50 protein-coding genes are annotated in these 57,671 nt (G+C 60.7%); 32 read left to right on the top strand and 18 right to left on the bottom strand.

Features of this window, described 5'->3' with window-relative positions; genetic code table 11:
• Positions 1-19: 19 nt before the first annotated feature.
• From Q0I19_RS09120 to dnaJ, 5 genes are all read left to right on the top strand, one after another.
• Positions 20-565 carry a stage V sporulation T C-terminal domain-containing protein gene (locus Q0I19_RS09120; protein WP_294759664.1) on the top strand — a complete coding sequence of 182 codons (546 nt, stop codon included), beginning with the start codon at positions 20-22 and terminating at the stop codon, positions 563-565.
• Between the two features lie 435 nt (positions 566-1,000).
• Positions 1,001-2,008 carry a heat-inducible transcriptional repressor HrcA gene (gene hrcA, locus Q0I19_RS09115; protein ID WP_294759865.1) on the top strand — a complete coding sequence of 336 codons (1,008 nt, stop codon included), beginning with the start codon at positions 1,001-1,003 and terminating at the stop codon, positions 2,006-2,008.
• Between the two features lie 19 nt (positions 2,009-2,027).
• The gene (locus Q0I19_RS09110; protein ID WP_294759663.1) at positions 2,028-2,627 is read left to right on the top strand and encodes a nucleotide exchange factor GrpE; all 600 of its coding nucleotides are present in this window, start codon (positions 2,028-2,030) and stop codon (positions 2,625-2,627) included.
• Between the two features lie 85 nt (positions 2,628-2,712).
• Positions 2,713-4,536: a molecular chaperone DnaK gene (gene dnaK / locus Q0I19_RS09105; protein ID WP_294759662.1), complete on the top strand. Its 1,824-nt coding sequence runs from the start codon at positions 2,713-2,715 to the stop codon at positions 4,534-4,536.
• 94 nt (positions 4,537-4,630) lie between these two features.
• Positions 4,631-5,800, top strand: coding sequence for a molecular chaperone DnaJ (gene dnaJ, locus Q0I19_RS09100; protein WP_294759661.1), 1,170 nt, complete (start codon positions 4,631-4,633; stop codon positions 5,798-5,800).
• Between the two features lie 622 nt (positions 5,801-6,422).
• Here dnaJ and Q0I19_RS09095 read toward each other — a convergent pair.
• The gene (locus Q0I19_RS09095; protein ID WP_294759659.1) at positions 6,423-6,722 is read right to left on the bottom strand and encodes a hypothetical protein; all 300 of its coding nucleotides are present in this window, start codon (positions 6,720-6,722) and stop codon (positions 6,423-6,425) included.
• Positions 6,723-7,037: 315 nt separating this feature from the next.
• Between Q0I19_RS09095 and Q0I19_RS09090 the strand changes: the two genes are divergently transcribed.
• The 5 genes from Q0I19_RS09090 to Q0I19_RS09070 all read left to right on the top strand — a co-directional run bounded on the left by Q0I19_RS09090 (position 7,038) and on the right by Q0I19_RS09070 (position 13,462).
• Entirely contained in the window at positions 7,038-9,404 is a 2,367-nt protein-coding gene (locus tag Q0I19_RS09090) for a transglycosylase domain-containing protein (protein ID WP_294759658.1), read from the top strand.
• Positions 9,405-9,630: 226 nt separating this feature from the next.
• Positions 9,631-10,059: an ACT domain-containing protein gene (locus tag Q0I19_RS09085; RefSeq protein WP_294759657.1), complete on the top strand. Its 429-nt coding sequence runs from the start codon at positions 9,631-9,633 to the stop codon at positions 10,057-10,059.
• A 38-nt stretch (positions 10,060-10,097) separates the two neighbouring features.
• Complete coding sequence (locus tag Q0I19_RS09080) at positions 10,098-11,327, top strand: homoserine dehydrogenase (RefSeq protein ID WP_294759656.1); 1,230 nt, start codon at positions 10,098-10,100, stop codon at positions 11,325-11,327.
• A gap of 16 nt (positions 11,328-11,343) precedes the next feature.
• Positions 11,344-12,234 carry a homoserine kinase gene (thrB, locus tag Q0I19_RS09075; protein WP_294759655.1) on the top strand — a complete coding sequence of 297 codons (891 nt, stop codon included), beginning with the start codon at positions 11,344-11,346 and terminating at the stop codon, positions 12,232-12,234.
• 22 nt (positions 12,235-12,256) lie between these two features.
• Positions 12,257-13,462, top strand: a complete 1,206-nt coding sequence (locus Q0I19_RS09070) for an aspartate kinase (RefSeq protein WP_294759653.1) — start codon at positions 12,257-12,259, stop codon at positions 13,460-13,462.
• 90 nt (positions 13,463-13,552) lie between these two features.
• Here the strand turns inward: Q0I19_RS09070 and Q0I19_RS09065 are convergent, their stop codons facing one another.
• Positions 13,553-14,833: an amidohydrolase family protein gene (locus Q0I19_RS09065; RefSeq protein WP_294759652.1), complete on the bottom strand. Its 1,281-nt coding sequence runs from the start codon at positions 14,831-14,833 to the stop codon at positions 13,553-13,555.
• A 129-nt stretch (positions 14,834-14,962) separates the two neighbouring features.
• Here Q0I19_RS09065 and Q0I19_RS09060 point away from each other — a divergent pair, with 129 nt between their 5' ends.
• The 8 genes from Q0I19_RS09060 (at position 14,963) to Q0I19_RS09025 (ending at position 22,185) form a co-directional block, all read left to right on the top strand.
• Complete coding sequence (locus Q0I19_RS09060) at positions 14,963-16,258, top strand: insulinase family protein (RefSeq protein WP_294759651.1); 1,296 nt, start codon at positions 14,963-14,965, stop codon at positions 16,256-16,258.
• Complete coding sequence (locus tag Q0I19_RS09055; RefSeq protein WP_294759650.1) at positions 16,248-17,531, top strand: pitrilysin family protein; 1,284 nt, start codon at positions 16,248-16,250, stop codon at positions 17,529-17,531. Before Q0I19_RS09060 ends, Q0I19_RS09055 begins: the two co-directional genes overlap by 11 nt.
• Before the next feature lie 15 nt (positions 17,532-17,546).
• Positions 17,547-18,584 carry a prolipoprotein diacylglyceryl transferase gene (lgt, locus tag Q0I19_RS09050; protein ID WP_294759648.1) on the top strand — a complete coding sequence of 346 codons (1,038 nt, stop codon included), beginning with the start codon at positions 17,547-17,549 and terminating at the stop codon, positions 18,582-18,584.
• A gap of 19 nt (positions 18,585-18,603) precedes the next feature.
• The gene (folD, locus tag Q0I19_RS09045; RefSeq protein WP_294759864.1) at positions 18,604-19,458 is read left to right on the top strand and encodes a bifunctional methylenetetrahydrofolate dehydrogenase/methenyltetrahydrofolate cyclohydrolase FolD; all 855 of its coding nucleotides are present in this window, start codon (positions 18,604-18,606) and stop codon (positions 19,456-19,458) included.
• A gap of 378 nt (positions 19,459-19,836) precedes the next feature.
• Positions 19,837-20,148, top strand: a complete 312-nt coding sequence (gene rplU / locus Q0I19_RS09040) for a 50S ribosomal protein L21 (RefSeq protein WP_294759647.1) — start codon at positions 19,837-19,839, stop codon at positions 20,146-20,148.
• Positions 20,149-20,162: 14 nt separating this feature from the next.
• Positions 20,163-20,414, top strand: coding sequence for a 50S ribosomal protein L27 (gene rpmA, locus Q0I19_RS09035; protein WP_007047068.1), 252 nt, complete (start codon positions 20,163-20,165; stop codon positions 20,412-20,414).
• A gap of 61 nt (positions 20,415-20,475) precedes the next feature.
• Positions 20,476-21,759: a GTPase ObgE gene (gene obgE / locus Q0I19_RS09030; RefSeq protein ID WP_294759645.1), complete on the top strand. Its 1,284-nt coding sequence runs from the start codon at positions 20,476-20,478 to the stop codon at positions 21,757-21,759.
• Between the two features lie 15 nt (positions 21,760-21,774).
• Positions 21,775-22,185 carry a ribonuclease III domain-containing protein gene (locus Q0I19_RS09025; protein ID WP_294759644.1) on the top strand — a complete coding sequence of 137 codons (411 nt, stop codon included), beginning with the start codon at positions 21,775-21,777 and terminating at the stop codon, positions 22,183-22,185.
• Positions 22,186-22,203: 18 nt separating this feature from the next.
• Here Q0I19_RS09025 and Q0I19_RS09020 read toward each other — a convergent pair whose 3' ends face one another.
• On the bottom strand, positions 22,204-22,341 hold the full coding sequence (locus Q0I19_RS09020) for a hypothetical protein (protein WP_294759643.1): 138 nt from the start codon (positions 22,339-22,341) through the stop codon (positions 22,204-22,206).
• Positions 22,342-22,439: 98 nt separating this feature from the next.
• Here Q0I19_RS09020 and Q0I19_RS09015 point away from each other — a divergent pair, with 98 nt between their 5' ends.
• From Q0I19_RS09015 to Q0I19_RS09005, 3 genes are all read left to right on the top strand, one after another.
• On the top strand, positions 22,440-23,807 hold the full coding sequence (locus Q0I19_RS09015; protein ID WP_294759642.1) for an RsmB/NOP family class I SAM-dependent RNA methyltransferase: 1,368 nt from the start codon (positions 22,440-22,442) through the stop codon (positions 23,805-23,807).
• A gap of 101 nt (positions 23,808-23,908) precedes the next feature.
• Entirely contained in the window at positions 23,909-24,646 is a 738-nt protein-coding gene (locus tag Q0I19_RS09010; RefSeq protein ID WP_294759641.1) for a YebC/PmpR family DNA-binding transcriptional regulator, read from the top strand.
• A 123-nt stretch (positions 24,647-24,769) separates the two neighbouring features.
• A complete protein-coding gene (locus Q0I19_RS09005) occupies positions 24,770-26,431 on the top strand; it encodes a PASTA domain-containing protein (RefSeq protein ID WP_294759640.1) in 1,662 nt (553 codons plus the stop codon).
• 93 nt (positions 26,432-26,524) lie between these two features.
• Here the strand turns inward: Q0I19_RS09005 and rpsR are convergent, their stop codons facing one another.
• The 13 genes from rpsR to Q0I19_RS08940 form a co-directional block, all read right to left on the bottom strand.
• On the bottom strand, positions 26,525-26,767 hold the full coding sequence (rpsR, locus tag Q0I19_RS09000) for a 30S ribosomal protein S18 (RefSeq protein ID WP_040917474.1): 243 nt from the start codon (positions 26,765-26,767) through the stop codon (positions 26,525-26,527).
• Positions 26,768-26,809: 42 nt separating this feature from the next.
• Complete coding sequence (locus tag Q0I19_RS08995; RefSeq protein WP_294759639.1) at positions 26,810-27,286, bottom strand: single-stranded DNA-binding protein; 477 nt, start codon at positions 27,284-27,286, stop codon at positions 26,810-26,812.
• An 11-nt stretch (positions 27,287-27,297) separates the two neighbouring features.
• Positions 27,298-27,582, bottom strand: coding sequence for a 30S ribosomal protein S6 (gene rpsF, locus Q0I19_RS08990; protein ID WP_294759638.1), 285 nt, complete (start codon positions 27,580-27,582; stop codon positions 27,298-27,300).
• A 144-nt stretch (positions 27,583-27,726) separates the two neighbouring features.
• Positions 27,727-28,401, bottom strand: a complete 675-nt coding sequence (locus Q0I19_RS08985; protein WP_294759637.1) for an ABC-2 transporter permease — start codon at positions 28,399-28,401, stop codon at positions 27,727-27,729.
• Positions 28,398-29,255 (bottom strand): ABC transporter ATP-binding protein, encoded by an 858-nt coding sequence (locus Q0I19_RS08980; protein ID WP_294759635.1) that lies wholly within the window; start codon positions 29,253-29,255, stop codon positions 28,398-28,400. The genes Q0I19_RS08985 and Q0I19_RS08980 overlap by 4 nt, the downstream gene beginning before the upstream one ends.
• Positions 29,256-29,258: 3 nt before the next feature.
• The gene (locus Q0I19_RS08975) at positions 29,259-29,630 is read right to left on the bottom strand and encodes a GntR family transcriptional regulator (protein WP_294759633.1); all 372 of its coding nucleotides are present in this window, start codon (positions 29,628-29,630) and stop codon (positions 29,259-29,261) included.
• A gap of 160 nt (positions 29,631-29,790) precedes the next feature.
• Complete coding sequence (locus tag Q0I19_RS08970; RefSeq protein ID WP_294759632.1) at positions 29,791-30,219, bottom strand: flavodoxin; 429 nt, start codon at positions 30,217-30,219, stop codon at positions 29,791-29,793.
• Positions 30,220-30,815: 596 nt separating this feature from the next.
• The gene (locus tag Q0I19_RS08965; RefSeq protein WP_294759631.1) at positions 30,816-32,291 is read right to left on the bottom strand and encodes a peptidoglycan DD-metalloendopeptidase family protein; all 1,476 of its coding nucleotides are present in this window, start codon (positions 32,289-32,291) and stop codon (positions 30,816-30,818) included.
• A 9-nt stretch (positions 32,292-32,300) separates the two neighbouring features.
• Positions 32,301-33,515 carry a M23 family metallopeptidase gene (locus Q0I19_RS08960; RefSeq protein WP_294759629.1) on the bottom strand — a complete coding sequence of 405 codons (1,215 nt, stop codon included), beginning with the start codon at positions 33,513-33,515 and terminating at the stop codon, positions 32,301-32,303.
• A 332-nt stretch (positions 33,516-33,847) separates the two neighbouring features.
• Complete coding sequence (locus Q0I19_RS08955; RefSeq protein ID WP_294761642.1) at positions 33,848-35,191, bottom strand: MATE family efflux transporter; 1,344 nt, start codon at positions 35,189-35,191, stop codon at positions 33,848-33,850.
• 194 nt (positions 35,192-35,385) lie between these two features.
• Positions 35,386-38,985 (bottom strand): FtsX-like permease family protein, encoded by a 3,600-nt coding sequence (locus Q0I19_RS08950; RefSeq protein ID WP_294761639.1) that lies wholly within the window; start codon positions 38,983-38,985, stop codon positions 35,386-35,388.
• Positions 38,986-39,693: an ABC transporter ATP-binding protein gene (locus tag Q0I19_RS08945; protein ID WP_294761636.1), complete on the bottom strand. Its 708-nt coding sequence runs from the start codon at positions 39,691-39,693 to the stop codon at positions 38,986-38,988.
• Positions 39,694-39,778: 85 nt separating this feature from the next.
• Complete coding sequence (locus tag Q0I19_RS08940) at positions 39,779-41,791, bottom strand: penicillin-binding transpeptidase domain-containing protein (protein ID WP_294761635.1); 2,013 nt, start codon at positions 41,789-41,791, stop codon at positions 39,779-39,781.
• A 179-nt stretch (positions 41,792-41,970) separates the two neighbouring features.
• Between Q0I19_RS08940 and Q0I19_RS08935 the strand changes: the two genes are divergently transcribed.
• From Q0I19_RS08935 to Q0I19_RS08915, 5 genes are all read left to right on the top strand, one after another.
• A complete protein-coding gene (locus Q0I19_RS08935; protein WP_294761632.1) occupies positions 41,971-43,188 on the top strand; it encodes an iron-containing alcohol dehydrogenase in 1,218 nt (405 codons plus the stop codon).
• A 362-nt stretch (positions 43,189-43,550) separates the two neighbouring features.
• Positions 43,551-44,000, top strand: coding sequence for a MarR family transcriptional regulator (locus tag Q0I19_RS08930; protein WP_294761631.1), 450 nt, complete (start codon positions 43,551-43,553; stop codon positions 43,998-44,000).
• Positions 44,001-44,070: 70 nt separating this feature from the next.
• Positions 44,071-45,762: an ABC transporter ATP-binding protein gene (locus Q0I19_RS08925; RefSeq protein WP_294761644.1), complete on the top strand. Its 1,692-nt coding sequence runs from the start codon at positions 44,071-44,073 to the stop codon at positions 45,760-45,762.
• Positions 45,762-47,687: an ABC transporter ATP-binding protein gene (locus Q0I19_RS08920; RefSeq protein ID WP_294761629.1), complete on the top strand. Its 1,926-nt coding sequence runs from the start codon at positions 45,762-45,764 to the stop codon at positions 47,685-47,687. The genes Q0I19_RS08925 and Q0I19_RS08920 overlap by 1 nt, the downstream gene beginning before the upstream one ends.
• A gap of 196 nt (positions 47,688-47,883) precedes the next feature.
• Positions 47,884-48,822 carry an RICIN domain-containing protein gene (locus tag Q0I19_RS08915; protein ID WP_294761627.1) on the top strand — a complete coding sequence of 313 codons (939 nt, stop codon included), beginning with the start codon at positions 47,884-47,886 and terminating at the stop codon, positions 48,820-48,822.
• A 167-nt stretch (positions 48,823-48,989) separates the two neighbouring features.
• Here the strand turns inward: Q0I19_RS08915 and Q0I19_RS08910 are convergent, their stop codons facing one another.
• Positions 48,990-51,698, bottom strand: a complete 2,709-nt coding sequence (locus Q0I19_RS08910) for a valine--tRNA ligase (protein WP_296023631.1) — start codon at positions 51,696-51,698, stop codon at positions 48,990-48,992.
• A gap of 435 nt (positions 51,699-52,133) precedes the next feature.
• Complete coding sequence (locus tag Q0I19_RS08905) at positions 52,134-52,475, bottom strand: ArsC/Spx/MgsR family protein (protein ID WP_296023628.1); 342 nt, start codon at positions 52,473-52,475, stop codon at positions 52,134-52,136.
• A 181-nt stretch (positions 52,476-52,656) separates the two neighbouring features.
• Here Q0I19_RS08905 and Q0I19_RS08900 point away from each other — a divergent pair, with 181 nt between their 5' ends.
• The 6 genes from Q0I19_RS08900 to Q0I19_RS08875 all read left to right on the top strand — a co-directional run bounded on the left by Q0I19_RS08900 (position 52,657) and on the right by Q0I19_RS08875 (position 57,146).
• Entirely contained in the window at positions 52,657-53,586 is a 930-nt protein-coding gene (locus tag Q0I19_RS08900; RefSeq protein WP_296023626.1) for an AEC family transporter, read from the top strand.
• Between the two features lie 84 nt (positions 53,587-53,670).
• Positions 53,671-54,279 (top strand): VanZ family protein, encoded by a 609-nt coding sequence (locus Q0I19_RS08895; protein ID WP_296023623.1) that lies wholly within the window; start codon positions 53,671-53,673, stop codon positions 54,277-54,279.
• The gene (locus Q0I19_RS08890) at positions 54,276-55,574 is read left to right on the top strand and encodes a folylpolyglutamate synthase/dihydrofolate synthase family protein (RefSeq protein ID WP_296023621.1); all 1,299 of its coding nucleotides are present in this window, start codon (positions 54,276-54,278) and stop codon (positions 55,572-55,574) included. Before Q0I19_RS08895 ends, Q0I19_RS08890 begins: the two co-directional genes overlap by 4 nt.
• Before the next feature lie 113 nt (positions 55,575-55,687).
• Positions 55,688-55,984 carry an anti-sigma factor antagonist gene (locus Q0I19_RS08885; RefSeq protein ID WP_294712727.1) on the top strand — a complete coding sequence of 99 codons (297 nt, stop codon included), beginning with the start codon at positions 55,688-55,690 and terminating at the stop codon, positions 55,982-55,984.
• Between the two features lie 12 nt (positions 55,985-55,996).
• Positions 55,997-56,431 carry an anti-sigma F factor gene (gene spoIIAB, locus Q0I19_RS08880; protein WP_294724441.1) on the top strand — a complete coding sequence of 145 codons (435 nt, stop codon included), beginning with the start codon at positions 55,997-55,999 and terminating at the stop codon, positions 56,429-56,431.
• A gap of 31 nt (positions 56,432-56,462) precedes the next feature.
• Positions 56,463-57,146, top strand: a complete 684-nt coding sequence (locus tag Q0I19_RS08875) for a sigma-70 family RNA polymerase sigma factor (RefSeq protein WP_296023618.1) — start codon at positions 56,463-56,465, stop codon at positions 57,144-57,146.
• The last annotated feature ends 525 nt before the right edge of the window (positions 57,147-57,671 follow it).

The raw sequence follows: 57,671 nt of genomic DNA, 5'->3' as shown, positions 1-57,671 counted from the left end.
AAAGAGAAGGGGAATTGCTATGAAATCCACAGGAATTGTACGCCGCATCGATGAATTGGGGCGCATTGTCATCCCCAAGGAGATACGAAAGACACAGCATATCCGCGAGGGTGACGCGCTGGAAATTTTTGCCGCCGCTGACGGGGAGGTCGTATTCAAAAAATATTCGCCGCTGGGCGGGCTGGGGCAGCCGGCAAGGGACTATGCCGAGGTGCTGGCCAAGAGCCTGGGCTGCGCGGTCGTCATCTGTGACAGGGGCAGTATCCTTGCGGCGGCAGGGCTGCCCAAAGGCGAGGCGTCGGCGCTGGTGGGGTGTGCCGTTTCGCCGGAGGTTGAGCACCTGCTGGCGGCGCGTCGGCTGTACAAGGCGCGGCCCGGCGGGGCCGATTTGCGGCTGTGTGAGCGCGGGGACTGCCGCATTCTGTGCGCCGCGCCCATTGTGGTGCAGGGTGATGTGGAGGGCGGGGTGCTGCTGACGGGCGGCGAAAAAGCAAAGCCCGCGTCGCCGGAGGCGGCGGCAGCAGTCGGCACGGCAGCGGCCTTTTTGGCGAAATGTCTGGAATAGCCGCCTTGCCTGTCGAAAGCTCTTGTAGGGGCGAGCATTGCTCGCCCGTGCCCGTTTACCTTGTAAGAAAACTGCCCAGAAAAACGCGATGCTGCGCCAAACTGGCGGGCGACCGATGGTCGCCCCTACACATTATAATAGACCAAGAACGTGATTTTTGACACGCTGCCGCCGCACAGACAGACCGTCCCCTGCAAACCCGCCGAAAGTTCGCAACCTTTATGAACAAGCTACCTATATAAGTATACGACCCCTTTTCCCGCAAAGTCAACCGTGCCGGGAACGACCGTTTGTGACGAAACTGTTAAACTTGAAAAATCTTTCGCAAAACCTCTTGACTAATTGAAAAATGGGCATATAATAAACTTAGCACTCGGAGATATGGAGTGCTAAACAAACAGTGACACACAGCAAAAGGAGATGAGCAGGTTGGCAATGGATGCACGCAAGCAGCGTATTTTGGAAGCCATTGTTGCCCTGTATGCCAACGACGGCGAGCCGGTCGGTTCGGGTCTTTTGGCAAGCTACTTTGATATGGCACTGTCCAGCGCGACACTGCGCAACGAGATGGCGGCGCTGACCAAGCTGGGTCTGCTGGAGCAGCCCCACACCAGCGCCGGGCGGGTGCCCAGCACACAGGGGTATCGCTACTATCTGGATCACCTGATCGAGGCGCCCGACACCGCCCCCCTGGATGAGGCGGATCGCAGCCACATCGACGCGCTGTTTGCCGATATGGACGCCGAGCCGGAAAAGCTCGTTCCCGCCGCGGCCCGCAGCCTGGCCGATTTGACCGGCTGCGCCGCAGCCGCCACCACGCCGCAGGCCCCCGACCTTTGCATTGCCCACTTTGAGGTCGTGCAGGTGGGGCGCTACTCCGCCGCCGTGCTGGCCGTAACCAGTGCGGGCGGTGTGCGTACCCGCGTGGCGCGGGTGGACACGGGGCTTTCCCGCGATGACGCCGCCAGTCTGGCGCAGCTTTTGAACCGCGGTCTTACCTTTGTGGCACCGCAGGATCTAAGCCCGATGCTGACCGCCAGCATGGTGCTGGCAGCCGGGCAGCGGCTGGCCCCCGTGGTCATGGCCGCGCAGGCGCTGGTCACCACCGGCAGCCAAGCCTACTTAGAGGGCGCGCAGTATCTGGCAAAGATGCTGGAGGTTCGCCAAAATCTCGGCACGCTGCTGGAGATATTTTCCGACAACGAGGCCGCGTCCGAGCTGATCCGCCCCGAGGGCGGCAAGATCACCGCCACCCTGGGCAGCGACTTAGAGCCGCCCATGCCGGGGGCCTGTATCGTCAGCAAGCGTTATCTTGCGGGCGGCGGCCTGACAGGGTCGGTGGCGCTTATCGGTTCGACCCGCATGGAATATCAACGCCTGCTGCCGATCCTTGACTACTTTGCCGCCAAGCTGGGGCAGAGCATGGCAGGGCAGGGGCTATAACAGGTAAGGAGGACCCGCAATGAGTCACGAAGAAGAAAAAAAGAACGCCGCGCAGGAGCCGGAGACCGCAGAGGTCAAGACGGAAGCCAACACCGAGGCCAAGACCGAAGCAGAAGCCCCCGCCCCCGAAAAGGCGCCTAAGCACGAGAAGAAGCGTCACGAGACGGCTGCGCTGGAAGCCAAGCTGGACGCCGCCGAAAAAAAGGCCGACGACCTGAAAAGCCAGCTGTTGCGCACCGCCGCCGAGTATGACAACTACCGCAAGCGCAGCCAGCGCGAGGCTGACCAGAAATTCAACGACGGTGTTTCCCACGCCGTAACGCAGATTTTGGGCATCCTCGACACGCTGGATATGGCGGCCAACGCCGCCTGTGCCGACGAAAACTACAAAAAGGGCGTGATGATGACGCTGGACAAGGCCGGGCAGGCTTTGGAAAAGCTGAACATCACCGAGATCGAAGCGCAGGATAAGCCCTTTGACCCCAACCTGATGAACGCCGTGCAGCAGGTCCCGCCGCAGGACGGGCAGGAAAGCGGCACCGTGGTGCAGGTTTTCCAGAAGGGCTACAAGATCGGCGATAAGATCATTCGCCACGCCACCGTTGTGGTGGCCGAATAAAGCCTGACCGGGCCGCAAGACCCGTTCACATAAATTCAAAAAATATTCACCGTTTTCAAAGCAGATTTGAAGGGAGTTTTATAGTATGAGCAAAATCATTGGTATTGACCTTGGTACCACCAATAGCTGTGTCGCCGTTATGGAAGGCGGCGACCCCGTAGTTATCGCCAACGCCGAGGGTGCCCGCACCACCCCGTCCGTTGTCGGCTTCACCAAGACCGGCGAGCGCCTGGTTGGCCAGGTTGCAAAGCGTCAGGCCATCACCAACCCCGAAAACACCATCTCCTCCATCAAGCGTGAGATGGGCACCGCAACCAAAGTCCACGCCGGCGGCAAGGATTACACCCCTGAGGAAATCAGCGCTATGATCCTGTCCAAGCTGAAGGCTGACGCCGAGGCGTATCTGGGCGAGTCCGTCACCGAGGCTGTCATCACCGTGCCCGCTTACTTCAACGACAGCCAGCGTCAGGCCACCAAGAACGCAGGCACCATCGCCGGCCTGAACGTCAAGCGTATCATCAACGAGCCCACCGCCGCCGCTCTGGCCTACGGTGTGGATAAGGAAACCGACCAGAAGGTCATGGTCTACGACCTGGGCGGCGGTACCTTCGATGTCTCCATCATTGAGATGGGCGACGGCGTTACCGAGGTTCTGGCCACCAACGGCGATACCCGTCTGGGCGGCGATGACTTCGACCAGCGCATCATCGACTGGATGGCAGAGGACTTCAAGCGCGAGAACAACATCGACCTGCGTCAGGACAAGATGGCTGCCCAGCGTCTGAAGGAAGCTGCCGAGAAGGCTAAGATCGAGCTGTCCAGCGCCACCACCACCAACATCAACCTGCCCTTTATCACCGCCGACGCCACCGGCCCCAAGCATCTGGACATGACGCTGACCCGCGCCAAGTTCAACGAACTGACCGCCGATCTGGTCGAGCGCACCATGACCCCCGTCCGCAAGGCTCTGGCCGATGCCGGCCTGAAAGCCTCTGACCTGTCCAAGGTCCTGATGGTCGGTGGTTCCACCCGTATCCCCGCCGTCTATGACGCGGTCAAGAAGGAGCTGGGCTGCGAGCCGTTCAAGGGCATCAACCCCGACGAGTGCGTTGCTGTCGGCGCTGCCATTCAGGGCGGCGTTCTGAACGGCGACAAGACCGGTCTGCTGCTGCTGGACGTTACCCCCCTGAGCCTCGGCATTGAGACCCTGGGCGGCGTCTGCACCAAGATCATCGACCGCAACACCACCATCCCCACCAAGAAGAGCCAGGTGTTCTCCACCGCTGCGGACAACCAGCCCAGCGTTGAGGTCAATGTCCTGCAGGGCGAGCGTGAGTTTGCCAAGGACAACAAGAGCCTGGGAACCTTCCACCTCGATGGCATCGCCCCGGCACCCCGCGGTGTACCTCAGATCGAAGTTACCTTTGATATCGACGCCAACGGCATTGTCCATGTAAGCGCCAAGGATCTCGGCACCGGCAAGGAGCAGAGCATCACCATCACCGCTTCCACCAACATGAGCAAGGACGACATCGACAAGGCTGTCAAGGACGCCGAGCAGTATGCCGCCGAGGACAAGAAGCGCCGCGAGGAGATCGATGTGCGCAACGGTGCCGACCAGATGGTGTTCCAGACCGAGAAGGCTCTGGGCGAGTTCGGCGACAAGGTTTCCGCTGAGGAAAAGACCGAGGTCGAAACCAAGCTGTCTGCCCTGAAGGAAGCCCTGAAGTCCGGCAGCATCGACGACATCAAGGCAAAGCAGGACGAGCTGCAGAAGGCTTTCTACGCCATCAGCGAGAAGGTCTACCAGCAGGCTGCCCAGGCACAGCAGGGTGCTCAGCCCGGCGCACAGCCCGGTGCCCAGCCCAGCGATGACGGCGCCGTTGACGCCGACTTCCACGAAGTCTAATGTAACTGAATAAACCCGCTATGGCCGCCGCCGGACCCCAAACCCCGGCGGCGGCTCTTGGGGGTTTAAGCCCAAAACAGAGGGGATAGATTCTATGGCAGATAAACGTGATTATTACGAGGTGCTGGGCATCGGCAAAAACGCAACGGATGCCGAGATCAAAAGCGCCTACCGCAAGCTGGCCAAAAAGTACCACCCCGACCTGAATCCCGGCAACAAAGAAGCCGAGGAAAAGTTCAAAGAGGTCAACGAGGCAAACGACGTCTTGTCCAACCCGGACAAGCGCAAGCGCTATGACCAGTTCGGCTTTGCCGGGGTCGATCCCAATTACGGGGCCGGTCAGGGCGGCTATGGCGCCGGCGGTTTCGGCGGCTTTGGCGCAGGCGGTGTGGATCTGGGCGATATCTTCGGCGATTTGTTCGGCGGCGGTTTCGGTGGTTTCGGCGGTTCAAGCCGCGCCAACCCCAACGCCCCGCGCAAGGGCCATGATATCCAGGCCAACGTCATTTTGACCTTTGAGGAGGCCGCCCACGGCTGCACCAAAAAGGTTACGCTGAACCGTCAGCAAAGCTGCCCGGATTGCGGCGGCAACGGCTGTGCGCCCGGCAGCAGCCCCGAAACCTGCACCGAGTGCGGCGGCCGCGGCTATGTCGTGACCCAGCAGCGCACGCCTTTTGGCGTTATGCAAAGCCAGCAGCCCTGCCCGCACTGCGGCGGACGCGGCACCATCATCAAGAACCCCTGCAAGACCTGCCGCGGCACAGGCAAGACCGTTGCCCGCAAAACGCTGGAGGTCAAGATCCCTGCGGGTATCGACGATGACCAGAACGTGGCACTGCGCGGTCAGGGCGACGCCGGCACCAACGGCGGCCCCAACGGTGACGTGATCGTCCATGTGACCGTCAAGACCGACCCCGTGTTTGAGCGCGACGGCTACGATGTTTACGTCCGTGTGCCAATCACCTACTCGCAGGCAGTCCTCGGCGCAGAGATCGAGGTGCCCACGGTGGACGGCAAGGTTGCCCAGCGCATTCCGGAAGGCACGCAGAGCGGCACCAAGTTCCGTCTGTCGGGTCAGGGTATCCAGTATCTGAACGGACGCGGCCGCGGCAACCAGTACGTCATTGTGGAGGTCGAGATCCCCAAAAAGCTCAACCGCACCCAGCGTGACGCCCTGAAAGCCTTTGAGGACTCCCTCAGGGACGAAAACTACGAAAAGCGCAAGGGCTTTTTCAAAAACCTGAAAGATCGGTTTACATCGTAAATAGCGGCAAGGCAGCTGTCCTGAAAAGGGCGGCTGCCTTTTTTGGTGCGGGTTTGTTCTCTCTTTTGGCAGCAAAAGAGAGAACCAGAGAAAACTGCCGCTAGTTCCGAGGCGCGGGGCACGGCCAAGGGGCTACTCGCCCCTTGGAACCCCAAATAGGTGGGTCGCGGACGGGCGGGTCTAAAAAATCGTCAAGACACATTTTTTGACGCCCCGCCCACCCGCTCCCGTCTTACGGCTCCGCCGAAAAAATACGGAAGTTGGTTTTCTACCCGTTTGATTCTTTCTTATGGCTGGTTCGTAGGGAGGGGTCTTGACCCCTCCTTGCCGCCTTGCGGTTATTGCAATAACCAAAAAACCACCACCCCGTAGGGGCGGGGCATGCCCCGCCCGCGACAAAACGGCAACAACAATATTACGGGTACTCCGTAGGGGCGGCATATATGCCGCCCGCCGCAGCCATCCCGGCAAATCAACCTAACGGGCAAACCGCACAGGCGAGCAATGCTCGCCCCTACGATTCAAAAAGCATATCGAACCATCGGGAAAATTTCCACATCATAAAAATGTGCCCGCACGGCGGGCACACCAAATCGCAACTCTCAACTCTCCACTCTGCCCCTCAAAGCCCCAGATCCTCCAGCCTTGCCTGCAGCTCTGCCTCGTCGGCCAGCAAAATGCCCTGCTGCAAATTCAGATAATCGCTCTCCGGCAAAAGGCGGGTGTAAATTTCATCGTACTGCGCAAGGGGGCCTGCACCGTCGGCGGTGTATAACGCGGGGTGGCCGCCGTTGTCCCGCAGCATATACCGCGGTGCGGCGGGCTGCGGGCGGCGTGCCCACAAAACAAGCAGGGCCAGCAGCAGGGCAACCCCCGCCAACAACGGCAACATGACCGCACAACGCCGAAAATTCTCTCGCATAAAAAACACCCTCCTTTGGAGAATAGCAAACCTTTGGGGTTAGTATGGCATAAAAATGTGCAAAAACTCAAAAAGTTGTGAATTTTACATTCCGGGCTGTACTTTTACCGTCGGTTTGTGGTATAATTCATTCTATACCGGTTTGCAATCAGATGCTACTCGGCATCTTGTCTATAACTCTTAAAGGAGGCGGTTCCCATAGAACCCAATCAGAAACGCCAGCTTTCCACCAACGGTGCCAAAACGGCCCCCGCAGATGGTGCAGCCCCGGCCAAGAAAAAGAAAAAGCCCCGTCGCCGCCGCAGTATCCCCGGCATGATTTTCGGCTTCATCGGCTGTATGCTTTGCCTGTGCATCATGGCGGCCAGCGTCGGTTCGGTGCTGCTTGCCATGTATCTGGTGCAGGTCACCGCCAACGACAGCACCGTGCTGGACCTGGACAGCAGCCATCTGATGGAAGCCTCCATCGTCTACGCCGCCGACGGCAGCGAGTACGCCTACTTTACCCGCAGCGAAAACCGCATCAAGGTGCCGCTTTCCGAAATACCGGAAAACCTGCAGAACGCGGTCATCGCCGTTGAGGACAAAAACTTCCGCAACGAGCCGGGCATCAACCTCAAGCGTACCATCGCCGCTACCTTAAATATGATGACCGACAACGCTCTGCTCGGCTCACAGCAGGGTGCCTCCACGCTGGAACAGCAGCTCATCAAAAACCTGACCAAGGACGACGAGACCGACGCCCTGCGTAAGGTGCGCGAGATTTTCCGCGCGCTGGGTCTTGCCAAGCGTTACAGCAAGGACACCATTCTGGAAGCCTACCTCAACACCATCCCGCTGACCGGTATTATCCACGGTATGCAGGCGGGTGCCAACGCCTACTTTGACAAGGATGTCAGCGAGCTGAGCCTGGCCGAGTGCGCCGTGCTGGCCTCCATCAGTAAAAACCCCACGGGCTACAACCCCTTCACCAACCCCGAAAACCTGCTGCGCCGCCGCAACCACGTCCTGTACGAGATGTTCGACCAGGGCTACATCACCGAGAGTGAGTACAACGCCGCCCGCAACGAGCCGCTGACCGTTGTGGAAAGCAGCACCGCCAAGGCCAACGCGACCCGCAGCTCCAACAACTCCTGGTTTACCGACTCGCTGTACACCGAGCTGCGCAGCCAGCTTATCAACGATCTCGGCTACACCAAGGAGGAAGCGCAGGAGCTGATCTTCACCGGCGGCCTTCGCATTGAGTCCACCGTCGATACCCGCGTCCAGTCCGCTGTCGAGGAGGCTATGCTCGACGAGGAAGGCGTCATTCCCGCCATGTGGCACGAGGAACCCGTCTGCCTGCGCGACTACCCCGCCGAGACCAGCACCTGGGACATGGTACAGTACGACGAGGCTACCGGTCTGCCCATCACCAAGGACGGCTACGCCGTGTACGGCACCGACGATGTACCCGTTTACACCGACGAAACCAACGCCGAACTGAAGGTCGGCGAATCCACCGACCCCAACTATCCCAACGATGACACCGTCTACCTCTGCGTGTACGAAAAAGTGCGCTCTCAGGCCAGCATTGCCGTGCTGGATTACGACGGCAGTGTGCTGGGTATTGCGGGCGGTCTGGGCGAAAAGACTGTTGACATGGGCACCAACCGTGCCCTGCTGCCCCACCAGACAGGTTCTACCATGAAACCCATCGGCGCCTACTGCCTGGCGCTGGACAACAAGCAGATCACCTACTCCTCGCCCATTCAGGACCTGCCGCTTTACTCTGCCGCCGACCACAAGGTGCTGAAGGATTCCTACGTCGGCAAGATCAACCCGCTTTCCGCCCAGGCCCAGGCGCGTGACGATATCTGGCGCGCATGGCCTACCAACTACGGCAATGAAGGCGGCAACGGTGATATCGTGCTGGTGTACGACGCCCTGCGTCGATCCCTGAACACCGTCGCCGTCCAGCTGGGCAACATTGTCGGCGTGGATTACCTGTACGACTTTGTGCACGACACGCTGGAATGCAGCTACATCGACGCCGACAACGACATGGACCTGGCACCTCTGGTGCTGGGCGGCCAGACCAACGGCCTTACCGCCGTGCAGCTGGCAGGTGCGTACAGCATTTTCTATGACGGCACGTTTACCTCGCCGCATTTCTACACGATGGTCACCGACTCCAACGGCCGCGTTATCATCGATAATACCAAGTATATCAACACCACACAGGCCATCAGCAGCGACACGGCCTACATCATGAACCGCATGATGACCAACGTGCTGAAGTCCGGCGGCGGCACAGCCGCAGGCATGGCACCCAAGGGCGAAATGGACGCCGCCGCCAAGACCGGTACGACCTCCGACAACAAGGACTACACCTTTGCCGGCCTGACCCCCTACTATTGCACGGCAATCTGGTGGGGCTTTGACCGCCCGACCGATATGAGGCAGTACGGTGCCAAAACCGGTAAGGCTATCCAGCAGCTGTGGAAAAACCTGATGGAGGACTTGCAGGCCGACCTGCCCTACAAGGAGTTCCCTGTGGGCGAAAACGTCGTAGAGAAGTCCTTTAACGCAGCTACAGGCGTTGTCGGCTCCGGCGGGCAGAAGGGCTACTATACCGAGGATAACCTGCCCGATGCCACCTACATCGTGCAGCCTGCCGAACCTACCGAACCCGCCGCCTGACCCAAACCCTAACATGATACAGCCGCCTTTCGGTGTATGCCGAAAGGCGGCTGTTTTTGTGCAGTGTACAGTCAACCGCCGCACAAAAACACAGAGTTTTCAACCGACGTTCCTGTACAATGTGCTAAAAAGCGGTCAAATCAGCCAAAACCCCTTGCAACGACCACCTTGGTGTGGTAAGATTGGTACACGTTGATACTACATTTGTTTGCGAGGAGGCAACACAATGACCCAGCATAAATACCTGCTGGTACAGGCAGATGTCCTGCCGGAGGTTTTCGGCAAGGTGCTGCAGGCAAAGCAGCTTCTGGCATCGGGCGAGGTCGCCAACATTTCGGCGGCAGCCAAGCAGGCGGGTATTTCCCGCAGCGCGTTCTATAAATATAAGGATTGCGTCTTTGATGCAGAGACAGGCCGCGACACACTGACCGTCGTTGCCACCCTGCTGGACAAGACGGGGGCACTGCAAACGCTGCTGTCGGGCATTTCGGCGGCGGGCGGGTCCATTATGACCATCAACCAGTCCCGCCCCGAAAACGGTACCGCCCAGGTGGAGGTCACCGTGCGCACCGGCACCATGCAGATGTCGGTGGAGGAAATGCTGCTGCGGCTTTCGCACCAGCCCTGCGTGGTGGAGATCCACCGCGGCGTGTAAACAGGCAAAAGGGAATAGGGATAAGGGAGAGTATACCAATGGCTAAAATTGCGATTCTGGGCTTTGGCACCGTGGGCAGCGGTGTGCTGGAGGTTGTGCGCCGCAATGCGGCATCCATCGCCCGCCGCGTGGGCGAACCCGTGGAGGTCAAATACATCCTCGATGTGCGGGATTTTTCCGCCTCGCCCGATGCGGCGCTGTTTACCGACAGCATCGACACCATCTTAAACGACCCCGAAGTCAAGGTCGTGGTCGAAACCATCGGCGGCACACGCTTCGCCTTGCCTTATGTGCGTAAGTGCCTGGAAAGCGGCCGCAGCGTCTGCACCTCCAACAAGGAGATGGTCGCGGGCTACGGCGCCGAACTGCTGGCGCTGGCCAAGGCGCACAACGCCGCCTTTTTGTTTGAGGCCAGCGTGGGCGGCGGTACGCCCATCATCACCCCCATGCACCAGTGCCTGGCCGCCAACCACATCAGCCGCATCTGCGGCATCGTCAACGGTACCACCAACTTTATGCTGACCAAGATGAAGCGCGAAAACATGGGCTTTGACGAGGCCCTGCACATTGCCCAGCAGCTCGGCTATGCCGAGACCAAGGACCCCGGCGACGACGTGGACGGCCGCGATGCCTGCCGCAAGATCGCCATTCTGGCCAGCCTTGCCTGCGGGCATCACGTCTACCCCGACAACATCCCCGCGCGGGGCATCCGCGATATCACGGTGGCCGACATCAAGGCCGCCGAGCAGATGGACAGCGCCATCAAGCTGATCGCCTGGTACGACGAAAACGCCGGCGGCGCCATGGCTGCCGGGGTCGAGCCGATGATGGTCAGCAACGCCAACCAGCTGGCGGGCGTGGACGACGTCTTTAACGCCGTGCTGATGCGGGGCGATATGCTGGGCGACGTTGTGTTCTACGGCAAGGGCGCGGGCAAGCTGCCCACCGCCAGCGCCGTGGTGGCCGATGTCATCGACGCCTTAAAAGAGGGCGTAAAGATCCACGACAGCCTGTTCTGGGCCGAGGCAGAAAAGCCGGAGGGTCAGCTCAAAGATATCGGCGTGTACCCGTGGTACGTCCGCGCGGCGGGCGTTTCGGGCGCGGTGCTGCAAAGCGTGGCCGGGGACGCACAGCTCTTGTTTGAGGCCGACGGCGAGGCTGCCTGCCGCATCGACGCGGCGACCGAGGCGGATATCGACGCCCTGCGCCAGAAGCTGGCGGTACTGGGCGGCAGCGTAAAGCTGGCCATGAAACAACTGGCAGAATAAAGAGGGGCGGCATACTATGGTAACAGTAAGCGTACCGGCAACCAGCGCCAACGTGGGCGCGGGGTTTGACTCCTTAGGGTTGGCGGTTTCGATGCACAACGTCTTTACGTTTGAGGAAAGCGACCGCATCCAGATCAGCTCGGTGGACGGCACCCATGTCCCCGCCGGCTCCAACAATCTGGTGTTCCGCTCGGCGCGGGTCGTCTACGACCAGCTGGGGCTGCCCCTGCGGGGGCTGCGCATCACCCAGCGCAACGATATCCCCATGGCGCGCGGCCTGGGTTCCAGTTCGGCCTGCATTGTGGCGGGTATTCTGGGGGCCAACGCCCTGCTGGGCAACAAGCTGACCCGCCGCCAGATGCTGACACTGGCCACCTCCATCGAGGGGCATCCCGACAACGTTGCCCCCGCGATGCTGGGCGGGTTTGTGACCAGCGTCATTGACGAGGGCCAGGTGTACAGCGTCAAGAAAAACATCGACCCCGAGCTTGCCTTTGCGGCCTTTGTGCCGGATTTCCGCCTGCTGACCAGCAAGGCGCGCGCAGCGCTGCCCCAAATGGTCAGCCACAAGGACGCCGTGTACAACCTGTCCCGCGCGGCGCTGGCCACCGCCGCTTTCTGCGACGGCAACTACGCCCTGCTGGGTGTGGCCACCAAGGATGCCCTGCACCAGCAATACCGCCTGCCGCTGATAGAGGGCGGCGACGAGGTCTTTGAGCTTGCGCAGGACTTGGGTGCGCTGGCTGTCTACATCTCCGGCGCGGGGCCGACCATCATGGCGGTCGTGCGCAAGGACGATGACGAGTTCTTTGTTCGGGCCGAGGCCGCCTTGCAGCAGCCGGGGGCGCTGAACCACTTTACTGTGCATCGCCTGCTGGCCGACAACACCGGCGCAGTGGTACGGTGATATAGAGGAGGAAAGTATAGAAATGGGTTTGATCGTACAAAAATTCGGCGGCAGCTCGGTTCGTGATCGCGACCGCATCTTTAACGTCGCCCGCATCATCCGGAACACCCGCAACGCGGGCAACGATGTGGTGGTCGTGGTTTCGGCCCAGGGCGACACCACCGACGACCTCATCGCCAAGGCGGCGGAAATTACCTGCAATCCCTCCCACCGCGAGATGGATATGCTGCTGGCGGCAGGTGAGGAAATCTCCATCTCGCTGCTGGCCATGGCCTTGCAGGAGCTGGGCGTTTCCTCCGTCAGCCTGACGGGTTGGCAGGCGGGCTTCAGCACCGACCGCGCCTACTCCAAGGCGCGCATCAAGCGCCTGAACACCGAGCGTGTCGAGAGCGAGCTGGCCCGCAACCGTGTGGTGGTCGTGGCAGGCTTTCAGGGCCTGAACCGCAGCGATGACATTACCACGCTGGGACGCGGCGGCAGCGATACCTCCGCCGTGGCGCTGGCCGCTGCGCTGCATGCCGACCGCTGCCAGATCTTCACCGATGTCGAGGGTGTCTACACCGCCGACCCGCGCAAGATCCCCAAGGCGACCAAGCTCAAGGAGATCACCTTTGACGAAATGCTGGAGCTGGCGTCGCTGGGCGCACAGGTGCTGAACAACCGCAGCGTAGAGCTTGCCAAAAAGTACAATGTCGAGCTGGAGGTCATTTCCAGCATCAATCCGGTGCCCGGCACCGTTGTTAAGGAGGAAACCAAAGTGGAAGGTATGCTGATCAAGGGTGTCGCCAAGGACACCGACATTGCCGTTTTGACCGTCCGTGACGTGCCCGACGTGCCCGGCATGTCGTTTAAGATCTTCAGCCTGCTGGCGCAGAAGAACATCAACGTCGATATCATCCTGCAGACCACCGGCCGCGACGGCAAAAAGGACATGAGCTTTACCGTGCCGCTGGGCGACGCCGAAAGCGCCGTGGCCGCCTTGCAGAGCGCGACCTCCCGCTTTGGCGGCGGCGAGGTCACCGTAAACAAGAACTTTGCCAAGGTGTCCATCGTGGGCGCAGGTATGCAGAGCCATTCGGGCGTTGCCAGCACGATGTTTGAGGCGCTGTTCAACCAGAACATCAACATCCACATGATCTCCACCAGCGAGATCAAGATCAGCGTCGTCATTGACGAAAAGGACGCCGACAAAGCCGTGGCAGCCATCCACGACGCCTTTATCAACTAAGCGCAACCGTTTTTATAGAGGGGAAAGGGTAGACCCCGGCAGCCGAGAATGGTCTCGGCCGCCGGGGTCGTTTGGTTATAAGGGGGTTCGTCAAAAAATCTGCCGACCGTCCACAAATTTTGCCGTCAGGCTGCCCTTGCCCAGATAGGCGTAGCGCTCCAACCGCTCGGCGGGCGTGAAATCCCGCTGGTTGCGCAGGGCGCTGTCGTCCAGAACCAGCGCGTCCAGCGCGTAGCCCGGCTCAAACAGGCCCAGCTGCACACCGTAGTCGCGCCAGAAATCGCCGCCGCCTACGGTGGCAAGGTACAAGGCCTCCACCATCGTCAGCGGGGCTTCGGTCTGGTCCACATAGCGCCAGCGCAGCTTGCTGACCTGCATGGCGGACGCCATCACGGCAAACAGGTCCAGCGTGTGGCCGCCCGCCACATCGCTGCCCAGGCCGACGCGCCAGCCGCCCCGCAGATAATGCGCGGCGGGGGCAATGCCCGCAATGACGTTCTCGTTGCTGGTGGGGCAGTGGGCGATCATCACGCGGTTGCGCTTCATCAACGCCTGTTCCTCCTCGCCGCTGTAAATGCAGTGTGCCATCACGGTGGGAACCTCGCCGCCGAACAAGCCGTGGCGGCTGTAGCTTTCGCCGTAAAAGCGGGTGCCGGGGCAAAGCTCGGCTACCCACGCGATCTCGGACGGATTTTCCGAAAGATGGCTCTGCGCGGGGACTTTGTATTCGGCAGCCAGCTTGCCCAGCCCCGCCATATATTCGTCGCCCGTGCTGGGGGTAAAGCGCGGGGTCAGCATCGGGCGCACCGCACCGCTGTGCAGCATATCTTCGGCGCGGCAGGCGTCCAGCCAGCGGCGCGTCTCGGCAAGCCCGGCGGCGGCGCTCGGTTCACGGTAGCTGTCGGGGCTGTTGCGGTCCATCGCCAGCTTGCCCACAAAGGCACCCAGCCCGGCGTCCTTCAGCTGGTGCATCAGCTCCAGCGTGGCGTCGGTGTGCAGCGTGGCAAAGATGCAGGCGCGGGTCGTGGCGCTGGCTTTTAAGTCGCGCACAAAATAGCCGTAGCCCAGCTTGGCGTAGTCGGGGTCGGCGTAGCGGGATTCTTCGGGGTAGGTGTAGCGCTGCAGCCAGTCCAGCAGCTCTAAGTCCATCGCCGTGCCGCAGTAGCTGTACTGGGGCGCGTGCAGGTGCAGGTCCACAAGACCCGGTGTGATCAGCTGCCCGGCGTAGTCCCGCACCGGCACCCCGGCGGGGGCATCGGGCGAAAACGCGGCGCAGACGCCGTCCTCACACAAAAGATAGCCCGTGCGCACCCGCAGCGCATCGGGGGTGGGCGTGTCCACAAAGGTGCCGTGTAAAGCAAAGCGGTTCATAAGGGTGACCTCCGATAAATACTGTACCTTCTATTATACCGTACCCGCCGCGAAGCTGCAAGTTATGATTTACTTTTTCATAAAATGGGCGTATAATATAAAAGATTATTGTTAAGTGAGGATTTACGATTGGAACGCAAACAACTGGCACCCGGCGTGCATATCACAACGCTGGAAGCCGATAAATTCAACCGCTGCCGCATCGCCATCCATCTGCGATTCCCCGCGCGGCGCGACACCGCCACGCTGGACGCCGTGCTGACCCAGGTGCTGGAACGCGGCTATGCCGCCTGCCCCGATATGACCGCCCTGTCCCGCAAGCTGGCGGGGCTGTACGGCGCCGATCTGGGCGTGGAACTGAGCGGCGCGGGCATAGACCGCGTGCTGTCGGCGGACATCTGCGGCATCAAGGACGCCTACGCGCTGGCAGGGGAAAACCTGACCGACGCCTACGCCGATATTGTTTTCGGCACCGTGTTTGAGCCGTACCTTGTGGACGGTGTCTTTGACGCCGAGGCTGTGCGCATCGAGACCGAGACCCAGGCGCGGCGCTTGCAGGCAGAGTTCAACGCCAAGCGTCTGTACTGTGTGCGCCAGGCGCGCCGCAAATTTTACGGCGATTCCCCTGCGGGCATCGAACTGGGCGGCTACCCCGATGAGCTGGCCTCCGTCACGCCCGCAGCCCTGAAAGCCGAGTACGACCGCATCTTGACGCAGTCCCGCATCGACGTGATGGTGCAGGGCACCGACGCCGCGCGGGTGGCGGAAAAGCTGCTGCACCGTCTGGACGGTGTGCGGCGCGACCCGCAGGAGCTGGGCGCACTGGTGGCCATGCCCCGCACGCCGCTGCGCCGCTATACCGAAAAACTGCCCGGCCTGACGCAAGCCAAGCTGTGTATGCTGTTTACGACCGGCAGCGCTGACGATGTGCCCACCGTCAGCGCCCTGCGCGTGGCCATGAACCTGCTGGGCGGCGCGTCCACCAGCCGACTGTTTATGAACGTGCGCGAAAAGCAATCGCTGTGCTACTACTGCGGCGCGGCAGCGCACCGCGCCACGGGCGCCATGATGATTGACTCCGCCGTCGAACCCGGCAAGGTCGAACAGGCCGAGGCCGCCCTGCTGGCCGAGTGGGAGGGGCTGAAAAAAGGCCCCATCACGCAGGAGGAAATGGACGACTGCCGCCGCGGGCTGCTTTCGGGCATGGACGCGCTGGAGGACAGCCTCTCCGCCCTGGAGGGCTGGTACTACGGGCAGATCTTGCGCGGCGAGCCGCTGTATCCGCCCGCCTACGGCAAGGTGCTGACAAGCGCCGTTACCATCGACGAGGTGCGCCGCGTGCTGGAACGGTACAGCTACTCGGTGGGGTATGTGGTCACCGCCCGCCCCGGCACCGAGGGAAAGGGGGACCCCGATGAGGAATAATACACCCTCCGCCGCAAGCAGCGCCGTGGGCTGCCAAAGCGTCACGCTGCCCAGCGGTCTGCGCGTCATCTGCCGCACCATGCCGGGTTACAGCTCGGTGCACGGCTTTTACGCCACGGATTTCGGCTCGGTACATCGTCAATTTACGCTGGACGGGCGCACGGTCACCCTGCCCGCGGGCACGGCGCATTTTATGGAGCACAAAATGTGCGAAACCGCCGCGGGCGACACCTTTGCCCTGTACGCCAAAACGGGCGCGTCCGCCAACGCCTTTACAGGGTATGACCGCACCTGCTATGTCTTTTCCGCCACCGAAAAAATCGACGAAAATCTGGACATTCTGCTGGGTCAGGTGGGCAAGCCGTGGTTTACCAAGGCGAGCATCGCCAAGGAACAGGGCATCATCGCGCAGGAAATCAAAATGTACGACGACAGCCCCGACTGGCGGCTGCTGAACGCCTTGTTCCGCGGGCTGTACCGCGCCCACCCCCTGCGGGAGGACATCGCCGGTACCGTGCAGAGCATTGCCGAGATCACCCCGCCGCTGCTGTACGACTGCGCCAAGGCGTTTTACGCGCCGCAAAACATGGTGCTGTCGGTGGCGGGCAAAATCACACTGGGCCGGGTGGTCGAGGCCTGCAAGCGCAACGGCCTGTACCGCGCGCGCAAGCCCCACACCGTAAGCTGGGCTATCCCCGCGGAAACAGGGCCTGTCCCGCAAAAAGAGCAGCACTTTACCATGCCGATCAACCGCCCCTGCTTCGGCGTTGCCTACCGCGAGCCGCCGCTGGAAAAGGGCGACCTCAAGCGGGAGCTTCTGCTGGCGATGCTCAGCGATCTGATTTGCGGCGGCCTGACGGATTTTTACCGTGAATTGTACGATACATCGCTGGTAAACCCCGGCTTTTCCGGGGACTGCGTCACCGCGCCGGGCGCGTGCTGCGTTGCCTTTACCGGCGAGAGCGAGCAGCCCCGCCAAGTCGCCGCGCTGCTGCAGCAGGAGATCGAGCGCCTGCGCCGCGACGGGTTCGACCCGGAAATTTTCCGTCTTGTCAAAAACCAGATGTACGGCGAAACGCTGGGCAGCATGGAGCAGCCCGACGAAGCCGCCGAGGACGCTGCCGACGCCTGCCTGAAGGGCCGCACGCTGGCAGAGGAGATTGAGGCACTGGCGGCGCTGACCGTGCAGGACGCCGACGAATTGCTGCGCACCGCCCTGCGGGAGGAAACCCGCGCCTATGTGCAGATCGACCCCGCCGAGGACGGGGATTGAGGGAGGTAAGTATCCATGATCTATCATGTGCAATTCCCCGCCTTGGGGTGGGAGTTTACCATCAACCGCGTGGCGCTGTCCATCGGCGGGTTCAACATTTACTGGTACGGCGTCATCATCGCCACGGGTATGCTGCTGGCGCTGCTGTTTGCCTTCCGCACGGCGGCGGATTTCGGCATTGACTCCGACCGTCTGGTGGATGTTGTCGCCGTCGGCACCGTGATGTCCATCGTCTGTGCGCGTATTTATTACGTTGCTATGGCACCTTTTGAATACCAAAGCATCTGGGAAATGCTCGACATCCGCCAGGGCGGCATTGCCATCTACGGTGCGGTCATCGGCGCGTTTGTCTTTGGCGGGCTGGCTGCCAAGTGGCGCAAGGTGCCGCTGCTGCCGCTGTTTGACTTGGCGTCCATGGGCTTTTTGATCGGGCAGGGCATCGGCCGCTGGGGCAACTTTGTCAACCAGGAAGCCTTCGGCACCAACACCACCCTGCCGTGGGGCATGTACAGCGAAGGCACCGAGGCATACCTGAAATCCATGCAGGTCACCCTGAAGGCGGGGACCACCGTGGACCCCACACTGCCCGTGCACCCTACCTTTTTATATGAGAGCATCTGGTGCCTGGTCGGCTTCGCGATGCTGGCGGCGCTGATCAAGCACCGCAAATTCAACGGGCAGATCTTCCTGAGCTATGCCGCGTGGTATGGCCTGGGACGCTCGTGGATCGAGGGTCTGCGCACCGATTCGCTGCTCATCGGCGGCACGGGTCTGCGCGCCAGCCAGCTGTTTGCCATCGTCACGGTGCTGGTGTCGCTGGTGCTGCTGGGTATCGGCCTCTACCGTGCGCGCGGCAAGCAGCTGCGGGTCACGCTGGCTGTGGCAGACCTCAAAAAACAGGCACAGGCGGGGGAACGCTTTGCCCCCGACACTCTGCCCGCAAATGCCCCCCACGCGGAGTTCGTCAAAGCCACCAAGGCGATGAACGACCGCTTAGCCGAGTTGGATTTGACGGTTCCCGACGTGGAGGAGCTGGAAAACCCCGAAGAATAAGCGAGGAAAGAGGGAAAGTATTATGGCAATCATTGACGGAAAAGCACTGGCCGCCGCCACCAAGGCGGAGGCCGCCCAAAAGGTGCAGGCGCTGCGCGAAAAGGGCGTTGTGCCGTGCCTGGCTGTGGTGCTGGTGGGCGAAAACCCCGCCAGCCAGGTGTATGTGCGCGGCAAGGTGAACGACTGCGCCGAGTGCGGTATTGAGAGCCGCAGCATCCATATGGCCGAGACCGCCACGCAGGACGAGGTGCTGGCGCAGGTGCGTGCGCTGGCGGCGGATGCGTCGGTACACGGCATCCTTGTGCAGCTGCCGCTGCCCGCGCAGATCAACGAAAAAGCGGTCATCAACGCCATCCCGCCCGAAAAGGACGTGGACGGGTTTTCGCCCGTCAATGTGGGGCGTATGCAGATCGGCGAGCCTTGCTATCTGCCCTGCACCCCGGCGGGCTGCATCCGCATGATCGAGTCCACCGGCACCGACATCTGCGGCAAAAATGCCGTGGTCATCGGGCGCAGCAACATTGTGGGCAAGCCTGCCGCCATGCTGCTGCTGGAGAAAAACGCCACGGTCACCATCTGCCACTCCAAGACGAAAAACCTCAGGGAAATTTGCGCCGCCGCCGATATTCTGGTGGCAGCCGTGGGGCGTGCGGGCTTTGTGACCGGCGATATGGTTAAGCCGGGCGCCGTTGTCATTGATGTGGGCATCAACCGCGGTGCCGACGGCAAGCTGCACGGCGATGTGGACTTTGCCGCCGCTGCCGAAAAGGCCGCCTTTATCACCCCCGTGCCCGGCGGCGTCGGCCCCATGACCCGCGCCATGCTTATGCTCAACACCGTGCAGGCGGCCGCCCGCCAAAACGGGCTGGCATAAAGAAAAACTTTGCAGCCTGTCGAAAAAGCAAATTTTCAATCCATTTTCATCGGCGGACATGTGCCGACGATGAAAATACCGCTAGAGTCAAAAATCGCATTCGAGTCGCCGTCAGGCATGAGAACGTGATTTTTGGCGATAGGGTGAATCCAAAGGAGGGGTGCAGGAGCGTGGCGCAGCCACACTGCGACGAACCCCTTCTTTGAGCTTGTCGGGTGCCCCGACAAGCTCAAAACTTTGTCTTGCCGTGCAAAATGCGCTTGACAAAGCGCAATTTGTGTGGTAAGCTATATAAGCCGCTTGGTATGGGCCGTGGAAGTGTGCGGTTTTGCCGCAACGCCCTATTGTCCAGCGAGACTTTTTGAAAGAGGTTTTCCTATGTACGCAGTTATCAAAACCGGTGGCAAGCAGTACAGCGTTAAGGTCGGCGACGTCGTTTATGTCGAGAAGCTGAACGCTGAGGCTGATACCGAAGTCACCTTCGATCAGGTTCTGGTTGTTGGCGAGGAGGGCGCTGTCAAGGTTGGCGCTCCCGTCGTTGAGGGCGCTAGCGTTGTCGCCAAGGTCGTCAAGACCGGCAAGGGCAAGAAGCTCAACATCCTGACCTACCGTCCCAAGAAGGGCAGCATGGTCCGCAAGGGTCATCGTCAGCCCTACACCAAGGTGGAAATCACCGCGATCAACGGCTAAGGAGGTAAAACACAATGGCACATAAAAAAGGCGTAGGTTCTACCAAGAACGGCCGTGATTCCGAGTCCAAGCGTCTGGGCGTAAAGCGCGGCGACGGTCAGTTTGTTCTGGCCGGCAACATCCTGGTTCGTCAGCGCGGCACCCACATCCATCCGGGTGAGGGCGTGGGCATCGGCAGCGATGACACGCTGTTTGCTCTCGTCGATGGCCGCGTTCACTTCGAGCGCATGGGCCGCGACCGCAAGCGCTGCACGGTCAAGCAGTAAAAACCAAGACGGGCGGGTCGGCATGACCTGCCCGTTTCTTTTTGCAACGAGGTAATAAACTATGGCTACCAGCAATTTTATTGATACCGCTACCATCTGGGTGCGCGCCGGCAAGGGCGGCGACGGTGTTGTGACCTTCCACCGCGAAAAATTTGTCGCGGCGGGCGGCCCCGACGGCGGTGACGGCGGCCGCGGCGGCGATGTTGTCTTTGTGGCGGACGATAACCTTTCCACCCTGATGGACTTCCGCTACAAGCGCAAGTACGCCGCCCAGGACGGCGAAAACGGCCGTGCCAAGCGCCAGTCCGGTGCCGACGGTGACGATCTTGTCATCCGCGTGCCCCGCGGCACGGTGCTGAAAGAGGCTGACTCCGGGCTGGTGGTGGCAGACCTTTCCGGCAGCGAGCCGGTCGTCATTGCCAAGGGCGGCCGCGGCGGCTGGGGCAACAGCCACTTTGCCACCCCCACCCGCCAGATCCCCAAGTTCGCCAAGCCCGGCCTGCCCGGCGAGGAATTTCAGCTTAAAATGGAGCTGAAGGTCATCGCGGACGTGGGGCTGATCGGCTTCCCCAACGTGGGCAAATCTACGCTGATCAGCATGATCAGCGCCGCCAAGCCCAAAATCGCCAACTACCACTTCACCACCCTGACCCCCGTGCTGGGCGTGGTGCGCGTCGGCCCCGAACAGAGCTTTGTCTGCGCCGACATCCCCGGTCTGATCGAAGGCGCCGCCGAGGGCGTGGGTCTGGGTCATGCCTTCCTGCGCCACGTCGAGCGCTGCCGCCTGCTGCTTCACGTTGTGGATGTTTCCGGCTGCGAGGGGCGCGACCCCAAGCAGGACTTTGAGCAGATCAACCACGAGCTGGTCGGCTTCAGCGCCGAACTGGCCGAGCGCCCGCAGATCGTGCTGGGCAACAAGTGCGACATCGCCACTGAGGAGCAGATCGCAGACTTCAAAGCGTATGTCGAGGAAAAGGGCTACACCTTTATGCCCATCTCCGCCGCGACGCGGCAGGGCATCGACAAGCTGCCCGCCATCGTCTACAACCGTCTGAAGGAGCTGCCCCCCGTCAAGGTCTACGAGGCCGAGTACAAGCGCCCCGACAAATCCGCCGAGGGTCAGCGTCCCTTCACCGTCACCCGCATGGGCGACCACGACTTTGCCGTCGACGCCCCCTGGCTGGAACGCATCCTGGCCGGCACCAACGTCGAGGACTACGAGAGCCTGCAATACTTCCAGACCCAGCTGGGCGATTCCGGCATTCTGGACGAGCTGGTCGCGCAGGGCGTCGAGGAGGAAGATACCATCCACATCGGCGAGTACGAGTTCGACTACCTGTACTAAGCACAGGGGGCCGCTATGCTGTTTGAAACAAAACCTGAGGTGGATATCCACGAGATGTCGCCCGTGGCGCTGGCCTTTGTGGGTGATGCCGTGCTGGAACTGCTGGTGCGCGCCCGTCTGGTGGGCAGCACCCGCCTGCAGCCCAACCGCCTGCACACCGTCGCCACCCACTATGTAAGCGCCCATGCGCAGTGCCGCGAGCTGGAAATTCTCGAGCCGCTTTTGACCGAGGCCGAGGCCAACGTTTTGCGCCGCGGCAAAAATGCCAGCAAGGCCAGCGTCGCCAAGCACGCCACCGTGCAGGAATACCGCGCCTCCACCGGGCTGGAATGTCTGTTGGGCTGGCTGTACCTGCGGGGCGAAAACGACCGCATCCAGCAACTTTTTGACGCTGTATGGGCAGAATATGAGCCGGAACGGAAATAACCGCCCCGGCTGATATCATCACTTGCTGCTGTTTTTGCTGCCCGCCGAGTTGGTGGTGTTTGCCGTGCGGCGGGGTGCTTTCTGGGTGTTTTGGTTCTTTTTGGCATCGGTCGTGCTGTTGGAGGTGCGGCTGTTTTCGGTCTGGTTCTTCGCCATGGGTCAAAACTCCTTTCGCAAGTTTATACTGTGCGGCTGCTGTTTGCGGCCGCACAGTTAGTTTGCCCGTAAGGATTCTATTTATGCAAGGAGCCGTTATGCAGTTTCCACAGGATTTCACCGCGCGGGAACGTGCCCTGCTGGGGCCGCGCTTTGACGAAGTATACACCTACGCCACCGCCGCCCCCGCGCGCGGCGTCACGGTCAACGGGCTGCGCTGCACGCCGCAGCAGTTTGCGCAAAGCGTGGATTTTGACGCTGTGCCGTCGGTATTTTGCCCCACGGCGTTCACCGTTTCGGCAGAGCTTCGCCCCGGCCGCCACGCCTGGCACCATGCGGGTGTTTTCTATGCCCAGGAACCGAGTGCCGCCGCCCCCGCCGCGCTGCTGGACGTGCAGCCCGGTATGCGGGTGGCCGACCTCTGCGCCGCACCGGGGGGCAAAACCAGCCAGCTCGCCGCCGCCTTGCAGGGGCAGGGGGTGCTGCTGGCCAACGAATACGCCGCCCCCCGCGCCGAAATTCTGCGCCAGAATCTCGAGCGCATGGGCGTGGCCAACGCCGTCATCACCAACGAGGACACCGCCCGGCTGGCAGCCGCCATGCCGGGGCAGTTCGACCGCGTGCTGGTGGACGCGCCCTGTTCGGGGGAGGGGATGTTCCGCAAGGAGCCTGCCGCCGCCGGGCAGCACAACAACGCCCTGGTCGAGCACTGCGCGGCGCTGGGCGCGGAAATTCTGGAAAACGCAGCCGCGCTGCTGGCACCGGGCGGGGTGCTGGTGTTTTCAACCTGCACCTTCGCCCCGCAGGAGGACGAGGGGCAGATCGCAAATTTCTTAGTCCGCCACCCGGAATTTGCCCTGTGCGACCTCTCGGATTGCGGTTTTGGCCGCCCCGGTGAGGCCAACCGCGCCCCGGCAGGCTTTGCCGCCGGGCGCTGCCGCCGCATCTGGCCCGCCGACGGGGGCGAGGGACATTTTATGGCAAAGCTGCAAAAATCTGCCGATGCCCCGAGCGCCGATGCGCCGCGCGTAAAACCCGCCAAGTCGGCAAAGCCGAGCGCCGAATGGCTGGCGTTCGCCAAGGAATACTTTCCGTTTTTGGCGGATGCCCCGCTGACCGCGGCAGGGGACAGGCTGATCCTGCCCCCGGCAGACGCGGCGGCGCTCAACACCGCCAAGCTGCACCTGCTGCGATGCGGTGTGCCGCTGGGCAGCGTGCTGAAAAAGCGCTTTCAGCCCGAACACGCGCTGTTTATGGCCTACGGCAGCCGCTGCGCCAACACCGAGCGGCTCACCCTTGCCGACCCGCGCACCGCTGCTTGGCTGCGGGGCGAGGAAATCGACGCCGCCACCGCCCAAAACGGTTGGTGCGCCGTGCTGGTGGACGGCTACCCTGTGGGCTGCGGCAAGGTCAGCGGGGGCAGGGTCAAAAACCACTACCCCAAGGGGCTGCGCAACCTGCAATAAAGGGCTTGAAAACTACGCTGAAGTGTGGTATAATAGTTTACTGGAAATTGTCGGCCTGCCCACGGCGGGTCGGTGGAATACAAACTAGGGGGATTTTTCCAATGTCCGGACATAGCAAATGGAATAATATCAAGCGTAAAAAAGAAAAAACCGACGGCGCCCGCGCCAAGGTCTTTACCAAGATCGGCCGCGAGATCGCCGTTGCCGTTAAGGAGGGCGGTGCCAACCCCGCCGCCAACTCCAAGCTGGCAGCCCTGATCGCCAAGGCTAAGGCCAACAGTGTGCCGAACGACAACATTCAGCGCATCATCAAGCGCGCCGAGGGCGGCGACAAGACCGAGTACGAAGCCATTACCTACGAGGGTTACGGCCCCGGCGGCGTGGCCGTCATGGTCGAGACCCTGACCGACAACCGCAACCGTACTGCGGCCAATATGCGCCACTACTTTGACAAGTTCGGCGGCAACCTGGGCCAGATGGGCTGTGTCGGCTTTATGTTCACCCAGAAGGGCGTGATCGTCGTGGACCTTGAGGACAAGGACCCCGATGAGCTGATGATGGACGCGCTGGACGCCGGTGCCGATGACTTTGATGCCGGCGAGGATGCCGCTGAGGTCACCACCTCTCCCGACGCCTTCACCGATGTCTGCAACGCGCTGGAAGCCAAGGGCTACACCTTTATTTCTGCCGACGTTGCACAGGTTCCCAGCACTACCACCACCCTGACCGACCCCGATCAGCTGGTGCAGATGGGCAAGCTGCTGGACGCTCTGGACGACGACGACGACGTGCAGAACGCTTGGCATACCCTGGAGAACGAGGAAGACCTCGACCGCTGATTTTCACGCAGCTGCGTTATACATGCAAGAGAAGATAGAACAGAAAAGAGTACCCGTAGCATCTCTTTTGTGGAAATATCTTCTCTTTTTTGTTATCCTACAAGGCCAAAGGAGTGTTTCGCCATGCCCCAAAATCTCTGTCCCCACTGCCTGCGGGTGCTGCCGGGCGGCTTCCACGGAACCTGCCCCCACTGTGACCGTTCGCTGGAAAACAAAAACCCCGAGGGCGCGCTGCCGCTGGGTACGCAGCTGGTGGGCGGCAAATACACGGTGGGCAGCTATATCAGCGCCGACGGTGACGGCCTGACCTATCGCGCGGTGCTCAACGAGGAAAAGCGCTTTGTCCTGATCAAGGAATATTTCCCCGTGACCCTGTGCAACGGCCGCAGCCCCGAAGGCGCGCTGATGCCCAAGGAGGGCAGGGAAGTGCTGTTCAAGACCAGCCGCATGGACTTCAAGGACCTGTATGATGACCTGCACGAGCTGACCCCGGCCACGGGACTTTCCACCATTTTGGACGTCTGGGAGGAAAACAACACCGTCTACGCCGTGGAGGAAACCGAAAAAGGCATGACGCTGACCCACTACCTGACCCTGCGCAGCCGCACACTGACCCCCGCCGAGGCCCGCACCCTGCTGCAGCCGGTCATGGAGGGCGTGGCACTGCTGCACACATCGGGGCTGATCCACCGCGGCATCTGCCCGGACAACATCCTGCTGCCCATCGACGGTGCCGCCCGCCTGACGGGCTACGGTACGCTGGCGCTGCGCACGGGGGAGAGCGAGCTGAAAACACAGCTCTACCCCGGCTATGCCGCGCCGGAGCAGTATTCGGCGGCAGAGTTCAGCGGGCGGTACACCGATGTGTACGCGCTGGGCGCCGTCTGCTACAAGATGGTCACGGGGCAGACCCCTGTGGCTGCGCCCCAGCGCAAGGTGCGCGACAGTCTGGAATCCGCCCACAGCCTGGAGGCGGGCGTGCCGACCTGGTTTTCGCAGGTGCTGGGCTGTGCGCTGCGGCTGGACCCCGCCCGCCGTATGCAGACCGTGCCGGAGCTGATGAGCGCCCTGACCGACCCCAACGTGGCCAACGCCATGTTTGAGCGCGGCGAAAACCAGATCAGCACCCGCAAAATTATGGCGGTGTCGCTGGTGGTCATTGCGGTGCTGACGATTTTGCTGGTGTGGAGCTTTGCACGCCGCCGCGACGATGCCCCCACACCGGTGACCACCCCGCCGCCCGCAGTATCGCAGAACAGCGACGACAGCGGCGAGATTCAGACCGTGCCGAACCTTGTGGGCAAAAATTACGCCGACGAGGTCAAGGACAGCGACCTGTACACGGGCTATCGCATTGTCCTGACCGAGCAGAACTCCTCCGATGTGGCGGCGGGTGTTATCATCAGCCAGGACCCGCTGGCGGGCACGCTGAAAACCGAATCCAACCAGATTCTGCAAATCGTCGTCAGCAAAGGCCCCAACCTGGTGGAAATGCCGGACATCATCGGCTATACCCAGGCCAACGCCTGCAAAAAGCTGGACGCGCTGGACATTCAATACAAGATGACCATTGTGGAAAACGACGGCACTATGGCCGCGGGCTGCGTGGCCGACACCGACGTCAAGGTAGGTACACGGTTCAACGCGGGCAAGGTCGTGGTCATTGTCAGCATTGCGGGCGAACGCGATGATTCGCTGGTGGCCTCCGCCGCTGCCGCGCCGGAAAGCGAAAGCACCGAATCCACGCAGGAGACAGAGTCTGCGTCGGAATCGGCGTCGGAATAAAGCAGCTGCCGCGCCGAACAAATACAACAAAAAAGGAAGTTGTCCTTGCGGACAACTTCCTTTTTTTGAGCATTTTTTGATGCAACGTGCGAATTAGTCGCTGACGTAGGGCATCAGAGCCATATAACGGGCACGCTTGATGGCAACCGTCAGCTCACGCTGATGGAAAGCGCAGGTACCGGTCACACGGCGGGGAATGATCTTAGCGCGCTCGCTGACGTATTTACGCAGACGGGGCAGATCCTTGTAGTCGATATGCTCAACGCGATCAACGCAGAAGCTGCAAACCTTCTTGCGGCCGCGATGCATCGGACGGGAAGAACGATCCATAGCCATTGTGGTAACCTCCTTTTAGAGTTGTACGTTTGATTTTTTAAGTCAGAAGGGCAGGTCGCCTTCGTCCTCGATCAACGCAAAGTCGTCATTGCTGCCGGCAGAATAGCTGGCGGCGGACGGCTGCTGCATGGCGGGACGGGCAGCGGGCTCTGCCATGGGTGCGCCGTAACCGGCATCACCCATCGGTGCGGCGTTCATGGATTTGGGACCGACAAAATTGACGTTGTTGGCTACGATTTCAATCGCAGTGCGGTTATTTCCACTCTTGTCCTGGTAGGAACGGCTCTGCAGACGGCCGTCAACGGCGATCATGGAGCCTTTCTGGAAATACTTGCAGACAAATTCAGCGGTCTGATTCCACGCCACGACGTCGAACCAGTCGGCCACGCTCTGGCCGTTGGCATCACGACGTCCGCGGTCACAGGCGATGCGCATAGAAGCGACGCTCTTGCCGGTAGTGGTCTGACGCAGCTGGGGGTCCGCGCCAAGGCGGCCCACAATAGCAACAACATTCAGCATTTTGTTACTCCTTACTCCTCAACAGCAATGGTCATGCTGCGAAGAACGCCTTCAGTGATCTTGAAAACACGATCCAGCTCAGCCGGGAAATCGGGGTTGCTGGTAAAGCGGATCACCGTGTACACACCCTCGGTCTCATCGTTGATGGGATAAGCAAGACGCTTCTTGCCCCAATCATCAACAGAATCAATCGTACCGTTTGCTGCGATCAGGTTCTTGAACTTGTTCACGAGAGCAGTAGCAGCTTCCTCGTCGACAGCAGCGGTGGTAACCATCATGGTTTCGTACTTAGCCATATTCTGTGCACCTCCTTTTGGACGTATGGCCTTTCTGCAAGAGAAAGGCAAGGATAAACTGTGCCGTTCAGCACAGCAACTAATTATAGCAAATACCGGGGACTTTGTCAAGCGCAAAACCGCACATTCTCGCGGGATTTTTCCTTACCGCGCGTTATTTTTGTAAATGCGCACACACACGGCGTAGCTTGCCGCATACAGCGCCAGCACGGCGGCAAAAATCAGCACCACCCAAAGCCAGACCTGCTGCTCGCTGACGGCATTCAGCGCAGCGACGGTGTCGTGCATAAAGCCCGCGGGCAGGCATCGCATCAGCAGAAATGCCAGAACAAACAAAGCAAGAAACGCCGTACCCACAAAGCTGCGCGCCCGCGCCCCGCCGAATTTGTAGGAGATGGGCATGGTAAGGCTGCTGGCCAGCAGCGACACCGTGCCACTGCCCCAAATGCAGGAAAGCTGCTCCGGCAGGGGAACGGCAGCGGCATCCCATGCAAAATCGGCGCTCAGCGGCAGCAGCGCCGCCAGCAGCAGGGCGCACACCGCCGCCGCCAGCATAAACACAAGGTTCAGCAGGTACTTGGTCGCCACAATCTGCTCTGCCGAAACCGGCAGCGTGCGGGCGTAGCTGTCCCACTGTGCCTGCTCGTCAAAGCTGATGGTTGACGAAACGTACACCCCCGCCAGAAAAACCAGCGCGTAGGCGACAAAAATCTGCCGTGTAAGAAGAATGATGGCTGCGTACAGCAGCAGAATCGTCAGAATATTGCGGCTGTAGCTGTTGTGCAAAAGCTGAAAATCTTTATAAAGCAAGCCCCTCATTGGTCGTCCCTCCCACTGGTAAAGCGCATAATATCGTCAATTCCGGCGGGGTCGCAGACGGCGTCCGGCAGGGCGGCGTGTGCGGCGGCGCGGCTCTTGACCAGCGTTTCGCAGCCGTAAGCCCCCTGCTTTGTGTATACGGCGCAGCCTGCCGGCAGGCGCGCTAAGTCACCTTGGGCGCAGCGCAGCAGACCGTACTGCTGCAGCAACTCGTCCTTGTCCTCACAGAACAGCAGCCTGCCGCGGTGCAGGTAGGCGATGCGGTCGGCGATCTGCTCCAAATCCGTGGTGATGTGGCTGCTCAGCAGCACGGTGCGGCGCTCGTCCTGAATGTAATCCAGCAGCAGGTCCAGCAGCTGGCCGCGCACCACGGGGTCCAGCCCGGAGGTTGCCTCGTCCAGCACCAGCAGCTCGGGGTCGTGCGCCAGCGCCGCCGCAAGGCTCAGTTTCATCCGCATACCACGGCTGTATTCCTTGATGGGCTTGCTGCCGTCAAGGGAAAAATTGTGCAGGTAGGCGTTGAATTTTTCGTCGCTCCAGCGTGCGCCGAACACGCCGCGCAGACATTTGCCCACCTGCCCGGCGGTGAAGCAGTCGGGGAAAAAGGCGTCCTCAAACACGGCGCCGATGCGCGCCCGCGCCGCCGCGTCGGCGGGGGAAGTGTCCCACAGGGCGATTTGCCCGGCATCGGGGCGCAGCGCGCCGCACAGCATTTTCAGCAGGGTGGTCTTGCCCGCGCCGTTCTCGCCCACCAGCCCCACGATCATCCCGGCGGGCAGCTCCCAGTCCACGGGACCCAAAGTAAACGATGTATAGTGTTTTTCTATGCCCTGCAGCTTAGCAGTATCCGGCATAACTCAACCCTCCCACAAAAGGCGAAGCGTTTCGCACGCTTCCTCGCAGGAAATACCGCCCAGCCGCGCCGCGTCCACGGCGTTTTGCAGGCAGCTTTCCATTTTTTTCAGATGTTCCTCGCGCAGCAGGGCGGGGTTTTGGGCAGCCACAAAGCTGCCGCGCCCCGCCTGCGTCACAATGAACCCGTCAGCCTCCAGCTCCTCATAGGCGCGCTTGGTCGTGATGACGCTGATGCGCAGCTCCTTGGCAAGCAGCCGGATGCTGGGCAGCGGCTCCCCCGCGCGCAGCTGCCCGGACAAAATCTGCTGCTTGATTTGCCGGGTGATCTGCGCGTAGATCGGCTCCTGCCCTGCGTTGGACAGATAAATTTCCATAAAAATGACTCCTTAGGCTCGAACTGTACACATTCGATATATACAGTATATACACAGTATACACAGTTGTCAAGAGGGCAGCGCAAAAAAAGCGGCTGCCTTTGCGGCAGCCGCCTGTACAATCATAGATCAGAGATAAAGGGATGATAAATAGGCAGGGTCAGGCGTTAGCCAGTGCGGTGCCAAGGGCAGCGCAGGCGGCTTCGGCATCGCCATCGGGGGAGCCGTTCGCCATGACAGGCTCAACCACCAGACGCGCCCCGGCGCTCTCAGCGTCCTCTGCCCAAATGCGGATCCACTCGCCGTCGCCCCAGCCGTAGGAACCGAACAGCCCCAAGGGCTTGCCGCTCAGGGCGCTGCGCAGCTCCTGATACATCGGCTCGAACTCGGTTTCTTCCAGCTGCTCGGCACCCATGGCGGGGCAGCCCAGCGCAAAGCCGGTGTAATCGGCGGCAGAGGAAACATTAAACTCGGCAGCGGTGAATTTATCTGCCGCAGCCCCTGCGTCGGCGGCAGCGGCGGCAACCAGATCTGCCATGGCCTCGGTGTTGCCGGTGCCGCTCCAATAAATAACAGCGATTTTTTTCATAAGAAACTCCTTTGGTAGATGGTATAGTGTGTGTTGTCGGGCAAAGAAAAATGCGCCGATGGTTAGCATATGCTAACCTACGATTCCATAAAACCGCCCGGCACAGGAGGCACTCGTGCAGGGCGGCTTATGGAAAACGGAGGAAGTTGGATAGGTTAGTCATAACTAACAAAGATACTATAGCATAAGGGAAACCGCTTGTCAAGGGGAGAAAAGTTTTTTCACAAACTCAATGGGAATATTGCAAACTTTCGGTAGACTTGTAGGGAACGGTCTTGACCGTTCCGTGCTGCCTTGCCAAAAGCACGACGTAACGAGAAAACCGCGCGCCATTCGGCGCGATTTTATGCGCTGCGCGCGGCCAGATGTGCGGATGGGTCACTGCGCCCGCAGGCGCGTTTCGGAGCGCAACCGCCGCACAGCGGCGGCTCTTAGCGCGGAGATAGACCCATCCCTACAAATCTTCCGGAAACAGACTTTTTCTACAAGCTGGGGAATGTATATATGTGTTCCGTGCGGTTTTGCCCGTAAAAGGTTTTTTACAAACCAAAAGCGGCTGCCCTAAGGGCAGCCGCCTGTAAACGCAAAAAACACCGTTATTTTGTAAAATTGGGGTTCCACGTCGGCATGTCGGGGAAAACCTCCTTCGCGCTGAACAGCGTGCCGTCGCGGTACATCTCAAAGTGGCAGTGGCTGCCGAAGGAATACCCCGTGCTGCCCACATAGCCGATCAGCTGCCCCTGCTCGACGGTGTCGCCCTTTTGCACAACATAGTTGGTCATGTGCGCATACAGCGTCTTGTAGCCGTTGCCATGGTCAATGACCACATAGTTGCCCCAGCTCTGGGGGTGGTGGTGGTACTCGGCCGTAATGACGGTGCCCGCGTCGGAGGCATAAATTGGCGTGCCGGAGGGGGCGGCAATGTCCACGCCTTGGTGGTAGCCGCGGCTGCCGCGGTTCAGGTTGGCCCAGCGGCTGATATGGCGGTAGTTGGGCACGGGCCAGATAAAGGTGCCGGTGCCCAGCTTGCCGATCATGCCGTTTTCCAGGCGGGTGCCCTCGTGGATGATTTCCGTTATGGGGCTGCTGATGGGCGCAATGCCCACGATCTGCATGTCGGTGGTCTCGCCGTTGACGGTCGTCGTCTCGTAGGTGACGTACTGATAGCCGGGCTGCCCCTCCTGCACGACGACCTGCTGCCCAAAGGACAGGTTGTCATCGGGCACGGCCTGTGTCTCGTAGGCGATGGGCTGGGTGTAGGTGTCGCGGGTCACGACCTTGGTCTGCAGGGTGTCTGCGGCGGCCGAAAGCCCCGCCAGCACCTCCTTGTAGCCGGAAACCGAGGCGGTCAGGTAGATGCCGTCCACCAGCTGCAGGTTATGTACAAAGCCCACGGTGCCGCCGTCGGGCACACGCCAGGCGGACTTGATGTTGTCCAGATAACTGCGCAGATGGTCGCCCTCGGTGGTGACGTAAAGCAACTCGTCGTCCACATAGACGGCGGTGGCCTGGGTGATCTCGCCGCCGCCCGCGGTCAGAATGGCGTCGGTGATCTCCTTTTCGGTCATGACGCGGCTGCCTGGCGGGGCGATGGTCAGCGTAAAGCCCGGCTCAATGTCCCATTCGGGCGTGGGCTGACCCGCCGCCTGCAGCAGTGCGCGCGCCGCCTTGACACGGGCCAGCACGTCGCTGTGGGCGGCATCAAATTCCTGCTCGCTGGCTACAAGGCCGACCTCCTGCCCGCCGACGGTGACTTGCAGGACAAAAGGCAGTGTCAGCACTATGCGCACAAAAAAGGCAAACAGCAGGGTCAGGGCGGTCAGGATCACCAGCCGCAGCAGACGCAGGGGGGAGGTCAGGCTCAGGCGCAGACCGATCAGCCCCTGCACCAGCGGGCGCAGCACGACCAGCAAAAGGTTTTCCAGCGAGTCGGCGGTGTAGTGCAGCGCAGCGGTCAGGCTGCGGTGCAAACGGACGAGATGATACTCGACCTGAAAGCCGATATCATACAAAAGCTGCCCTAAGGTAAGCCGACGGGCAGCGCGGGATTTTTTGGCTGCAGTGGATGTCATAGAAAAGCCTCAATGCGGAATGTAGTTCAGTGAGTTGGCGCGGGCGTTGTTGATGCGGATCTCCAGGTGCAGGTGGTAGCCGCCGCCCGCACCCCAGACGCTGCCGGTGTTGCCCACATAGCCCAGCAGATCGCCCTTGGCCACGGGGGTGCCCGCCGAGACAACGTAGCTGCTCATGTGGGCGTACAGCGTTTCGTACAGGTTGCCGTCATCGGCGCGGCCATGGGTGACCATGACATAGTTGCCGTAGCTGGAATGGGCGCGCGCCACGCTGACGATGCCGTCCGCCGCCGCGTAGATGGGCGTGCCCCTGCCGGCGGCAAAGTCGGTGCCGTTGTGGGGCTTGCCCCACGGGTCGGGGCTGGAAAAGGTGTTGGTGATGGTGTAGTGTCCGGGCAGCGGATTGCCGAAATCCAGGCTGGTAAATTTCAGGTTGGCGCCGTACTTGTCGCCCTGGGCGCGGTTGTAGGCGTCCAGCTCGGCAATGGCCTTGTAGTAGGCGGCCTGGGCGGCCTTGGTGACCAGGTTCTGTGCCTCCTGCGCGGCCTGTTGGGCTGACAGGGCAGAGTTTGCCTGCTGCAGCGCACTTTCCAGCTGTGCCTCGGACGCATTGAGCTGCGCCTCCTGCTCGGCCAGGGCGGTTTCGGCGGCCTCGGCCTCGGCAGTGGCGGCCTCGGCGGCCTGACGTGCCAGCTCCAGCGCCTCGGCTTCGTCGTTCAGGCGGGTCAGCGTGGCGCTGTTCTGGGCGCTCATCTGGCGCAAAGTTTCGCTGAAGGTCAAAATCTCGTACAGGCTTTTGGCCTGTGCCATGTAGGCCAGTGCGCCGCCGTTGTCCAGCATCTGCATGGCGCCCATCTGGTTTTTGCACAAGGCCAGGCTGGCGTCGTACTCGGCCTGTTTTTGGTTCAGCGCATCCACGGCGGCGGCCTCGGCGTTGCGGCGCTCGGCCACAAGCTGCTGCGCCTCCTGCTTGGCGGCGGTCACGGCCTCGATCTGCGCGGTGATCTCCGCAATTTGGCCTTCCAGCTGCCCGATTTGCCCCTTGGTGGCGCTGGTCTGGCTTTGCAGGGCAGCCAGCTGCTTTTTGGCGTCCTCATATTCCTGCTGCGCCTGCTTTTTCTGCTCGGTCAGGGTAGTTTGCGTTGCGTCCGCCGATGCCGCTGCGGGGCAAAGCAGGCAGACGGCCAGCAGAAACGCCAGCATGACCGCGATGTATTTTTTCATGGTCGGCAACGTCCTTTGCAAAAATGACAAGATTATTACAATCGTATACCACAGTATACCACAGGAACCCGCCTGCCGTCAAACACAATGCCGCCGCCCGTGCCCTTAGGCAACACCGCACAATTCCCGCCTTACGGCTTAAGCACCGCTCCAGCGGCTGCGGCACGGCATCTGCGTTGCCAAAATGCTCGATAATACACAAAGTATTATCTGCGCTTTTGGCTTAGCATCTGCCGCACCTCGCTCGCCGTATCGGCACTTAGAATTATGCGATATTGCCCTTATACAAAAAATGTGCCCGCACAGGCGGACACAGAAATGTATCGGAATCGTCAAATAACGCGATGCTCTGTCCATTTCCCGCTCAGGAAACGCAGCCAGAAGCATGCGCTGCGGCAGATCCAGTCAATAAACATGCCAAACCAGACGCCGGTCAGGCCCATGTGGAATTTCAGCACAAAAATGTAGCTCAAAATCACGCGGAACAGCCACATGCTGACGATGCTGACCGTCATGGTGTACTTGGCGTCGCCGCCGCTGCGCAGGGCGTTGGGCAGCGTAAAGCTGCTGGCCCAGAAAAACACGCTGAACACGTTGAACCACCGCACCACCGTGACGCACATGGCGGCGGCCTCGGCCGACAGGCTGAACCAGCCCGTCAGGTAGGGGATGACCGCAAACATGACAACGTTCGTGATGGCCAGCCCCGTCATGGCCGTGCCGACCAGCAGCAGGGAATAGCGCTTGCCCTGCTTTTTCTCGCCCGCGCCCAGGCACTGCCCCACGACGGGGATCATGGCCAGGCTGATGGTGTTGCCGGGAATATTCGCCAGGGTGGAAACCGAGTTTGCCACCGCGTTGGCCGCAATGGCGCTGGTGCCCAGGGTGGAGGTCAGGCTGCTGACACAGAGCTTGCCGATCTGGAACATGCCGTTTTCCAGCCCGGTGGGGATGCCGATGCCCAAAATGCGCAGGATCGTTTCCTTATGCGGGCGCAGCTCCTGCCAGGAGTGCACGCGCAGCGGGTTGGAGATGCTCTGGTTTTGCAGCATCAGCCAGACAGCGGCGATAATGCGGCCCAACAGCGTGGCCAGCGCCGCACCCATGACGCCCATCTTAAAGCCGTAGATCAGGATGGCGTTGCCTGCAATGTTAAAGATGTTCATGACAAGGCTGGCCAGCATACTGATGCGGCTGTTGCCCTGCGCGCGGAACAACGCCGCGCCGCCGTTGTAAAAGCCGATGAACGGGTAGGACAGCGCCGTGATGATGAGGTACTGCTGGGCAAATGCCATGACGTCATCGTCAATGCTGCCGAACACCAGCCGCAGCAGCGGGCGGGACAGCGCTAAGCAGATGACCGTCAGCGTAACGGTGCTGATGCCCAGCACACAGTACAGCTGGGCGGCGCTGTGGCGGGCGTTTTCCTCATCGCGGCGGCCCATATACTGGCTGGCGATCACGGCACCGCCGCTGGCCAGCGCCGAAACGATTTGAATGATCAAAATATTCAGGCTGTCCACCAGCGACACGCTGGAAACGGCAGCCTCGCCCACGCCGGAAACCATCAGCGTGTCGGCCATGCCCATGGTGACACTTAAAATCTGTTCCAAAAACAGCGGCCAGATCAGCGTGGCCAGCTTGCGGCGGGTAAACAGGGGTGCTTGGGTCTGCATGACATACTCCTTTGTTATTTGCAATAACGAAACTGCACAATATCTGCGCAAAGTATCTTTATTATACCGCAGGGCCCAGCACTTTTCAAGGGTGCAAAAATTGCGGCCCTATGCCCATAAATGGCGATAGAACCGCAATTTTTATAAAAAACGATAAAAATCCGACCGCAAATATATTGCGCACTTTGCAAGGGCTATTCGGGCGCCTTCATGCTTTCGACCATCGAGATGGCTTTCAGCTTGCGCCCCATGACCAGGTTGACCGCCGTGCTGAAAACCAGCGTCAGCGCCACGGCGTACAGGTAGCTTTGGGGGGCAATATCGCGCCCGAACATGACCGAATCCACCTCCACGGTGGTAATGATAAAGGCGTGCAGCGCCTTGCCCAGCGCAAGCCCCAACGCCGTGCCGATGCAGGCCAGCGCCGTGCTTTCGCGGTTGACGTAGCTGTACACCTCGCGGTCATAGAAACCCAGCACCTTGATGGTGGCAATTTCCTTGACGCGCTCGGCAATGTTGATGTTGGACAGGTTGTACAGCACCACAAACGCCAGCATGGCGGCGCAGACGATGATCAGCACGACTACGGCGTCAATGGAGTTGAGCATGTTCAGCACCTGCTTGACGGCGTCCTGCGTAAAGGTCAGGCTGACCACCGTGTCTATATCCAGCAGTTTTTCCGAGATCGCGGCGCGGTTTTCGGCCGATTCGTCGGTGAGCGTGCTCAGAACCGCATTGTACGTCGGTGCCTTGCCGAAGGCGGCGGTGTACACGGCGGGCGTAATGTAGGCGTAGTTGCTTATGTAGTGCTCGCAGACGCCTGTCACGGTAAATTCGGCGGCGTCGCCGTCGGCGTTTTTCAGCGTTACCGTGTCCCCGGCGGCAGCGCCCAGCGTTTTGGCCAGCTTTTCGGTCAGCACAATGCCGTCGTCGGTCAGCGGGGTCGGCTCGCCGCCGATGCGCTCGTGCAGGTCCATCAGCTGCGCAAACCGCGCAAGATCCTGCGGCACCATCAGGTACAGCTCCATCTCGCCGTCGGCGCTGTCACAGTGGGTGGACTGCACCGCCGCCGCCATCGAAAGGGGAAAGGTCTTGCTGTCCTCAAACAGATAGTCGTAAACCGCCCCCTCGCGCACGGCCTGCTCCTTGGAGACAACGGTCATCAGGTCGTAGTGCGACACATTGTCAAACTGCTTGGTGATGATACCGTTCAGCGAGTCTGACAAGCCGAAACCCGCCACCAGCAGCGCCGTGCAGCCCGCCACGCCGATGACGGTCATCCAGAAGCGCTTTTTGTAGCGCAGCAGGTTGCGGCAGGTCACCTTCCAGGTGAAGGGCAGCCGCCGCCAAAGCGGGGTGATGCGCTCCAGCAAAATGCGCTTGCCGGCCTTGGGGGCGCGGGGCAGCATCAGGGCGGCGGGCATCTCCGCCAGGGAGGCGCGGCAGGCCAGGGCTGTGACACCCAAGGAAAGCCCAATCAGCGAGGCACCGGCAAAAACTGCCTGCTGCAGCCGCCACGGCGTGGCGATCTCGGGCATATAGTACATCATGGAATACCCCGACCAGATGATGGTGGGGAACACCCGGAACCCCACAGCCAGCCCCACGACCGCGCCCAGCGCCGATGCGCCGAAGGCGTACCACAGGTATTTCTGCATAATGGTGCCGCGGGCATAGCCCAGGGCTTTCAGCGTGCCGATCTGCAGGCGTTCCTCCTCGACCATGCGGGTCATCGTGGTCGAGACCACCAGCGCCGCCACCAGGAAGAAGAACACGGGGAACACCGTCGTGATGGCGGTCAGCTTGTCCACGTTGGCCTTAAAAGACCCAAAGCTCGTGTTTTTGCTGCGGTCCCAGACGTACCATTCGGGCTTTTCCAGGTCGTTCAGCTTGGCCTCGCCGTCCTCGATCTCGGCGCGGGCGTCGGCCAGTTTCTGCTCGGCCTCGGCCTTGGCTTTGGCGTATTCCGCCTCGGCGTCGGTCAGCTTTTTCTCGTTTTCATCAATTTCCCGCTGCCCGTTCAGGATATCCCGCCAGGCGGCGTCCAGTCGGCCTTGGGCGTCCAGCAGTTGCCCCTGTGCCACGCCCAGCTCGACCATTTTCTCCTGCAAAAGCGCGTAGGCATCGTCCAGTTGGGTGCGGGCGTCGGTCAGCTGCTGCAAACCGGCCTCGTACTGCTGCTGCGCCTGCTTGAACTTTACCATGCCCGCCAGGGCGGCAGCCAGCTCGTTCAGTTCCTCTTTTTGCAAAACGCTTAAAATCAAGGCGTTCAGGGCCTCGTACACCTCGTCGGGCAGCAGGTCGCGGTGGTCCTGCAGCCAGGTGTAAGCATTTTGCAGGGCGTCCCACATTTCGTCGGAGGTCTCGGCGTCGGCCAGTGCCTGCACCAGAACCTTGGCCTCCTCCAACAGGGGCTTTTGCTCGTCGGGCAGCAGGTCGGCAGGGATGTCGTCCAGCTTGGTGCGCAGCTCGGCGGCGGCATCGCGGATCTGCCCCAGCTGCTCGTCGGAAATTTTCGGCAGGGGCAGCCCCTCGCCGTAGGTCACAAGCAGCTCCAGCATACCCTGCGCCGTGTCGGGCGGGGCGATGCCCTGCGCGGTGCAGTAGGCGGCCAAATCGGCGGCAAACTTGTCCACCGTGGCGTAATCGGTGCCCAGGGCGTCGGCCAGCTGCTGCACACCGTCGCGGTAGGCAGGCTCGTTTTCGTCCAGCTGCGCCTTGCCGCTGTCCAATTCCTGCTTGCCCTGCTGCCACTCGGCGTCGGCCTTGTACCACTGCCCCAGCGCGTCGTTCAGCTGCGCCTGGCCGTCCAACATCTGGTTGGTGCCGTTTTCCAGTTGGGTCTTGCCGTCGGCGTATTGCCGCCGACCGTCGGCCAGCTTGTTTTTGCCGCTTTGCAGTTGATTTCTGCCGTCCTCCAGCTGTGCGGCGGCATCGGCCAGCTGGGCTTCGGCGTCGGCCTCGGCCTCATAGTATTTCTGCCAGGCGTCGTCCAGCTCGGCGCGGGCATCGGCCAGCAGCCCGTCGTAGCGGGCCTGACAGCGATCGTCCTGTATGGCGGCGATGTTGTCCATCACCGTTTGCACGGTCTGCCGGTAAGGCTCGGTCAGGCTGTCCTGCTCCTTCGCCCCGGCGGCGGTCAGGTAAATTTCGGTGTAGGCCTCATAGGCAAAGGCTTCGGGCTGCAGGTACATCACCACCTGCACCGCACCGCTGCCCACGCTGGCAGGCTCGCGCTCATAGCTGAAATAGTTGCTGTTGTGCACCAGCCCCACCACGGTAAACCGGGTGCGGTTCAGCTTGCTGTCCAGATCCTCGTTCTCGGCGGTCACGGTAAAGACCGTACCCACCGAGTAGGTGGGGTTCAGCCCGGTGGCGCCCACCTCCACCAGACATTCGTCGGGGCTTTGGGGCAGACGTCCCTCGGCCAGCACCAGTTGGTTGATGGCCTCGTCCCCGTCGGGCGGCAGGCTGTGGGCGCGCGCCACGGCGCTGTCGTCCCCGGTCTGCACCAGCAGATCGGCCGAGTAGGCGGGCTGCACGGTCTGCACGCCGGGCACCTGCCGCAGGGCCTGCACATCGTCATCGGTAAGACCCAGTGTGGAAAGCACCCGCACATCGTAAAAATTGCCGTCGTCCATGTAGCGCTCCATGGATTCCTTCATGTCCACGGGGGTCGCGCTCAAACCGGCCAGAAAGCCCACGCCCAGGGCGACAATGGAGAATATGGCAAAAAACCGGCTGCGCGTGCTGCGGAAGGTGCGTATTACATTTTTGTTGTAGGTGCGCGGCATTTACCATTCTATCCTTTCTACGGGGGTGGGGTCGGGGTTCACGGTCTCGTCCAGCACGCGGCCGCTGTTGATGCGTATCACGCGGTCGGCCATGGCGGCCAGGGCGCTGTTGTGGGTGATGACGATGACCGTGCGGCCTTTTTCGCGGCAGGTGGCCTGCAAAAGTGCCAGCACCTGCTTGCCGGTTTTGTAGTCCAGCGCACCCGTCGGCTCGTCGCAAAGCAGAATTTTGGGGTTTTTGGCCAGGGCGCGGGCGATGGATACGCGCTGCTGCTCGCCGCCCGAAAGCTGCGCGGGGAAATTGCCCTTTCTTTCGGAAAGGCCGACCTCCTCCAGCACGGTGTCGGCGTCCAGCGGGTCGCGGCAGATCTCGGCGGCCAGCTCCACGTTTTCGCGGGCGGTCAGGTTTTGCACAAGGTTGTAAAACTGAAAGACAAACCCCACGTCGTAGCGGCGGTAGGTGGTCAGCCGCTTTTGGTCAAAATCGCTCACGCGCTCGCCGTCCAGCAGAATGGTGCCCTCGTCGCAGGTGTCCATGCCGCCCAGCATATTCAGCACGGTGGTCTTGCCTGCGCCGGAGGGGCCTAAAATGACGCAGAACTCGCCCTTTTCAATGGAAAAGCTGACGTGATCCGACGCGGCAATGCGGGTGTCACCCATCTGGTAATATTTACACACGTTGTCAAATAATACATACGGCTGCGGCATGGCATCCTCCGAGGCATAGATAATTTATTATAGTATACCATACTTCGCACCAAAATGTATGTTTTTTCGGTGAATTTTCAACGGGTCAATCCTCCGTGTCGCAGTCCTCCTCGGTGTACAGGGTCACGGTGCTGCCCCGGCGGGCACTGACGCCGTCGGCGGGGTACTGACGCAGAACCGTGCCGCCGCTGCCCTGCACGGCAGCAGCAAAGCCCGACTCGCTCAAGGCGGTTTTGGCGTAGCCGAGGCCCCGCCCTGCCAGATCCGGCACGGCGGCAAACAGCTTTTTCTGCTCGGCCTCGGTGTACTGCGGCGCGATGCCTAAATAGGGCAGGGCCTTTTCCAGCACCTCGGCACAGACAGGCGCGGACAGTGCGCCGCCGCTTGTTGTCCAGCTGTGGGGTTCGTCCAGGCAGACCAGCACCGCCAGCTTGGGGTCGTCAATGGGGGCAACGGCCACAAAGCTGGCAATGCGTGCACCCTCGTTTTGGCTGTCCAGCTTTTGGCTGGTGCCGCTTTTGCCGCCCACGCGGTAGCCCGCCAGCGCGGCGTTTTTGCCTGTGCCGGACGTCACGACCCCCGCCATCAGCTCGCACATGGTGCGGGAGGTTTCCTCGCTTATCACCTGACGCACCAATTTTGGCGCTGTATCGGTGGTTTTGCCGTCCGGCGCGGTGATGCGCTGCACAATATACGGCTGCATCAGCCGCCCGCCGTTGACCACGGCGCAGACGGCGGTCAGCATCTGCAAATAGCTGACCTTGCTGCTCTGCCCAAAGGCGCAGGACGCCAGCTCCACAGGCCCCATGCGGTCGGCGGTGTAGTATTCGCTGCGGCGCACTTCGCCCGGCAGGTCGATGCCCGTGGCGGTGCGCAGACCAAAAGCCTCGAAATAGCGGCAAAAATTCTCTTTGCCCAGCCGCGCGCCGATTTGGATAAAGCAGGGGTTGCAGCTTACCGCCAGCCCTTGGGCAAAGGTTTCGCTGCCGTGGATATGCCCGTTGGCGCAGCGGAACCGTGTGCCCGCCACCGAAATTTTACCCGCGCAGGTAAAGCGGTCGGTGGGGCGGCAGCAGCCGGTGTCCAGGGCGGCAGCGGCGGTAATCAGCTTGAACACGCTGCCCGGTTCGTACAAATCGCTGATGGCCTTGTTGCGCCACTGGGCTTGCTGGGCAGCCTGCAGCGCGGCGCTGCGCTCCTCCCCCTGCAGGGCGTTGACCTGCTCCCGCACGGTACTATTTATAAGGTAGCGCGGGCGGTTGGGGTCGTAGTCCGGCTGGCAGGACATGGCCAGCACCGCGCCGCTGTTGACATCCATCACAATGCCCACGCCGCGCTGCGCGACATGGTGCTCCTGCACGGCGGCGGCCAGCGCGCTTTCCAGCCAGTGCTGAATGTTGGCGTCGATGGTCAGCGTCAGGCTGCTGCCGGGCACAGCCTCGACCAGCGTCTGGTAGTGGGTGGGCATATCGTAGCCCCAGGCGTTCTTGGCGGTCAGGATTCGGCCGTTTTGGCCTGTTAAAACATCGTTGTAGCGCAGTTCCAGCCCCCAAAGCCCGGCGTTGTCCACATCGGTAAAGCCCAGCACCCCGCCCAGAAAATCCCCCTCAGGGTAGACGCGCTTGATGTCCTGGCGGATCTGGATACCCGCCGCCCCCTGCGCAAGGCACCAGTCCCGCACGGCATCGGCGGCCTCGCGCCCCACACGGCGGGCCAGCAGGCAGTCGTTGGAGGTGCGCACGCTCAGCTTTTGCAGCGTGTCGGCGTAGTCCAGCTCCAGAATTTCGCTCAGCGCCGCAGCGGCGGGCTGTACAAGGGCGTCGTCCAGCTCACGCGGGGCGGCGCGTATGGTCCAGCAGGTCTCGCCGGAGGCCAAAAGTGTGCCGTCAGCGGAAAATATCTCTCCCCGCGCGGCGGGCAGGGTGGCACCGCGCAGCTGCTGGTCGGCGGCGCGGCGGGCGTAACCGTCGGGGTCGCGCAGCATCAGCACGGCCAGGCGCAGCAAAAGCCCGCCCAGGCACACCACGGCCAGCACGGCGCAGAGCAGCCGCGCCCGCAAACGCATGGTGCGGCTTTGCTGCGGGGTCAAAAAGCGCATGGCAAATTCCTCCCTTTTGCCAAGGCTATGCGCTGTCAATCGGCAAAATGCCGAAAAAGTGTTCAAAATTTCTCCCCAATGCCCATTGATTTTTATGCAAAAGAGGCGTATACTAAGCACAAATAGGTTGACAAAAGATTGTCAAACCCCAACATAACCGTATCGAGGAGGCTATTATTATGGCTAGATTTACTCTCCCCCGCGACCTGTACCACGGCCCCAATGCGCTGGAGGCCCTGAAAACCCTGCCCGGCAAGCGCGCAATGATCTGCGTGGGCGGCGGCTCCATGAAGCGTTTCGGCTTCCTGGATCGCGTGGAGGCTTACTTAAAGGAAGCCGGCATGGAAGTGGAACTGTTTGAGGGCATCGAGCCGGATCCCTCTGTCACCACCGTCATGAAGGGCGCCGAGGCCATGCTGAAGTTTGAGCCGGACTGGATCGTTGCCATCGGCGGCGGTTCTCCCATCGACGCTGCCAAGGCGATGTGGATCAAGTACGAGTATCCCGACATTACCTTTGAAGAAATGTGCAAGGTTTTCGGCATCCCGCCGCTGCGCCGCAAGGCACACTTCTGCGCCATTTCCTCCACCTCCGGCACCGCGACCGAGGTGACCGCCTTCTCCATCATCACCGACTACGACAAGGGCATCAAGTATCCCATCGCGGACTTTGAGATCACCCCCGACGTCGCCATCGTTGACCCCGAGCTGGCGCACACCATGCCCAAAAAGCTGGTCGCCCACACCGGTATGGACGCCATGACCCACGCGATCGAGGCGTATGTTTCCACCGCCAACTGCGACTTTACCGATCCCTTGGCGCTGCACGCCATTGAGATGATCCAGGCTGACCTCGTCGGCAGCTACAACGGCGATATGGAAAAACGCGATGCTATGCACAATGCACAGTGCCTGGCCGGTATGGCGTTCTCCAACGCGCTGCTGGGCATCGTCCACAGCATGGCGCACAAGACCGGCGCTGCCTTTGCCGATTACGGCGCCCACATCATCCACGGCGCCGCCAACGCTATGTACCTGCCCAAGGTCATTGCCTACAACGCCAAGGACCCCACCGCCAAGGCCCGCTACGGCGTTATTGCCGACAAGATGCACCTCGGCGGCAGCAACGATGACGAGAAGGTCGAGCTGCTGATCAAGTACCTGCGCGGCATGAACGATGACCTGAACATTCCGCACTGCATCGGCCACTACGGCCCCGACTCCTACCCCTGCGAGAAGGGCTTTGTGCCGGAGGAAGTGTTCCTGGAGCGTCTGCCCGAGATCGCCAAGAACGCGATCGCCGATGCCTGCACCGGCTCCAACCCCCGCCAGCCCAACCAGGAAGAGATGGAAAAGCTGCTGAAGTGCTGCTACTACGACACTGAGGTTGATTTCTGATTTTCTGATTCAGTATGCGCCGCCCCTCTGCGCTGCGGAGGGGCGGCGCTTTTGCTGTGCGGCAGGGGCGGGGCATGCCCCGCCCGCGACCTAACGGCAACGGTACATGTACGGGTTCATTTCCGCCTGCAATTTTTGCAAGAATCTGCGCAAGAAATCACAGCTTGACTTTCGACAGGTTAATGATATACTCTTATTGTACGAAATCGAACTGTTAGAAAACGAACAATTCACAATCGAACAGTACATCGCAAAACAAAAATCGACAGAAAAGCAGGTGATTTCCAACGTCTAACCAACCAAACACCGCGCCCAATTGCCCCGACTGCCCCGACTGTAAAGAAGAACACGTCGGCGCACTGGTGTCTGAGGTTTCCCGCACCATCCGCCGCGCCCTGGACGCCCGCGTTTCGGCGGAGGTCGCGCCGGAACTGGGCGGCATACAGGGCATGGTGCTGGGACGCATTGTTGCCGCCAACCGCGAGGATCGCGACATTTACCAGCGCGATATCGAAAAATGGCTGCATATCCAACGTTCCAGCGTTACTTCTATGCTGCAAAACATGGAGCAGGCAGGGCTTATCACCCGCAGCGCCGTGCAAAAGGACGCCCGCCTCAAGCGGCTGCAGGCGACCCCCAAGGGCGTTGCCTACCACGACCGCGTGCACAATACCATCGACCGCTACGAAACCGAGCTGCAGGCCGGGCTTTCGCAGCAGGAGCTGGAAACGATGTGCCGCGGGCTGAATATTCTTTTGCGAAACGCTCAGGTCATTCTGGATTCCTCTGCCGAAATAAGAAAGGAGCAATAAAACCTTGCTGAACACACTTGCCAAAGAGACAAAAGGCGTCCGTTTGGTTTCCGTCCTGACGCCTGTCTGCATGATCGGCGAGGTCATCATGGAGATGATCTTGCCCAAGCTGATGTCCACCATCATTGACGACGGCGTCACCGCCGGCAACCTGTCTGTCATCTACCGCGTCGGCGGCTGGATGATCGTGGCCGCTGCCGTAGGTCTGTTCTTCGGCGTCATGGGCGGCGTGCTGGGTGCCCGTGCCTCCACCGGCTATGCCCGCAACCTGCGCCGTTCGATGTTCCAAAACATCCAGACCTTCAGCTTTGCCAACATCGACAAATTTTCCACCGCCGGTCTTGTCACCCGCATGACCACCGACGTCACCAACCTGCAAAACGCCTACCAGATGATCCTGCGTATGGCGATCCGCGCCCCCGCCAGCATGATCATTGCCATGTGTATGGCGTTCTCCATCCACGCGGGGCTTGCCAGAATTTATCTGGTTGCCGTTATTTTCTTAGGGATTTGTCTGGTCATCATTATGACCCGCGCCAGCCGCTACTTCTCCGCCGCCTTCAAAAAATACGACGACCTGAACGAGAGCGTGCAGGAAAACGTCTCCGCCATCCGTGTGGTCAAGGCCTATGTGCGCGAGGATTTTGAGAGCGAAAAGTTCAAAAAAGCCTCCGGCAACGTGCAGCAGCTGCTGCTCAAGGCCGAAAAAGTCCTGTCCTACAACGCGCCCCTGATGATGGCGACCGTCTACACCTGCATTTTGCTGATTTCCTGGCTGGGTGCGCGGATGATCGTGCTGTCCGGCGCGACGGAGTTCACCACCGGCGAGCTGATGTCCATGCTGACCTACTGCATGAACATTCTGACCAGCCTGATGATGCTGTCGATGGTCTTTGTTATGATCACCATGTCCGCCGCCAGCGCGCGCCGCATCAGCGAGGTGCTGACCGAGCAGAGCACCCTGGCCAACTGCGACAAGCCCCTGACGGAGGTCAAGAACGGCGCGGTGCGCTTTGACCACGTCTGCTTCCGCTATAAGGAGGACGGCCGCGATGTGCTGAGCGATATTTCGCTGAACATCCGCTCCGGCGAAACCGTGGGCATCATCGGCGGCACCGGCAGCTCCAAGACGAGCCTTGTGCAGCTGCTGCCCCGCCTGTACGACACCACCGCCGGTCACGTTTACATCGGCGGCGAGGACGTGCGCAGCTACGACCTGGACACCCTGCGCAACAGCGTGGCCATGGTCTTGCAGAAAAATGAGCTGTTCAGCGGCACCATTGCCGACAACCTGCGCTGGGGCAACAAAAACGCCACCCAGCAGGAGTTGGAGGATGCCTGCAAGCAGGCCTGCGCCGATGAATTTATCGAGCGCTTCCCCGACAAGTACGAAACCCACATCGACCAGGGCGGCGCGAACGTGTCCGGCGGTCAGAAGCAGCGCCTGTGCATTGCCCGCGCCCTGCTGAAAAAGCCCAAGATTCTGATCCTCGACGACTCCACCTCCGCCGTCGATACCGCCACCGACGCCAAGATCCGCCGTTCTTTCGCCGAAAAGATCCCCGGCACGACGGTGTTTATCATTGCGCAGCGCATTTCCAGTGTCGAGAACGCCGACAAGGTGCTGGTGCTGGACGGCGGCCGTGTCAGCGGCTTCGGCACACCCGCCGAGATGCTGGCCACCAACCCGATCTATCAGGAAGTTTACAACAGCCAGACCAAAGGCTCCGGCGACTTTGACGAAAAAGGAGGCGAGGCATAATGGCAGAGAAAGCAAAAGTCGTAAAAGTCGGCCCCGGCGGTGCCCGCGGACCCCGCCCCAAGGTCGAAAACCCCGGCAAAATTTTTATGCGCATTATGCGCTATGTCGGTGAAACCTACACCGTTGCCATGGTCGCGGTGATGGTTTGCATCGTTGTCAGCGTGCTGGCTACCGTGCAGGGCACCCTGTTTATGCAAAAGCTCATCGACAACTACATTCTGCCCCTGCTGGCAGAGCAAAGCAGCGATTTCTCCGGTCTGGCGGCTGCCATCGGACGCACCGCCGCGTTCTACCTCTGCGGCATCATCGCCAACTTCTCGCAGGCGCGCATCATGGCGCACGTCACCCAGGGCACGCTGAAGCGTCTGCGCGACGATCTGTTCACCCACATGCAGACGCTGCCCATCCAGTATTTTGACCGCAACGCCCACGGCGACATCATGTCCATCTACACCAACGATACCGACACCCTGCGCCAGATGATCAGCCAGAGCATCCCGCAGCTGTTCAACAGCAGCATCATGGTCGTCAGCGTGTTGGTTTCTATGATCATGCTCAGCCCGCTGCTGACGCTGGTGACGCTGATTATGGTCGGCGTCATGCTGCTGGCGACCAAGTACCTGACCACCAACTCCGGCAAATACTTTGTGTCGCAGCAGCGCGACCTCGGCGCCGTCAACGGTTTTATTGAGGAAATGATGAACGGGCAGAAGGTCGTCAAGGTGTTCTGCCACGAGGACGAAGCCATTGCGCAGTTCAACGAGCTGAACGACGCCCTGTTTGAAAGCGCCGACAAGGCCAACCGTTTCTCCAACCTGGGCGGTCCCGTCAACACCCAGCTGGGCAACCTGTCCTATGTGATGGCGGCGATGATCGGCGGTGCATTGGCGCTGGGCGGCGTCGGCGGGCTGACGCTGGGCAAGCTGGCGAGCTTTTTGACCTTCAACCGCAGCCTGAATATGCCCATCAGCCAGATCTCCATGCAGTTCAACTCCGTCATTATGGCGTTGGCGGGCGGTCAGCGCGTCTTTGCCCTGATGGACGAAAAGCCCGAAGTGGATGAAGGGCAGGTCAAGCTGGTCAACGCCAAGCGTCTGGCCGATGACAGCGTCACCGAAACCGACGAGCGCACCAACCTGTGGGCGTGGAAGCGCGTCAATGCCGACGGCACCGCCGACTACCGCGAGCTGAAGGGCGACATCGTCTTTGAGGACGTGGACTTCGGCTACTATCCCGACAAAATTGTACTGCACGACGTCAATTTGTACGGCCGTCCCGGCCAGAAGATCGCCTTTGTCGGCTCCACGGGCGCGGGCAAGACGACCATTACCAACCTGATCAACCGCTTTTACGATATCCAGAAGGGTGCCATCCACTATGACGGCATCGACATTACCCACATCCGCAAGAGCGACCTGCGCGCCTCGCTGGGCATCGTGCTGCAGGACACCCACCTGTTCACCGGCACCGTGCTGGAAAATATCCGCTACGGCCGCCTGACCGCCACCGATGAGGAATGTCGCGCCGCCGCCAAGCTGGCGAACGCCGACGAGTTCATCCGCCGCCTGCCCGAGGGCTACAACACGATGCTGACCGGCGACGGCACCAACCTGAGCCAGGGTCAGCGCCAGCTGCTGGCGATTGCCCGCGCCGCCGTTGCCGACCCGCCCGTGCTGATTCTGGACGAGGCGACCTCCAGCATCGACACCCGCACCGAGCGCCTGGTGCAGCAGGGCATGGACGGCCTGATGTACGGCCGCACGACCTTTGTCATTGCGCACCGTCTGTCCACGGTGCGCAACTCCGACTGCATCATGGTTCTGGAGCAGGGCCGCATCATTGAGCGCGGCACCCACGACGAACTGATTGCGCAGAAGGGCAAGTATTACACCCTCTACACGGGGAATTTTGCCGAAAATTCGTGATCGAATCAAACAAAATTACTGGGATGGATTAACGCCATCCCGGTTTTTTTGTGTAATATGCCGCATTAACGCGAAAAAGTTGACGGATTGGTAAAAAGTGGTTATAATAGTACACGTAGACACGCAAAATCGTGTTGGTTTACCCTGCGGACAGTGCCCCGTGCCCGTCCGCCGTTATATAAGGAGGAGAGCCATTATGGCAACCAAGAAGAAAATGACCCAGACCGTCATCGCTGACGGCAAGTTCTATACCATCAGTTCCGCCAACGGCAAGGTCGTAGAAGTCGCTGACTTCAACATGGACAACGGCGCCAAGATCCAGCTGTGGGACAACGCCAACGTTGAGTGGCAGCAGTGGAGCTTTGTCGCCGCAGGCGACGGCGTTTACCGCCTGCAGAACCGTTTCACCGGCAAGATGCTGGACCTGAACATGGGCGGCGTCAGCGACGGCACCCGCGTTCACCAGTGGGAAGGCGCCCCCGCCAGCAGCCAGCTGTGGGTGGTTGAGCCGACCAACGACGGCCGCGTCAAGATCAAGTCCAACCTCGCCGGCAAGCTGCTGGACGCCGGTATGACCGCCGACAACGGCACCGCCCTGCAGATCTGGGCCGACGTCAACGGCGACAACCAGTTCTGGACCATTGACGAAGTTACCCGCAAGCCCAAGACCAGCGCCAAGGCCAGCGCCGCCAAGGCCAAGGCCGAGCTGACCGCCGCTGCCGAAAACGCTGCCGAGGAAGTGACCAAGGCTGTCAAGGCTGCCGCCAAGAAGCCCGCCGCCAAGAAGGCTGCCAAGGCTGTTGAGGAGACCGTCAAGACCGTAAAGCCCGTCGTCGAGGAGACCGTCAAGGCCGCCAAGCCCGTTGTCGAGCAGGCCGCCAAGACTGTGAAGCCCGTCGTCGAGGAGACTGTCAAGACCGCCAAGCCCGTTGTCGAGCAGGCTGCCAAGACCGTAAAGCCTGTCGTCGATGAGACCGTCAAGACTGTCAAGCCCGTTGTCGAGCAGGCTGCCAAGACCGTAAAGCCCGTCGTCGATGAGACCGTCAAGACTGTCAAGCCCGTTGTCGAGGAGGCCGTCAAGGCTGTCAAGTCCGCCGCCAAAAAGACCGCCGGCAAGAAGAACCGCAAGAAGTAATTACAACCTGTAATTACTTACCCTATATATCCATTTCGTAATATTGTGCTGTAACGAGTTGCCCCCGAAACGCTTTGCGTTTCGGGGGCTTTTTTTGTGTGCGGGTATAAAAAGGGGAGAGGACCTCTCGTCCTCTCCCTTTACGCTATTCGTTGTACGCGGCAAAATCAACCCAATGCGGCGATGCTCTCGTGGATTTTGGCGGCCTTTTCCTGGGCGGCAGCCAGCTTGGCGCGGGTTTCCTCCACCAGCTTGGCGGGGGCTTTTTCCACAAACTTGGGGTTCTTCAGTTGATTCTCGAACATGGTCTGCTCTTTTTCGGCCTTGGCCAGTTCCTTGTTCAGGCGGGCCAGCTCCTTCTCGCGGTCGATCAGCTCCATCATCGGGATAAAGCCCTTCGCGTCGGGGGTGGCCACGTTGACCATGCCCTCGGTGCTGCCGGTGTACTTGTCGGTCACGGTGACGTCGGTGGCAAAGGCAAAGCGTGCCAGGTAGGCACCGCCCTTTTCAAAGGCGGCGGGGCTGGCGGTTTCAATCACCATCGTGGTCTTTTTGGCGGGGTGGACGTTCATCTCGGCGCGCATCGCGCGGACTGCCTTGATGTAGTCCATCAGCTTTTCAAAGTCGGCGCATTCGTCGGCCCAAACGGGCATGTTCTCGTCGCCGGGCCACTTCTGGGTCATGATGGTCTCGGCGCTGCCGGGCAGGGCCTGATAAATTTCTTCGGTGATAAAGGGCATGAAGGGGTGCAGCAGCTTCAGCGCCTTGTCCAGCACATACACCAGCACCTTGCGGGCGGTGTCGGCAGCCTGTGCGTCCTCGCTGTTCAGGCGGGCCTTGCAGATCTCAATGTACCAGTCGCAGTACACTTCCCAGATGAAGTTCTCGATCTTTTCGGCGGCCAGACCCAGCTCGTACTTGTCCAGGTTGGCGGACGCATCGGCGGCGACTTTGGCCAGCTCAGACAGCACCCACTTGTCGCTCATGTCCAGCAGGGCTTCCTCGGGCAGGCCGGGCCGGAAATCCTCGGGCAGGTTCATCTGCACAAAGCGGGAAGCGTTCCACAGCTTGTTGGCAAAGTTGCGGGCTGCCAGCACTTTTTCGTCGCTGTAACGCATATCGTTGCCCGCGGTGGAGCCGACGATCAGCATCAGGCGCAGCGCGTCCGCGCCGTACTGCTCAATGACTTCCAGCGGGTCAATGCCGTTGCCCAGGGATTTGGACATCTTGCGGCCCTGGCTGTCGCGCACGATGCCGTGGATCAGCACGGTGTCGAACGGAGCTTTGCCGGTGTAGGCAAGGCCGGAGAAAATCATACGGGAAACCCAGAAGCCGATGATATCATAGCCGGTCACCAGCGTGTTGGTGGGGTAGAAGTAGCGGTAATCCTCGGCGTTTTCGTCGGGCCAGCCCAGGGTGGAGAAGGGCCACAGCGCGCTGCTGAACCAGGTGTCCAGCGTGTCGGGGTCCTGGGTCAGCTTGCTGCCGCCGCATTTGGGGCAGGTGCAGGGGGCGTTTTTGGCAACCACGGTCTCGCCGCAGTCGTCGCAGTACCAGGCGGGGATCTGATGCCCCCACCACAGCTGGCGGCTGATGCACCAATCGCGGCCGCCCTTCATCCAGTTGAGGTAGTTCTTGGTAAAGCGCTCGGGCACAAACTTGATCTCGCCCTTTTCCACACTCTCAATGGCGGGCTTGGCCAGCGGCTCCATCTTGACGAACCACTGCTTGGAAACCATTGGCTCAATGACGGAATGGCAGCGGTAGCAGGTGCCGACCTCGTGGGTCAGCGGCTCGGTTTCTTTCAGGGCACCGCAGGCTTCCAGATCGGCCAGCATGGCCTTGCGGGCTTCCAGCGCGGTCATGCCGGCGTACTTGCCGCAGTCCAGGACTTCCGGCTCGTCGGCGGCAGCGCGTCCGGCGGCACGCTCGGCATCGGCGGCAGCCTTCTCGGCGGCGCCGGTCATGTGGCCGTCATAGGTCAGAACGCGGATCATCGGCAGGTCGTGGCGCTTGCCGACCTCAAAGTCGTTGGGGTCGTGGGCGGGGGTGATCTTCACAACGCCGGTGCCCTTTTCCATGTCGGCGTGCTCGTCGCAGACGATGGGGATCTCGCGGTCCAGCAGCGGCAGAATGACATGGCAGCCATGCAGGTGGGCATAGCGCGGGTCGTCGGCGTTGATCGCCACGGCGGTATCGCCCAGCATCGTCTCGGGGCGGGTGGTGGCCAGCTCAAGATACTCGCCGGTCTCCTTCACCTTGTACAGCAGGTGCCAGAAGCTGCCCTCCTTGGCCTCGTACTCGACCTCGGCGTCAGAAATGGACGTGTTGCAGTGCGGGCACCAGTTGACCATGCGGTTGCCGCGGTAGATCAGCCCCTGATCGTACAGGCGGACGAACACTTCCTTGACGGCGTTGGAGCAGCCCTCGTCCATCGTAAAGCGCTCACGCTGCCAGTCACAGGAGCAGCCCAGCTTTTTCAGCTGGCTGACAATGCGGTTGCCGTAGGTGTTCTTCCAGTCCCAGGCACGCTCCAGGAAGCCGTCGCGGCCCACCATCTCTTTGGTCAGGCCTTCTTCGCGCATCTTGGCTACGACCTTGGCCTCGGTGGCGATGGAAGCGTGGTCGGTGCCGGGCACCCACAGGGCGGCATAGCCCTGCATGCGCTTGTAGCGGGTCAGGATATCCTGCCAGGTCTCATCCATGGCGTGGCCCATGTGCAGCTGGCCGGTAACGTTCGGCGGCGGCATTACGATGGTGAAAGGTTTTTTGCTGCGGTCGATCTGGGTATGGAAATACCCCTTGTCGCACCAGTTCTGGTAGATGCGGTCCTCCGTACCCTGGGGCGCATACTGTTTGGCGAGTTCTTTCGGCATTTGTGTAAACCTCCTTGAGAATTGCGGGGCGTGTAACCAATAGAAAAAGCCGCCCCATGAGAAAATCATGGGACGGCCTGAAAAATTCAAGTCGCGGTACCACCCAAGTTGCCTTGTAAAAGGCCGCTTTGCGGCAGGGCAAACACCCCGCCTGCCCGAATAACGGCGGCAAACCCGTGCGCGGCTAGTAAAGTTTCACCGCGCCTGCTTGAAAGCGACAGCACACAGCGGGCCTTGCCGGGCTTGCATCACCCCCGGCTTGCTGAAAAAGCCCTGATCTGCACGCACTCTTTCGCACTGCATTGTACCTTATAATGTACCGCACAGTGCGGGAAATGTCAAGTAGGAAATTGGCGAAAGGCTCCCTCTGCGAGGGAGCTGTCGGCGAAGCCGACTGAGGGAGAGAAAATTTTTACTTATATAGAACTTGCCCGCTTATTCCCACTTCTCCCACACCTCCGGGCAATACCCGGCGGTTGCCTGGCGGCCGTTGCGTACAATGGGCTGGCGCAGTAACTGCTGGTTTTCAAACAGCTTGTCGGCCTGCTGGCTTTCGTCCAGCCAGCGCAGCAGGGCCAGCGTGTCATTGTCTTTGGCATTTTCGTCCACCAGCTTGGCCCAGCCGCCTACTGCGCGGCAGACGTTATCAAACTCGCCGCGGCTCATGCCCTTTTCTTTCAGGTCGATCATCTGGAACTTGATGCCCCGCTCCTTAAACCACCGCTGTGCCTTTTTGGTATCAAAACTTTTGTTCGTGCCGAAAATCTGAATGTTCATCCGGGTTGTCTCTCTTTCTCTGGGATGTCGTGTAGGGGCGGATGCTCGTATCCACCCGCAAAACCACTGCACATTTTATAAAACCAGCATACCACACCGATCCTTTATTGACAACCGCACCCTAAAAAATATATAGTATATTATGTATGCCATCCGCAACAAAAAAGGGAGAGTATCAACCATGGAACTTGCTGTTATCACGGCCAAACAGGTGGCAGAACTGCTGCTTATGATTTTGGCCGGTGCAGTCTGCTGCAAAGCGGGCGTGTTCAAACCCAAAGAAAAATCGATCCTTGCCAATCTGCTGCTCTATCTGGTCGTCCCGGCCATGGTGCTGGACAGCTATATGGTCGAGTATGACCCCGCCACCTTCCATAACCTGATGCTGGCGTTCGGCCTGGGCGCGCTGGTGCTGCTGGTGGGCCTGGCAGCGGCATTTGCGGCAACCATCAAGGTGCAAAAGGACGTGCGCGCCATCCTGTGGTTTGCCTGCGCGTTCTCCAACGCCGGGTACATGGGCTTCCCGCTTATCAAGGCACTGTTCGGCAGCGAGGGTCTGCTCTACGCCAGCGGTTTTGTCACGGTTTTTAACATCCTGATCTGGACTATCGGCTATGTGGTCGTTTCCGGCCAGGTCAACCCCAAGCAGACGGTGCGCGCCGTGGCAACCTGCCCCTGTATCATCGCTGTTGTGGTCGGTCTGTTTCTTTACCTGGCCCGCATCCCTCTGCCGGAGATCCTCACCGGCCCCATCGGTGCCATCGGCGATATGAACACCCCGCTGTCCATGATCATCACCGGCGCGACGATCGCATCCAGTGACCTGAGAAAGCTGCTGAAAAATAAAAATCTCTTCCTTGTCTGGGGCCTGCGCATGTTGGCTATCCCGGCGGTGGAGCTGCTGATCTTCGCCCTGCTGGGCCTGCACGGCACCGTGCCCACCATCGTACTGCTGCTCGAAGCCTGCCCCTGCGCGGCCATCACCACGATGTTTGCCATCCAGTTCCACCACGATGAAGAACTCGCCGCCGGTGCGGTGGTCTTTTCCACCCTTTCCAGCATCCTGACCCTGCCGCTCTACGCCCTGCTGCTGACGATGGTATTGGGCTAAGCGCAAAAGCATCCCCTTGCCCTCAACCCCCATAGGTGCTATAATAGAGCTTCAAAAGAGGAGTCCCCACATAAAAGGAGCACTATGCAACAACAAAAAACATCCCCATGGCTGGTCGCGTTCCGCATTCTCTTTACGGCGGCGCTGCTGGCCTGTATCCTCTTTATCTTCCGCAACTCCATGCAGACGGGCGAAGTCTCGTCCGCCCGCAGCCAGGCCGTCACCGCCATGGTCAACGGCTTTTTGGGCAAGTTCGGCCTTGGCCCCTTGTCTGAACATCTCATCCGCAAGCTGGCGCATTTCTCCGAGTTCATGCTCGAAGGTTTCCTGCTGATGCTCTGCCTGCGGGTCTACACACGGCGTTTTGTCCGCCACGTCAGTTGGCCGCTGCTGGCTGGTATGAGCACCGCCCTCATGGACGAGACCATCCAGCTCTCTATCCCCAACCGCACCTCGTCTGTGACCGATGTCTGGATCGACATGGCCGGTGTTATCGCGGGGCTGTTTGTGGCCCTGATCATTCTCTTGATCCTGCGTGCCGCTGTGGCATTCTACCAGGTCAAGCGTGAAAACAAAGCGCTGCGCGCCGAGCAGGAAGCCCTGCGTCAGCGCGAGCATGAACGTCTGGCCCGCCGCGCCGCCCACCGTGCGGCCAAAGGCGAGGAACCCGATGAGGAGGAAAACGAAGCATGACCACCCAACAGGCAATCGAAGCACTGCACGCCCTGCCGCGTCTGGGGCAGGGGGCACCCGGCCTGGCCCGTATGCAAAACCTGATGGACCACCTGGGCAACCCCGAAAAAGAACTGCAATGTATCCACATCGCAGGCACCAACGGCAAGGGCAGCCTGGCCGCCATGACCTCGTCGATCCTGACTGCCGCCGGGTACAAGACCGGCCTGACCATCAGTCCGTATGTTGTCGATTTCCGTGAGCGGTTCCAGATCGACGGCGAGATGATCCCGCCGCGCACGCTGGCCAGCTTGGCCCAGAAGGTGCTCGACGCCGTGGACGCTATCGAGCTTGAGGGCGGCGAGATCCCCGTCCAGTTTGAAGCCGTCACTGCGCTGGCACTGCTCTGGTTCGCACGCGAAAAGTGCGACCTCGTCGTGCTGGAAACAGGTCTCGGCGGCCGCTGCGATGCCACCAACATTGTGCCGCACAAGCTCGTTGCCGCCATCACCAAGATCGGCTACGACCACACCGAGATCCTCGGCGACACGCTGGACAAGATCGCCGCCGAAAAGGCCGGTATTATTAAAGAAGGCTGTGCCGTCGTCAACTACCCCGAGCAGCCCGCCGAAGCCATGGGCCCCATCCTCGGCGCTGCGGCCGAGACGAACACTGTCATCATCACGCCCGAGATGGACGACATCCGCCTGCTGCGCGGCAAACGGCTGGAAAACCGCATCGACTACGGCGGCTACAAGGCCAACCTGCAATTTCCCGGCGCGCATCAGGCCAACCATGCCGCCATGGCCGTGGAGATCGCCCTCGCCCTCTGGCGCGAGTTCGGCTACGATATCTCCGACGATGCCATCGAGCAGGGCCTGAACAACGCCCACATGCCCGCCCGCATCGAGGTCATGCGCCGCCATCCGCTGCTCTTGCTGGACGGCTGCCACAACCCGGACGGTGCCAAAGTCCTGGCCGAAACCCTGACCAAAGCCGAGTACGAGGAAAACCTCGTCGGCGTGCTGGGCATGCTGGCCGACAAGGACTATAAGGACATGCTGTCTGACCTCGCGCCCTGCTTCGCCAAGGTGTTCACCGTCACGCCGGACTGCCCGCGCGCCCTCTCTGCAGAGGATTTGCAAAAGGAAGCCCGCTTCCACCTCGACGCCGAAGCCGCCGCCAGTGTGCCAGAAGCCCTGCGCAAAGCCCTTGACTACTGCGAGGAAAACAACCTCGCCGGTGTGGTCGTCTGCGGCTCGCTCTATCTGGCGGCCGAAGCCCGCCCGCTGATGCTCAAAGAAGCAGAAAATTAACGCGCCACCGCCCTGTTTTAACAAAATATGCACCCGAAAGCCTGTACTGTAATGGTACAGGCTTTTTGTTTTGGCAAACGCCGTACATTCAAAAGGAAAAAGGGGCAAGCACTATGGCAAAGGTTTGTTTTGTGCCGGGCAGCGGCACGCTGGCGGCCTATTTAAGCGGCGAGATCGACCATCACGCCGCGCAGTCCATCCGGCGGGAGATCGACGCCCAGGTGGACGACCGCCTGCCGGAATTGCTGACGCTGGATTTTTCGGGCGTTACGTTTATGGATTCCTCCGGTGTTGGGCTGATCCTGGGTCGCGGACGGCATATCTCGGCGCTGGGCGGCCGCCTTACCGTGCAAAACCCGCCACCCGCGGTGCGTCGCATGCTCGACCTGGCCCGCATAACCTACGCATAAAGGAGAACTGCCATGAAGATGCTCAATCAGGTCAAGATCACCTTTGCCAGCCGTTCCGTCAACGAAGGCTTCGCCCGCGCGGCGCTGGCGGCGTTCCTTGTGCAGCTCGATCCCACCGTCCCGCAGCTGGCCGACCTCAAAACTGCTGTGTCCGAAGCTGTCACCAACTGCATCGTGCACGCCTACCCGGATGGCATCGGCCCCGTCACCCTCACGGCGGCACTGTACGAGGGTGGTGTCGTGCGCATCACCGTCACCGATCGCGGCGTTGGCATCACTGATGTAGACAAGGCTATGCAGCCTATGTACACCACCGGCGACCCCGAGGAACGCGCGGGCCTTGGCTTTGCGGTCATGCAAAGCTTTATGGATAAGGTGCGTGTTTCCTCGCGGCCCGGGCGCGGCACCCGCGTGACCCTCACCAAGCGGCTGGACGCCCGCAGATGACCTTTACATATTTGTAAGGAGGATTCTGCCTATGCCAGCCCAGACCATCCAAACCATGCCGCGCGAAGAATTTATCGAGAAGAATCTCGGCCTTGTTCATGCCTGCGCCGGGCGTTTTAAAAGCAGGGGCATCGAGTACGAAGAACTGTACGCCGCGGGCTGCCTGGGGCTGGTCAAGGCGGTGGACGGTTTCGATACCACACGCGGGGTCTGCTTTTCCACCTACGCCGTGCCGGTGATTTTGGGCGAGATCAAAAAGCTGTTCCGGGACGGCGGCACGGTCAAGGTCAGCCGTTCACTCAAAGAGCTGGGGCTGAAAGTCAACGCCGAACGCGAGCGCTGCTTAAAGCATACCGGCCGGGAGCCGGGCGTTGCCCAGCTGGCCGAAACCCTGCAAACCACCCCGGAGCAGATCGCCCTGGCCATCCGCGCGTCGCTGCCCGCACTGTCCCTGACCCCCGGCAATGACGAGGACGGCACCCGCGAATGGGACGTGCCGGTAGACTCGCCCGAGGAAACACTCTCCGACCGCATCGGTCTGCGTGAGGTGATGGACAAGCTGGAACCCAAAGACAGGGAACTGATCCGCCTGCGCTTCTTCGGCAACCGCACCCAAACCGAAACCGCCAAGATCCTCGGCAGCACCCAGGTCCAAATCTCTCGCCGCGAACGCAAGATCTTGGCCTGGATGCGCTTGCAGTTATTAGACCTATAAGCTTTATATATCGCAACTCCCGTCAACCGTAGGGGCCGATGCTCGCATCGGCCCGCTTCGCATTTATATGCGTATGCAATCTTTCCTCTTGAACGTAGGGGGCGGCGTCCCCGACGCCCCGTAGGCTCCCCTAGAGGGGTGACTCCCCACAGTGTGGGGAGATGTCGCGCAGCGACAGAAGGGTTCGGCCGCGTAAGCGGTGTCAGCGAAGCTGACTGAGGGGGGCCACGCCGCGGCCTTCCCGTCAAACCGCACATTTTCCTCCACGCAGCCTTGTGCATCTCCCCAAAAGTAATACAACCCCTTGACATGCGCCATTCTAATATGCTACTATACTCCCATCGCAGAAGAATTGTCGATACCAGGCATATTTACCACTGAAAGCAAAAAAATCCGAAAAAAGTTGTAAAAACCTGTTGACAAACTGTATCTCCTGTGGTATCATAATCAAGCTGTCCGGCGAGAGAGCTCAAGGGACAGCACAGCAGGACCTTGAAAATTGAACAAAACTGAAACTTGTGGAAC

The organism is uncultured Gemmiger sp., assembly GCF_934561205.1.
Lineage (GTDB): Bacteria > Bacillota > Clostridia > Oscillospirales > Ruminococcaceae > Gemmiger.
Note: the sequence above shows the minus strand (reverse complement) of the source record. Positions and strands in the feature narration are given on the sequence as shown.

Coding starts and splice junctions, on each gene's coding strand:
- Q0I19_RS09120 (WP_294759664.1), top strand. CDS start 20: ATGAAATCCACAGGAATTGTACGCCGCATCGATGAATTGGGGCGCATT.
- hrcA (WP_294759865.1), top strand. CDS start 1,001: ATGGATGCACGCAAGCAGCGTATTTTGGAAGCCATTGTTGCCCTGTAT.
- Q0I19_RS09110 (WP_294759663.1), top strand. CDS start 2,028: ATGAGTCACGAAGAAGAAAAAAAGAACGCCGCGCAGGAGCCGGAGACC.
- dnaK (WP_294759662.1), top strand. CDS start 2,713: ATGAGCAAAATCATTGGTATTGACCTTGGTACCACCAATAGCTGTGTC.
- dnaJ (WP_294759661.1), top strand. CDS start 4,631: ATGGCAGATAAACGTGATTATTACGAGGTGCTGGGCATCGGCAAAAAC.
- Q0I19_RS09095 (WP_294759659.1), bottom strand. CDS start 6,722: ATGCGAGAGAATTTTCGGCGTTGTGCGGTCATGTTGCCGTTGTTGGCG.
- Q0I19_RS09090 (WP_294759658.1), top strand. CDS start 7,038: ATGATTTTCGGCTTCATCGGCTGTATGCTTTGCCTGTGCATCATGGCG.
- Q0I19_RS09085 (WP_294759657.1), top strand. CDS start 9,631: ATGACCCAGCATAAATACCTGCTGGTACAGGCAGATGTCCTGCCGGAG.
- Q0I19_RS09080 (WP_294759656.1), top strand. CDS start 10,098: ATGGCTAAAATTGCGATTCTGGGCTTTGGCACCGTGGGCAGCGGTGTG.
- thrB (WP_294759655.1), top strand. CDS start 11,344: ATGGTAACAGTAAGCGTACCGGCAACCAGCGCCAACGTGGGCGCGGGG.
- Q0I19_RS09070 (WP_294759653.1), top strand. CDS start 12,257: ATGGGTTTGATCGTACAAAAATTCGGCGGCAGCTCGGTTCGTGATCGC.
- Q0I19_RS09065 (WP_294759652.1), bottom strand. CDS start 14,833: ATGAACCGCTTTGCTTTACACGGCACCTTTGTGGACACGCCCACCCCC.
- Q0I19_RS09055 (WP_294759650.1), top strand. CDS start 16,248: ATGAGGAATAATACACCCTCCGCCGCAAGCAGCGCCGTGGGCTGCCAA.
- lgt (WP_294759648.1), top strand. CDS start 17,547: ATGATCTATCATGTGCAATTCCCCGCCTTGGGGTGGGAGTTTACCATC.
- rplU (WP_294759647.1), top strand. CDS start 19,837: ATGTACGCAGTTATCAAAACCGGTGGCAAGCAGTACAGCGTTAAGGTC.
- rpmA (WP_007047068.1), top strand. CDS start 20,163: ATGGCACATAAAAAAGGCGTAGGTTCTACCAAGAACGGCCGTGATTCC.
- obgE (WP_294759645.1), top strand. CDS start 20,476: ATGGCTACCAGCAATTTTATTGATACCGCTACCATCTGGGTGCGCGCC.
- Q0I19_RS09025 (WP_294759644.1), top strand. CDS start 21,775: ATGCTGTTTGAAACAAAACCTGAGGTGGATATCCACGAGATGTCGCCC.
- Q0I19_RS09020 (WP_294759643.1), bottom strand. CDS start 22,341: ATGGCGAAGAACCAGACCGAAAACAGCCGCACCTCCAACAGCACGACC.
- Q0I19_RS09015 (WP_294759642.1), top strand. CDS start 22,440: ATGCAGTTTCCACAGGATTTCACCGCGCGGGAACGTGCCCTGCTGGGG.
- Q0I19_RS09010 (WP_294759641.1), top strand. CDS start 23,909: ATGTCCGGACATAGCAAATGGAATAATATCAAGCGTAAAAAAGAAAAA.
- Q0I19_RS09005 (WP_294759640.1), top strand. CDS start 24,770: ATGCCCCAAAATCTCTGTCCCCACTGCCTGCGGGTGCTGCCGGGCGGC.
- rpsR (WP_040917474.1), bottom strand. CDS start 26,767: ATGGCTATGGATCGTTCTTCCCGTCCGATGCATCGCGGCCGCAAGAAG.
- Q0I19_RS08995 (WP_294759639.1), bottom strand. CDS start 27,286: ATGCTGAATGTTGTTGCTATTGTGGGCCGCCTTGGCGCGGACCCCCAG.
- rpsF (WP_294759638.1), bottom strand. CDS start 27,582: ATGGCTAAGTACGAAACCATGATGGTTACCACCGCTGCTGTCGACGAG.
- Q0I19_RS08985 (WP_294759637.1), bottom strand. CDS start 28,401: ATGAGGGGCTTGCTTTATAAAGATTTTCAGCTTTTGCACAACAGCTAC.
- Q0I19_RS08980 (WP_294759635.1), bottom strand. CDS start 29,255: ATGCCGGATACTGCTAAGCTGCAGGGCATAGAAAAACACTATACATCG.
- Q0I19_RS08975 (WP_294759633.1), bottom strand. CDS start 29,630: ATGGAAATTTATCTGTCCAACGCAGGGCAGGAGCCGATCTACGCGCAG.
- Q0I19_RS08970 (WP_294759632.1), bottom strand. CDS start 30,219: ATGAAAAAAATCGCTGTTATTTATTGGAGCGGCACCGGCAACACCGAG.
- Q0I19_RS08965 (WP_294759631.1), bottom strand. CDS start 32,291: ATGACATCCACTGCAGCCAAAAAATCCCGCGCTGCCCGTCGGCTTACC.
- Q0I19_RS08960 (WP_294759629.1), bottom strand. CDS start 33,515: ATGAAAAAATACATCGCGGTCATGCTGGCGTTTCTGCTGGCCGTCTGC.
- Q0I19_RS08955 (WP_294761642.1), bottom strand. CDS start 35,191: ATGCAGACCCAAGCACCCCTGTTTACCCGCCGCAAGCTGGCCACGCTG.
- Q0I19_RS08950 (WP_294761639.1), bottom strand. CDS start 38,985: ATGCCGCGCACCTACAACAAAAATGTAATACGCACCTTCCGCAGCACG.
- Q0I19_RS08945 (WP_294761636.1), bottom strand. CDS start 39,693: ATGCCGCAGCCGTATGTATTATTTGACAACGTGTGTAAATATTACCAG.
- Q0I19_RS08940 (WP_294761635.1), bottom strand. CDS start 41,791: ATGCGCTTTTTGACCCCGCAGCAAAGCCGCACCATGCGTTTGCGGGCG.
- Q0I19_RS08935 (WP_294761632.1), top strand. CDS start 41,971: ATGGCTAGATTTACTCTCCCCCGCGACCTGTACCACGGCCCCAATGCG.
- Q0I19_RS08925 (WP_294761644.1), top strand. CDS start 44,071: ATGATCGGCGAGGTCATCATGGAGATGATCTTGCCCAAGCTGATGTCC.
- Q0I19_RS08920 (WP_294761629.1), top strand. CDS start 45,762: ATGGCAGAGAAAGCAAAAGTCGTAAAAGTCGGCCCCGGCGGTGCCCGC.
- Q0I19_RS08915 (WP_294761627.1), top strand. CDS start 47,884: ATGGCAACCAAGAAGAAAATGACCCAGACCGTCATCGCTGACGGCAAG.
- Q0I19_RS08910 (WP_296023631.1), bottom strand. CDS start 51,698: ATGCCGAAAGAACTCGCCAAACAGTATGCGCCCCAGGGTACGGAGGAC.
- Q0I19_RS08905 (WP_296023628.1), bottom strand. CDS start 52,475: ATGAACATTCAGATTTTCGGCACGAACAAAAGTTTTGATACCAAAAAG.
- Q0I19_RS08900 (WP_296023626.1), top strand. CDS start 52,657: ATGGAACTTGCTGTTATCACGGCCAAACAGGTGGCAGAACTGCTGCTT.
- Q0I19_RS08895 (WP_296023623.1), top strand. CDS start 53,671: ATGCAACAACAAAAAACATCCCCATGGCTGGTCGCGTTCCGCATTCTC.
- Q0I19_RS08890 (WP_296023621.1), top strand. CDS start 54,276: ATGACCACCCAACAGGCAATCGAAGCACTGCACGCCCTGCCGCGTCTG.
- Q0I19_RS08885 (WP_294712727.1), top strand. CDS start 55,688: ATGGCAAAGGTTTGTTTTGTGCCGGGCAGCGGCACGCTGGCGGCCTAT.
- spoIIAB (WP_294724441.1), top strand. CDS start 55,997: ATGAAGATGCTCAATCAGGTCAAGATCACCTTTGCCAGCCGTTCCGTC.
- Q0I19_RS08875 (WP_296023618.1), top strand. CDS start 56,463: ATGCCAGCCCAGACCATCCAAACCATGCCGCGCGAAGAATTTATCGAG.